37 protein-coding genes and 3 pseudogenes are annotated in these 40769 nt (G+C 59.0%); 11 read left to right on the top strand and 29 right to left on the bottom strand.

Annotated features, from left to right (window positions below; translation table 11 throughout):
- Nucleotides 1-235 precede the first annotated feature (235 nt).
- The 8 genes and pseudogenes from NKJ64_RS29390 to NKJ64_RS29355 form a co-directional block, all read right to left on the bottom strand.
- Nucleotides 236-1210 carry a LysR family transcriptional regulator gene (locus tag NKJ64_RS29390; protein ID WP_023685036.1) on the bottom strand — a complete coding sequence of 325 codons (975 nt, stop codon included), beginning with the start codon at nucleotides 1208-1210 and terminating at the stop codon, nucleotides 236-238.
- Between the two features lie 64 nt (nucleotides 1211-1274).
- Nucleotides 1275-2063, bottom strand: a complete 789-nt coding sequence (locus NKJ64_RS29385) for an ABC transporter permease (protein ID WP_023685035.1) — start codon at nucleotides 2061-2063, stop codon at nucleotides 1275-1277.
- Between the two features lie 3 nt (nucleotides 2064-2066).
- The gene (gene nodI, locus NKJ64_RS29380) at nucleotides 2067-2978 is read right to left on the bottom strand and encodes a nodulation factor ABC transporter ATP-binding protein NodI (RefSeq protein ID WP_023685034.1); all 912 of its coding nucleotides are present in this window, start codon (nucleotides 2976-2978) and stop codon (nucleotides 2067-2069) included.
- A gap of 54 nt (nucleotides 2979-3032) precedes the next feature.
- Nucleotides 3033-3266, bottom strand: a pseudogene (locus NKJ64_RS29375) (carbamoyltransferase N-terminal domain-containing protein); the annotation flags it as partial.
- Nucleotides 3267-3303: 37 nt separating this feature from the next.
- A complete protein-coding gene (nodS, locus tag NKJ64_RS29370; RefSeq protein ID WP_023685032.1) occupies nucleotides 3304-3933 on the bottom strand; it encodes a nodulation methyltransferase NodS in 630 nt (209 codons plus the stop codon).
- A gap of 13 nt (nucleotides 3934-3946) precedes the next feature.
- Nucleotides 3947-5305 (bottom strand): chitooligosaccharide synthase NodC, encoded by a 1359-nt coding sequence (nodC, locus tag NKJ64_RS29365; RefSeq protein WP_023687361.1) that lies wholly within the window; start codon nucleotides 5303-5305, stop codon nucleotides 3947-3949.
- Between the two features lie 13 nt (nucleotides 5306-5318).
- Nucleotides 5319-5978, bottom strand: a complete 660-nt coding sequence (gene nodB, locus NKJ64_RS29360; RefSeq protein WP_023685030.1) for a chitooligosaccharide deacetylase NodB — start codon at nucleotides 5976-5978, stop codon at nucleotides 5319-5321.
- Entirely contained in the window at nucleotides 5975-6568 is a 594-nt protein-coding gene (locus tag NKJ64_RS29355) for a NodA family N-acyltransferase (protein ID WP_023685029.1), read from the bottom strand. Before NKJ64_RS29355 ends, nodB begins: the two co-directional genes overlap by 4 nt.
- A gap of 237 nt (nucleotides 6569-6805) precedes the next feature.
- On the opposite strand from NKJ64_RS29355, the gene NKJ64_RS29350 reads away from it, so the two are divergent.
- On the top strand, nucleotides 6806-7831 hold the full coding sequence (locus NKJ64_RS29350; protein ID WP_352463757.1) for a LysR family transcriptional regulator: 1026 nt from the start codon (nucleotides 6806-6808) through the stop codon (nucleotides 7829-7831).
- Between the two features lie 80 nt (nucleotides 7832-7911).
- Here the strand turns inward: NKJ64_RS29350 and NKJ64_RS30575 are convergent.
- From NKJ64_RS30575 to NKJ64_RS29340, 3 genes and pseudogenes are all read right to left on the bottom strand, one after another.
- Nucleotides 7912-8139, bottom strand: a pseudogene (locus tag NKJ64_RS30575) (IS1634 family transposase); the annotation flags it as partial.
- A 291-nt stretch (nucleotides 8140-8430) separates the two neighbouring features.
- On the bottom strand, nucleotides 8431-9462 hold the full coding sequence (locus NKJ64_RS29345; protein ID WP_023672231.1) for a LacI family DNA-binding transcriptional regulator: 1032 nt from the start codon (nucleotides 9460-9462) through the stop codon (nucleotides 8431-8433).
- 304 nt (nucleotides 9463-9766) lie between these two features.
- A complete protein-coding gene (locus NKJ64_RS29340; RefSeq protein ID WP_031244916.1) occupies nucleotides 9767-11095 on the bottom strand; it encodes a dicarboxylate/amino acid:cation symporter in 1329 nt (442 codons plus the stop codon).
- A gap of 1160 nt (nucleotides 11096-12255) precedes the next feature.
- On the opposite strand from NKJ64_RS29340, the gene nifA reads away from it, so the two are divergent.
- The 3 genes from nifA to NKJ64_RS29325 all read left to right on the top strand — a co-directional run bounded on the left by nifA (nucleotide 12256) and on the right by NKJ64_RS29325 (nucleotide 16518).
- Entirely contained in the window at nucleotides 12256-14022 is a 1767-nt protein-coding gene (gene nifA / locus NKJ64_RS29335) for a nif-specific transcriptional activator NifA (protein WP_023698289.1), read from the top strand.
- A gap of 226 nt (nucleotides 14023-14248) precedes the next feature.
- Entirely contained in the window at nucleotides 14249-15388 is a 1140-nt protein-coding gene (hisC, locus tag NKJ64_RS29330) for a histidinol-phosphate transaminase (RefSeq protein WP_023727112.1), read from the top strand.
- A gap of 89 nt (nucleotides 15389-15477) precedes the next feature.
- Entirely contained in the window at nucleotides 15478-16518 is a 1041-nt protein-coding gene (locus NKJ64_RS29325) for an LLM class flavin-dependent oxidoreductase (RefSeq protein ID WP_031194208.1), read from the top strand.
- Nucleotides 16519-17073: 555 nt separating this feature from the next.
- Here NKJ64_RS29325 and NKJ64_RS29320 read toward each other — a convergent pair.
- The 16 genes from NKJ64_RS29320 to NKJ64_RS29245 all read right to left on the bottom strand — a co-directional run bounded on the left by NKJ64_RS29320 (nucleotide 17074) and on the right by NKJ64_RS29245 (nucleotide 32246).
- Nucleotides 17074-18966, bottom strand: a complete 1893-nt coding sequence (locus NKJ64_RS29320; protein WP_023727113.1) for an ABC transporter ATP-binding protein — start codon at nucleotides 18964-18966, stop codon at nucleotides 17074-17076.
- Nucleotides 18966-20834, bottom strand: a complete 1869-nt coding sequence (locus NKJ64_RS29315; protein WP_023727114.1) for an ABC transporter ATP-binding protein — start codon at nucleotides 20832-20834, stop codon at nucleotides 18966-18968. Before NKJ64_RS29315 ends, NKJ64_RS29320 begins: the two co-directional genes overlap by 1 nt.
- Nucleotides 20835-20919: 85 nt before the next feature.
- Entirely contained in the window at nucleotides 20920-21813 is an 894-nt protein-coding gene (locus NKJ64_RS29310) for an SIR2 family NAD-dependent protein deacylase (protein WP_023727115.1), read from the bottom strand.
- A 32-nt stretch (nucleotides 21814-21845) separates the two neighbouring features.
- Complete coding sequence (gene nifT, locus NKJ64_RS29305; RefSeq protein ID WP_023672220.1) at nucleotides 21846-22058, bottom strand: putative nitrogen fixation protein NifT; 213 nt, start codon at nucleotides 22056-22058, stop codon at nucleotides 21846-21848.
- Complete coding sequence (locus NKJ64_RS29300; protein WP_023672219.1) at nucleotides 22055-22375, bottom strand: nitrogen fixation protein NifZ; 321 nt, start codon at nucleotides 22373-22375, stop codon at nucleotides 22055-22057. The genes nifT and NKJ64_RS29300 overlap by 4 nt, the downstream gene beginning before the upstream one ends.
- A gap of 98 nt (nucleotides 22376-22473) precedes the next feature.
- On the bottom strand, nucleotides 22474-22668 hold the full coding sequence (locus NKJ64_RS29295; RefSeq protein WP_023672218.1) for a 4Fe-4S dicluster domain-containing protein: 195 nt from the start codon (nucleotides 22666-22668) through the stop codon (nucleotides 22474-22476).
- Nucleotides 22669-22699: 31 nt separating this feature from the next.
- The gene (nifB, locus tag NKJ64_RS29290) at nucleotides 22700-24178 is read right to left on the bottom strand and encodes a nitrogenase cofactor biosynthesis protein NifB (RefSeq protein ID WP_023708818.1); all 1479 of its coding nucleotides are present in this window, start codon (nucleotides 24176-24178) and stop codon (nucleotides 22700-22702) included.
- A 374-nt stretch (nucleotides 24179-24552) separates the two neighbouring features.
- Complete coding sequence (locus NKJ64_RS29285; RefSeq protein ID WP_023727116.1) at nucleotides 24553-24867, bottom strand: hypothetical protein; 315 nt, start codon at nucleotides 24865-24867, stop codon at nucleotides 24553-24555.
- Between the two features lie 51 nt (nucleotides 24868-24918).
- Nucleotides 24919-25218, bottom strand: a complete 300-nt coding sequence (locus tag NKJ64_RS29280; protein WP_023687351.1) for a ferredoxin family protein — start codon at nucleotides 25216-25218, stop codon at nucleotides 24919-24921.
- An 11-nt stretch (nucleotides 25219-25229) separates the two neighbouring features.
- A complete protein-coding gene (locus tag NKJ64_RS29275; RefSeq protein WP_352463756.1) occupies nucleotides 25230-26537 on the bottom strand; it encodes an FAD-binding protein in 1308 nt (435 codons plus the stop codon).
- Nucleotides 26538-26547: 10 nt separating this feature from the next.
- A complete protein-coding gene (locus tag NKJ64_RS29270) occupies nucleotides 26548-27657 on the bottom strand; it encodes an electron transfer flavoprotein subunit alpha/FixB family protein (protein WP_023685019.1) in 1110 nt (369 codons plus the stop codon).
- A gap of 17 nt (nucleotides 27658-27674) precedes the next feature.
- A complete protein-coding gene (locus tag NKJ64_RS29265; protein ID WP_023727118.1) occupies nucleotides 27675-28526 on the bottom strand; it encodes an electron transfer flavoprotein subunit beta/FixA family protein in 852 nt (283 codons plus the stop codon).
- Between the two features lie 185 nt (nucleotides 28527-28711).
- Complete coding sequence (nifW, locus tag NKJ64_RS29260; protein ID WP_023687348.1) at nucleotides 28712-29092, bottom strand: nitrogenase stabilizing/protective protein NifW; 381 nt, start codon at nucleotides 29090-29092, stop codon at nucleotides 28712-28714.
- On the bottom strand, nucleotides 29089-30297 hold the full coding sequence (gene nifV, locus NKJ64_RS29255) for a homocitrate synthase (protein WP_023727119.1): 1209 nt from the start codon (nucleotides 30295-30297) through the stop codon (nucleotides 29089-29091). Before nifV ends, nifW begins: the two co-directional genes overlap by 4 nt.
- Before the next feature lie 25 nt (nucleotides 30298-30322).
- Nucleotides 30323-31489, bottom strand: coding sequence for a cysteine desulfurase NifS (nifS, locus tag NKJ64_RS29250; protein WP_023672209.1), 1167 nt, complete (start codon nucleotides 31487-31489; stop codon nucleotides 30323-30325).
- Between the two features lie 436 nt (nucleotides 31490-31925).
- Nucleotides 31926-32246: a HesB/IscA family protein gene (locus NKJ64_RS29245; RefSeq protein ID WP_023672207.1), complete on the bottom strand. Its 321-nt coding sequence runs from the start codon at nucleotides 32244-32246 to the stop codon at nucleotides 31926-31928.
- Between the two features lie 536 nt (nucleotides 32247-32782).
- Between NKJ64_RS29245 and hemP the strand changes: the two genes are divergently transcribed.
- From hemP to NKJ64_RS29215, 6 genes are all read left to right on the top strand, one after another.
- On the top strand, nucleotides 32783-32887 hold the full coding sequence (hemP, locus tag NKJ64_RS29240) for a hemin uptake protein HemP (protein WP_023685012.1): 105 nt from the start codon (nucleotides 32783-32785) through the stop codon (nucleotides 32885-32887).
- Between the two features lie 30 nt (nucleotides 32888-32917).
- A complete protein-coding gene (locus tag NKJ64_RS29235) occupies nucleotides 32918-34009 on the top strand; it encodes a hemin-degrading factor (protein WP_023727120.1) in 1092 nt (363 codons plus the stop codon).
- Nucleotides 34010-34853: 844 nt separating this feature from the next.
- Nucleotides 34854-36071: a cytochrome P450 gene (locus tag NKJ64_RS29230; RefSeq protein WP_023727121.1), complete on the top strand. Its 1218-nt coding sequence runs from the start codon at nucleotides 34854-34856 to the stop codon at nucleotides 36069-36071.
- 40 nt (nucleotides 36072-36111) lie between these two features.
- Entirely contained in the window at nucleotides 36112-36303 is a 192-nt protein-coding gene (locus NKJ64_RS29225; RefSeq protein WP_081725572.1) for a ferredoxin, read from the top strand.
- Between the two features lie 332 nt (nucleotides 36304-36635).
- A complete protein-coding gene (locus NKJ64_RS29220) occupies nucleotides 36636-37247 on the top strand; it encodes a nitrogen fixation protein NifQ (RefSeq protein WP_023687343.1) in 612 nt (203 codons plus the stop codon).
- A 938-nt stretch (nucleotides 37248-38185) separates the two neighbouring features.
- Complete coding sequence (locus NKJ64_RS29215) at nucleotides 38186-38683, top strand: hypothetical protein (RefSeq protein WP_023706369.1); 498 nt, start codon at nucleotides 38186-38188, stop codon at nucleotides 38681-38683.
- Nucleotides 38684-39057: 374 nt separating this feature from the next.
- Here the strand turns inward: NKJ64_RS29215 and NKJ64_RS29210 are convergent, their stop codons facing one another.
- Together NKJ64_RS29210 and NKJ64_RS29205 are read right to left on the bottom strand one after the other, a co-directional pair.
- Nucleotides 39058-39651: a hypothetical protein gene (locus tag NKJ64_RS29210; RefSeq protein WP_352463755.1), complete on the bottom strand. Its 594-nt coding sequence runs from the start codon at nucleotides 39649-39651 to the stop codon at nucleotides 39058-39060.
- Nucleotides 39652-39939: 288 nt separating this feature from the next.
- Complete coding sequence (locus NKJ64_RS29205) at nucleotides 39940-40032, bottom strand: DUF6471 domain-containing protein (protein ID WP_352463758.1); 93 nt, start codon at nucleotides 40030-40032, stop codon at nucleotides 39940-39942.
- Between the two features lie 197 nt (nucleotides 40033-40229).
- Here NKJ64_RS29205 and NKJ64_RS29200 point away from each other — a divergent pair.
- Nucleotides 40230-40769 (top strand): annotated as a pseudogene (locus NKJ64_RS29200) (IS1595 family transposase); the annotation flags it as partial.

The following is a 40769-nucleotide window of genomic DNA, read 5'->3' as shown; positions in this document are numbered from 1 at the left end:
CAACACCGTCCGGCTGAAAGTTTGGAAGGGATTCATCGTGGTCGGCCGCAAGGGCCCGAACAGGCTTCCGCCTCCACACCTTCAGGCGCGTTCATATTCGTCATCGGACAGTTGCAGAAATCGATTGCTTGGATAGGCACACATTTACGAAATGGATGCACTCTCGTGCGCTTCGCCCTTCTGCTGAGCAGTTGCGGGGTCGCAGGCGGCGGGGGATCGCCATCCATGCCTCCTCTCATAGTCGAGGGGGGGGCAGTTTCTCAATTTGGGGACAACTCAGACGTCCGGTGCTCTTAGGCAGAGGAATCATACGAGATCCCTCCTGCAACATCATTTCCCGCATCCACAGGCTTGCCGGATCACTATTGTGGAGCGCAGGCCATTGAACGGCCTCCGTGAATGCGGGAGGAAGTGGCGGCGGAAGTTTGACAATCCGCAGGGGTGTTGTTTTTGCGAAATGCTGCGCCAGCCGTAAGGGCATGGTCCCGATGCGGCTGGTGCCTGATACAACGGGCGGGATCAGGCTAAAGCCGTGTACGACAACTTCGATGCGTCTCTCGAAACCGTGCTCGAGCAAATACCATTCCTCCATGGAGAGCTGCCGAGTGTCCCCGAATTTGAACACAACCTGCCCCATCGATAAGTATCGCTCCAATGTAAGTGGCTCTGACAGCTGCTTGTTCGTGCCGCAGCCTACGCACACGAGCATATCTTCGAACAGGGCTGCGCGAGGATGTTTCGACATGAACACTTCCGGCATGATCAGAAAATCAACGTCGCCGCGCCGGAGAAGCTCCTCGGGGTCGTCGGAAATAGGGAGACATTCAAAGCGGACGGCGGGAGCTTCCCGCGCAGCACGTTCTACGATCTTCTTAAAAAATACGAGCGTGATGTAATCGGAAAGGATAATCCGGAAGCGACGATCCGATTGGGCTGGGTTGAAGGCGTCCCAGGAAATAATCGATAGCTGGATGTGCAGCAATGCCTCCCTGACTGCTGGGGCGAGCCCCTCAGCGCGAGGTGTCAAAATGAGCTCGCGGCCGCTCATCGTAAATAGCTCATCGCTGAAATAGGCGCGTAACCGAGCAACGGCGGCGCTCATTGCCGGCTGGCTCAGGTTAATACTGCGGGCCGCCGCGGTGACTTTACGTTCCCTGACCAGAGCGTCCAACACAACGAGGAGATTCAGATCGAGTCCCTTAAAACGCATGTCTTGATCTAGGCGGCGTGTGAATGGGTTGCGACCAAACATTCAATTCGAATGGTGAGTAGCGTCAACGCATCAGCCTTCGACGAAAAAGAGCAATCGAAAAGAAGAAGGGCAAAAATGTGTATATGCAAAGCGCGCCGATATGCAGGCCCATTTTGTCAATCGGACGGCCAAGCATCGCTGGACGAATGAGGTCGATTGCATGTGCGAGCGGTAATAAGGAGGCAGCATACTGAAAAGCGCCGGGCAATTGGTTGACCGGAAACATCGCGCCGCAAAGGAACAGCATGGGTGTAATAACAAGCGTATTATAAAATATGAAATATTCATAACTGGGCGCAAGCGCCGTGACGACCATCGCTAGACTCGCGAAGGCGAGGCCATTGAGAGCGATGACTGGCAGCAAGCAGAGGATGGATGGCCACGATGCGTAGCCGAGCGTGGTGGCAACAATAGTGATTGCTGTGCCCGCCATGAGGGCCTTCGTGGCTGCCCACGCCAATTCGCCGAGTAAGATATCGCCGAGCGTCAGCTGAGTGCATAGCATTCCTTCCCAGGTGCGCTGGTCGCCCATGCGGCCGAAACTCCCGTAGACCGTTTCAGCGGTCGCCGATGCCATCACGCTTGTGGCAACCATGCCAGCCGCGAGAAACGCAATGTACGAAGTGCCCTCAACAGGACCTATCATTGTTCCGATGCCAAAGCCGAGACCGAACAGATAGATCATCGGATCGGCGAGGTTGCCGAGAACCGATGCAAGCCCGATTTTCTTCCATCCAAGATAGTTGCGGCGCCAAACCGCGACCCAATTCCACGCATTGGCGGGCATGCCCGCCGCATAACGTTCGCCCATTGTTCAGTCCTCCATCTCGCGCCCGGTTAACCGCAAAAACACATCCTCGAGATTGGGGGGACGCTGCAGAAGGCGTAGACCCGTGCGCCCGCGTAGCTGCGCCAGCACCTGCTCCGGATCGGGGGCATAGCAAAAAAGCGTCTCACCGCTCACCTCGATGCGCTGTGCGTACGGCCGGATCAGCGCACCCAGTTCATGCGGATTGCCGCCGTAGACCTCCACCACGTCACAGCCGATCTGCTCGTCAATGAGTTCGGACGGGCGACCTTCGGCGATCTTGCGCCCCTCCTCCATAACGCACAGCCGATCGCACAGCCGCTCGGCCTCTTCCATGAAATGGGTAGTCAAAAGAATAGTCTTGCCCCGCGCCAGCAGCGACCGCAGCCGATCCCAGATCAGGTGGCGGGCCTGCGGATCGAGGCCGGTGGTCGGCTCGTCCATCACCAGCAAGTGCGGGTCATTGATGAGCGCACGCGCAAGCGTCAGGCGCCGCTTCATGCCGCCGGACAGTTCGGCGACGCGCGCATCCGCTTTGTTCTCGAGGCGGGCGAACTCAAGCAGCGATGGTATGACCGCATCGATCTGGCGTCTGCTCATCCGGAAGTAGCGCCCGAACACCAACAGGTTCTCGCGTACAGTGAACGCGGCATCAAGATTGTCGAACTGCGGGACCACGCCGATGCGCATACGTGCCAAACGCGCGCGCGCCGGCACTGGAGCGCCGAGCACAGTAATCTTCCCCGCATCAGGCGATGTCATGCCGAGGACCATACGCGCAATCGTGCTTTTGCCCGCGCCGTTCGGTCCCAAGAGCCCGAAGCATTCCCCCGCCGCAACGCGGAACGACAGCCTGTCGACAACGAGCTTGTCATAAGTTTTGCTTACGTCAGTAAGGTCGATCGCTATCATGGACATGGGTTCATTTTACCGAGAGGGACGACAAAACTGGCGGTTGCTTGGTTCCCTGCCGACCTGAAACTGTGACTCGTCTTCGTCATCCCCGCCGTCGATAACGAACTGATCGACATCACAAGGATCTAGCCGCTGCTCCGCTAAAGCGGCGACAATTGCGTCGAGATTATCGATGGATTGGTATCGCGGATCGTTGTGCCGCTTTTCCTGGTCATCGCAGAAGACGAGCCGTCCATCCTGGACCAGGGCGATCGCCCCATCATGGGTCAGCTTGGTACCACAGATGCGCATAGTGTCTCCACGTTAACGGCGATAGATTCGAGATTCATCAGGAAGCGGAAATCGGATTCCGGAAACGGACGAGCAAGCAGTCTTCGTTGACCGACTCGCCCCGACACTCAAGCCGCTCTACCTCGATCAACGTTTCGTTCAGCATGGCGATGACCGGCTCAGCACCAGCGGCGTGACCCCAGCGACGGCAATTAGCATCCCTTGCCGATCCGAAGATCAGATGCCCGCCTGGCGCAAGCACCCGCACCAGGTTTTTGACGGCCGCGCGCATCTCGGCTATGTCTCCGAGGTAGTAGAGGACCTCCGCCACAACGATCACGTCAAACAACTCGTCGGTCGAAAACTGTTGAACATCGCAGACTATCCAGTTGATGCGCGACGGCTCCTTTATCCGTTGACGTGCTCGAGCAATCGCTTGCGCCACGACATCGATGACGGTGAGCCCTTGGCAGTAGGGGGCTAGTTTTTCCGTGAATGCGCCGGCAGCGCACCCGACTTCGAGGGCATTTGTAATGGAGCCTTGGGCAAGCGCCAGCTGGAGCATTTGCGTGTGGCGCTTCCGCTCGAATGGATTGCCGTCGAGGCCCCACGGATCGTCGGCGGCCAATTCCCGATCAAGCAACTGATGATTCACGTTCTGGGTCAAACTCGTGCACCTCTCGTCCATTAGGTATTTGCGATCAATCGTCGCCGCAAATGTTGTCCGACAGGACTAATTCCGAAGAATCCCGCGCAAGACTGAGCCTGCGAAGCGGAGCCGAATGGGGCGAGAGTTCTGCCCTGCTGGAACCAGTGATCGGAGCTTGGGTGGGGGCCTGTTTTCCCCCAGTGTTCGATGTAGCGACAGCAGAGCTTCGCGACAGCCAATCGCTATTGCTCAAGGTACACAGCGCGTAGGCCTTCAACGGAAGCAAGAGAAAGACGTTGATGAACGTGTGCAGCGAAAAGCCAAGAAATCGAAATTGTCGAGCACGAAATGCTACCACGCTGCATCGGAGCATGGTCATGGACACAATCATCAGTCCTGTCCACCAAGGCACAGTGCCTGTCAGTGCGAAATGTGCGAGGCCCGTTAATACCGATAGGGCGAGGAGTAGCGCGCCGAGATTCTGTCCGACCACGTCCAACGTGAGATAGCTATTTAGGCTAGGCAGCAAGCGCAGCCCAAGCAGTGTGTCCCGGAATGTGCTTCGTGCCCAACGGAGTTGTTGGCGCAGATACGGTCCGAGTCTGTTCGGAACGACTGTGGCCGCGATGGCGCTCGGAACGTATTCGGTTCGAAAGCCTGCTTTCAGCATCAGGATAGTGAGATGGCGATCCTCACCGAAGTCGCTTGGCTTGCCCCGAAAAAATTGCGACTCGTACTGGTCCAGTAACAAAAGGAGCGCAGACCGGCGGTACATGGCACATGGGCCGCAACAGCACATAACGGCACCGAAGCGAGCCTGTGCCGCGCGCTCCTCGTTGCAAGCCAGCCAGTACTCCATGTCTATCAGCCTGGTCAGCCAGCTCTCGGTTCGGTTACTGGCCGTCAACTGACCCATGACTGCGCCGACCGCTGAATCTCGCATCTTCGGTACAAGCTTGGAAATGACGTCGGGCGCGAGTACCGTGTCTGAATCAACGTTAAGCACCAGATCCCCTGATGAGCGTCGTATCGCGGCGATCTGCGCCTTGCGCTTTCCAACATTCTCGGGAAGCAAAATGATGTCGAACCTGGGGTCGCGCGCGTAGTCTTCGTGGACAGTTCCTAAGGCTTCGCGATTTCCAGAACCGTCATCAACCAAATAGACCCGAAGTCTTCCGGCGTATTCTTGGTCTGCAATGGAAGCCAGGCACTCTGAAAGCGTGCGCGGATCCTCGTTGAAGCAGGGGACGATGACATCGACGCTGGGCAGTTTGTCGGAGCCGGCGAGAACCTCCAACGCCGACGAATCCTTTGTCGGCATAGCATAAAGCCCTTGCATGCTCTTATAGGCAGTCGAGAGCAGTGCATAAAGCGAAATGGCCACAGTGCTGGTTGTACCAAGAAGAGTCATGGGATCTCGTTGTTCAGTGATGTTGAGGAAGTGAGCGGATTACAAATCCGCGCTCACGCAGTGCTGGAATCAGCCGGGACAGCGCCGTGACCGTCTGGTCGCGCATGCCGGCGTGAGCGCCCTGGCTCAACTCGCCGGGAGGGCATCCGTCGTGCAAGAGTACAATTGCGCCCGGCCGGACGGAGGCGAGCACTTTATCGATAATCGCCTCGACTCCAGGGCGAGACCAATCTCGAGGGTCGACGGACCAATGAAGGGCCGCCAGCCCGGCGATCTGTGATGCTGTGCAGACTTCTTCGCTCCAGGCGCCGTAGGGCGCGCGAACAAAGCGGACCGAGGCCTGCGGGCACGCTCTCATGATCGCGTCGTTCGCTTCAAAGACCTCACGTTGCACTTCGCCGAAACCGCATTGGTACGGATCCGGATGAGACATCGTGTGGTTGCCTACCTCGTGCCCTTCTGCGATCATCCGTTGGATTAGATATGGGTGCTCTAAGGCGTAGGCGCCGATGACGAAGAAAGTCGCCGGCACCCGCTGCTCTGCCAGCACGTCGAGAATCTCCGGTGTGAAAAGTGGATTGGGACCGTCGTCAAACGTCAGATAAACGCTTCGACGGCCGGTGCCGTCAGAGCACTCACGGCGCACTTCGTACAAGCAATCGGACCGGCTCATAGCTCTGGTCCGTTCCGATCTATCATCGTGCCCGTGGGCCATTCGCTGATCGGCCGTCCAACTGGCAGAACAATTGTGAGTGCGTCATCGATGCGTGTGGGCGGCAGGTCGAGGCGGGCCTCTGGTCGGGTGGAGCGCACGCGAATTCCCGACAAAACGGCCATAGGGCTGTATCGCCGTCCGAACCTCTCAACATGATTCCGCATCGCGTCCCTGACCGTTCCGAAAGCGAATGGAACGCCAAGCTCCTGCAGTATTGGAAGCATGACATGGATTGAATGGGCGATTCCCAGACCCTCAAGGTCCGGACGTACCCCGTACAGGCCCAGTTCAGCCACCAACAGGTCGACCGCGTCGACCTTGATGAAACGGCGCAGTATGCCCATGTGAGCCGCTACACCGCTTGAATCATAGGCGATTACGCGGAGTTCAGGCCTGGCTCCGGCCCAGCTTCGACTACCTTCGAACGGTTCTGCGTTGGACGCCCCAGTCGGCCCGTACGTATCACGAAAGAACTCGGCGAGCTTAACGTGATCGGAGAGCTGCAACTCGTTTTCCCAGCACAACTTCCACTGCACCTGATGGCGCATTCAGGACCTCTCTTCATATTGGTTTTTGCGGCCGCATTACTCGACCAAAGCGGCGTTGGTGGCTGCACTCAGCCGTTGTCGTTGGCGAAGGTGAGCCAGACGCTCTCTCGAGTTCCGGCCCGTGTCGTCGATTTGAGCTTGACGTCGCTCACTTTCCGTTCCTCTAATGCATGGCTCGTAAATTCGTAAAATTGATTGTTTGAATGATACGCATCCACACGTTGGATAGAACATGACATGCGTTTTAAAGGGCTGGATCTAAATCTCCTCGTTGTGCTGGACGCTCTGATGAGGGAGCGTAAAGTCACTGCCGCGGCTCGCAGTATCAACCTGAGCCAGCCGGCCATGAGCGCCGCCGTTGCTCGGCTACGCGCCTATTTCAACGATGAGCTATTTACGATGAACGGCCGCGAGCTCATTTTGACACCGCGCGCCGACGGGCTCGCTCCAGCAGTCCGGGATGCATTGCTGCACATCCAGCTATCGATTATTTCCCCCGACGCCTTCAACCCGGCCCAATCGGATCGCCTCTTCCGAATCATGCTTTCCGATTACATCACGCTCGTATTTTTTAGGACGATAGTAGAGCGCGCTGCGCGGGAAGCTCCCGCCGTTCGCTTTGAATGTCTGCCTATTTGCGACGACCCCGAGGAGCTTCTCCGGCGCGGCGACGTTGATTTTCTGATCATGCCGGAAGTGTTCATGTCGAAACATCCTCGCGCAGCCCTGTTCGAAGATAAGCTCGTAGGCGTAGGCTGCGGCACGAACAAGCAGCTGTCGGAGCCACTTACATTCGAGCGATACTTGTGCATGGGACATGTTGTGCTCAAATTCAGGCACACCCGGCAGCCCACCATGGAGGAATGGTATTTGCTCGAGCACGGTTTCGAGAGACGTATCGAAGTTGTCGTACAGGGCTTTAGCCTGATCCCGCCCGTCCTGTCAGGCACCAGCCGCATCGGGACCATGCCCTTACGGCTGGCGCAGCATTTCGCAAAAACAACACCCCTGCGGATTGTCCAACTTCCGCCGCCACTTCCTCCTCCTGCATTCACGGAAGCCGTCCAATGGCCTGAGCTTCACAATAGTGATCCGGCAAGCATGTGGATGCGGGAAATGATGTTGCAGGAGGCATCTCGCCTGGCGCCTTTGCCTGAAATTATTGAGCGTCTCGGGCACGCCGATCCGACCTTTCGTTTCTTGGTACCGACTGCCACCTCGAAATCGCGTGCGAAGTCCCGGAAGATGTTGAGCCCCACCTAATCACCGCCTGTAATACAGGCTGATCAGCATGTTCGACAAGCGCCGGCGCGGCGCGTGTAACCTACGTTCTGGGGCTGATCTCAGGCGAGTTGCTCGTCGAGGATGTGTGGCAGAGTGATGCCAGCTGCCTTGATTGCCCGCTTTGGCCGTAGGTGGTGACGACGCGAGCATTCTTTTCGATGGCGGCTTCTGGAGGCGGACGCGATCGCGTAGGAGCGGGCGCCCTTCGGGCGTCGGGCCTTTGGCCCGGCAGAGCGGCGCAGTTCCTTGCTAAGTGCGAGGGGCCGGAACGAGCAGAACACACGCCCGGGCTGCTACTGAATTGACTGCCGCCTCGATTTGCGTGCGAAGTCCCAGAAGATGGTTAGCCCGGTTAAATTCCTACCTTGCCGGCTGTGCCGCGGCTTGTCACGTGCAGCCAGGCGAGGAGATGGCGGTCGACGAGGTCGACCCCAAATGGACTGTGCTGGCCTCGCTCGGCTCTTGCCGTGCGGGATCATTGACCACACCCCCTGCACGAGAACTTCGGGCATGTTGGCAAGTGAAGCCGGTGGATGTTGACGCTGCGGATCTAGGCAATCTACCTCGCGCTTCCGCCTTCATATATTTTCCGGCAGATGGATGTCGAACGGCAGAAATGTCTGTCCGGGTGTTTCAGCGGTGCCGGTCTCGATAGCCCGTGTCATCAGCGTTATCAGCTCCTGGCAAAGCCGGCGCATTGGCGTGGCGACCGCCATCGTGACGATGTTATCTGCAAGCGCTGCCCGAGACTCAGGTGTGATTTCATTCACGATCGCGACGAGATCCCGACTTTTGCCCTCTTCTCGGAGCGCGGAGATCGCGCCCTCCATGCCGCCGCCGGCGACATAGAAGCCGACGAGCTCGGGCTCCCGCTGCATGAGATCAAGCGTTGCCTCGTAGGTGATCTGCCGCTTCTCAAGGTTCATGACCGGATCCAGCACCTCGAACGTGGGCGCGTTCTCACGGCAATAGGAGCGAAAGCCGACGTCACGGAGCTCGTGCCCCTGGAAACGATGGCTGCCGACAAACACCGCCACTTTGCCGGGCCGTTTTGCGACCTTGGACACCATCCAAGCGGCCGTGCGCCCCACCTTGCGGTTGTTGAGGCCGATATACCCCTGTCGCACGCCGGCGGCGAAGTCGGAAAGCAGCGAGAAAACCGGAATGCCCTTGGCCTTGAGGTCCTCAACCGCTGCTGTGATTTTCGGGTGGTCCGGTGCCACCATCGCGATTGCATGGCAGCGTGCGCCCAACTCCTTGAGCGGCGCGATCAGGTCGCTCGGCATATGTGACGGGGCGAATTCGACGAGCGGAATGCCGTGGAAGGACTGGGCCAAATTGACCGATGCTTCGACCTCGCGCGCAAAATCTTGGTAGAAATGCTGGGCCGGTTTTCTCAAGATGAAGCCCAGACGGTAGTGCGGTAGGTCTCGCCGCAACCGCTGCTTGATTAGCCCGGCAGCATGATAGCCGATCGCCTGGGCGGCGTCGTGGACCCGCCGCGCGGTCTCCTCGCGCACCGGATGGCGGGCGTTCAGAACCCGATCGATCGTTGCTACGCTGACTCGGGCTTCTCGGGCGAGATCGGCAATTGTGGGGCGCTTGGTCATAGGTCCTATTCTGATTGGTTTTTGACGCGGGCCGGCTCTCTGTCCGCCTAACGCGTTTCGGTTTCGGGTGGCAAAGTGAAGACGTCCCCATACGAATGGCCACAGCGTGTTGGACGAACATCATTGCAGACGTAAACCGGCCGGGTATACTGAAAGGCTCATTCGCTTAAAGGGCGGTGACGATTTGCACTCACACATTTAGCGCTTCTGATACATGGTCCGTGAGGAGCCGTTTAGAGGCTGCGGGTCGGTCGTTCAGTTATGTGACCAGCTAAGCGACTTCACAGGTCGTGGGCCGCCCATCTTACTTGCAGGAGGGTAGCCGGTTTGATGCCTCGGTAAGCTGATGACCGCTGAAGGCAGCTTTCATCTGTGCTCGGTCCAACTCTCCTTCCCAGCGTGCGACGACGAGGGATGCCACTGCGTTGCCGACGCAATTCGTGAGCGCCCGGCATTCGGACATGAATCGGTCGATGCCGAGTATCAGTGCCATCCCAGCAACGGGAACACTCGGAACTACCGCGAGCGTAGCCGCCAGGGTGATGAAGCCCGCACCTGTCACACCTGCAGCGCCCTTGGAGGAAAGCATTGCTACGAGCAGCAGCAGCACCTGATCGCCGATGGACAGATCCGTGTTCGTCGCCTGTGCGATGAAGAGAGCCGCTAGCGTCATGTAGATATTCGTGCCGTCCAGATTGAACGAATATCCGGCCGGGATGACGAGACCCACAACCGAACGCCTGGCGCCCGCCTTCTCCATTTTCTCCATCAGCGACGGGAGCGCCGCCTCCGAGGAGGACGTTGCGAGGACAAGCAGCAGCTCTTCTTTGATGTAACGAATGAGAGAACAAATCGAAAAGCCGTTGTAGCGGCAGACTGCGCCGAGAACCCCGAACACGAAGAGGAAGGCGGTGAAATAGAACGTCGCGACCAGCATCGCGAGGTTGACTACCGAACCGATGCCATATCTGCCGATGGTGAAGGCCATCGCGCCAAAAGCGCCGATCGGCGCGGCCTTCATCAGAATTCCGACGAGCTTGAAGACAGGCACAATGAGCGCCTGGAGGAAGGAAACGACAGGCTTGCCCGTCTCTCCGGCCATCGCAAGCGCCATGCCGAACAGAACCGAGAAGAACAGCACCTGCAGGATGTCGCCTTCCGCGAAGGCACCGACGATCGTTGGCGGGATGATGTTCATCAGGAAGCCGGTGACCGACTGCGCTTTGGCTTTTGCGGCATAGGTATTCACGGCCTGGACATCGAGCGAGGCCGGATCGATGTTCAGGCCGTCGCCAGGCTGGACGACATTGGCGACGATGAGGCCGACGATCAGCGCGAGCGTTGAGAAGGTGAGGAAATAAACCATTGCCTTGCCGGCGACCCGGCCGACCTTATGAAGATCGTTCATGCCGGCAATGCCGGTCGCAATTGTCAGGAAGATGACAGGCGCGATGATCATCTTGACCAGCTTGATGAAGGCATCACCCAGCGGCTTCAGGCTCTCGCCGGTCTCCGGATAAAAATAGCCAATTGCGACGCCGAGCGCGATGGCGGCAAGCACCTGGGCGTAGAGCTTGGTGTAGAAGGGTTTGCGGGGCGCGGGACTCGCGCCGCGGACTTGTGCACCTGACACTGTTTCTCTCTCCCTGACCGGATCGAGGTGGCGTGACTTCTCCCGGGCTTCTCCCTATCGCGGCGCTCCGGTCGAACGCTGCACCAACGCCGCCGCAATACCCATGCCAGATGAATCCGCATCACCTGAACTGACGTGGGCTCGCCAATGATGGAGGAATGCGGTGTCAGACCAGCGGGCAAGGTCGCGGTCCGAACGCCCTTGATGGTCTCTGGCAGAGTGCTGCCGGTCGATCCCTCTGGCTAGCGGTTTGCTGCACAGAGCGTGGTGGGGTCCTCGTTAGCCGGCTTTGGACCGGGCCCCATCGTTGGCGCCAGCGCGTACCAATAGGTCGCCTGTTCAAGGCCGTCCAGATGTCAGGCTAACTTACCCCTGTTCGGAAGCGCTCGTTTCTGGACAGCCTACGACCATGCAGCCACTGCAATGCACAGAATAAATTCGGACGGTCCTTTGGACGACCCATTTTGCAAATCAACGCCCGCAGCAGGGGCAGCCGTTCTCAAGCGGTCGCATCGTAATCTGTTCAGACTTTTCGATACGCTCATTGAGTGTGCCGATTTCGGCCCCAGGCTGGTGATGGTGCTGACACGACGATGCGATTCATAAAGTTGCGAGCACCGCCTACGAAGTCGTACTCGACGCCAGCTTCGCGCCTTCACACCCGACATCGCCGCCGCCTGATCAACTCGAGAAAGATGGCGGTTGCCGCAACCGACCAGTGCCGTTGGCGGTTACTATCGCTCCCGCCCCTCCTTCGCGGGCGCTGGTGAATGGCACGGCCCCGCATTTACACTCCGCGCGGTCAGCCGCTCGGGCAACGCATGGCCGGCCCAGGTATTTCTGCTTCAACGCAAAGATAGAACTGATGAATCCTATCATAGGCCGCGAGGTTTCCTTTCACAGATGAAAGAAAGCTCGATTGACTATGCCGCCTCGCTCCAGTCTTTTGAAAACAACGTGTGTTTGCCCGGGGTAAGCCAATAACAGTGGCCAAGCTTCGTGGAGGGAGTAGCCAAGCGATGCGTCAGGGCTAGACCCGCTTTGCACTCGACCACACGGCGGCGGCACGAGTTCACGTCGGAGCATTTTCGCGCGTGCCCGCGACGTCGCGGGCGCACATGCCGCCAGCCTAGATTTGATGGCGCGAGATCGAGGATCACATGCACCACAACATTAGCAAGTCAGAACAGAATGCCCGCGACTGCGGCATATCGCTGCCGAATGCGATAAAGGGTTGTCCAAAGCCCGACACGAATCCTGCGAATGTGGCATTGCACGAGCGCGCGCTAACCGGCATCTTCGAAATATCGAAAGTACTCGCCGATGCCGCCCGGCTCGAACTCAAGTTGGCCAAGGTAGTCGATCTCCTGCACTCGTTTGTGCAGATGCGGCACGGCATCATCGCTCTCTGCGATGCCGAGGGCGGACTGGACATCACAGTGGCCAGCGGCTGCGGCACGAACGGCAATGAGCCCTCCCGGTCGCGCCTGCCGCGCAACGCCATCGATCAGATTGTGACGACCGACACGCCGCTCGTCGCCGACGACATAGCGATGCATCCGACCTTCACTGCCACTGATATCGAGGTGCTTGGGGCCTCCGACGCCGTGTCGTTCATCGGCGTTCCCATTCGTGTTGATGGGAACGCCATAGGCGCGCTGACTTTGGACCGGGTTTTGGAAAGCAGGTCAAGCTATCGGCTCGACGATGATGTCCGGCTGCTCACCATGATTGCCAACATGGTGGGACAGACAGTCAAGTTGCATCGCTTCTCCGCGGCCGACAGCGAGCGAGCGCCGGAGCTGGAACATCGGCTGCAAACGAAATTTTCTGATGTTAAGCACCCTGCACCCCGGCGCAAAAAGGTTCACGTCGAGGGGATGATTGGTGACAGTCCGGCGATAAGCGCACTGCTGGAGAAGATCGCGGTCGTAGCGAAGGCAAAAACCACAGTTCTGTTGCGAGGTGAGTCCGGTACCGGGAAGGAGCTGGCTGCCAAGGCAATTCACGAGTTGTCGCCGCGCGCCAAGCGGCCCTTCGTTAAACTCAATTGTGCAGCGCTCCCAGAGACAGTCCTGGAATCCGAATTGTTCGGTCATGAGAAGGGTGCCTTCACAAGCGCATTCAATTCCCGCAAGGGGCGCTTTGAGCTCGCTGACAAGGGGACGTTGTTTCTGGATGAGATTGGCGAGATCTCGGCCTCGTTCCAGGCAAAGCTACTGCGCGTGCTGCAGGAGCAGGAGTTTGAGCGTGTCGGCAGCAATCAGACCATCAAGGTCGATGTTCGCGTGATTGCCGCCACGAACAGGAACCTGGAAGAGGCGGTTGCAAGGAATGAGTTCCGCGCCGACCTGTACTACCGCATCAACGTGGTTCCCTTGCTGGTACCAGCATTGCGCCAAAGGCGCAGCGATATTCCGCTCCTCGCAGCTGAGTTTCTCAAGAAGTTCAACAACGAGAACGGCTGTACGCTCACCTTCGATCCGCGTGCGATTGAAGTGCTCATGAAATGTGAGTTTCCCGGCAACATTCGCGAGCTTGAAAATTGCGTGCACCGGACAGCGATCCTGGCCGAGGGACTGTCAATCGGGAGAAACGACTTTGCCTGCTCCCAAGGCCAATGCTTTGCCGAGGCGCTGTGGAAGTGCAGATCGGGCAAGGCCGCGCTGCAACCACCGCCGATCCTGTCGGAGTCAGCGAATTTGGCCACGCCGCCGGACGCGGCCGCCAGTTCGGCCGCGACTACAGTCCCGCTTGCCGGCGCAACCCACCCAATTGGGGCGAGGACGCCCGACATAGAGCGCGTCATTGCTGCCATGGAAAGATGTGGCTGGGTGCAGGCAAAGGCAGCGCGCCTGCTTGGGCTGACCCCGCGTCAGATTGGCTACGTGCTGAGGAAATATGGCGTCGAGATCAAGCGTCTTTGAAAGCATGACCCTGGGCATGAGCTGAGCCGCTTAGCGCCGCGCAGCGATGCAGATCCGCGTCCGCGTCAACTCGATTCGACCGAGGACAGCCTGGCCGAATTCCATGTCAGCCGGCGCTGCGACCATTGTGTGAAAGGCAACCCTGCCATCGTCAATCTCGTCCGCCATGTTGCTCTCGTTGCGAGCTCATACGGATGCCCCCTGTGTGACTGAAACGGAGTAAAATATGTCCGATGCAAAACTGCAAACTGTGCTTTCGGCTCTTTCGCAAGTGACACGACAGTTAGATGCTCTGCCGTCCAACGGACCAGCGCCGGACGGAAATTTTATCAAGCTGAATACGAATGAGAACCCGTTTCCGTTGCCGCCAATCATAATGCAAAGTGCAGTGGCGGCCCTCAAGCGCCAGTATCTATATCCGGATGACGACAACTTCAGACTGAGGGAAGCAGCGTCCAGCGCCTATGGCGTTTCCAGGGATCAGGTCATCGCTGGCAACGGGTCGTCTGAACTGCTCGGACTGATCTACAGAGCTTTCCTCGCACCCGGCGACAAGGTTGCGATGATGTCGCCAGGGTTTTCGTTCAACCGCAAACTTGCCATGCTTCAGGGCGCTGAGTTCCTCGAAATCGGATGTCAAGCTCATTCCCTGCCAATGGAGCAATTGCTTTCCGGTCCGGCAAAAGACGCCAAGTTTATTATGTTGGCCAATCCAAACAATCCGACCGGAACATTCCTCCCGATCAGCGATATCGAACGCCTCGTAGCACAATCGGACCGCTTGATTGTCCTTGATGAGGCATACGTCGACTTTGCACCCGATCACGGACTGCGCCTCATCAACCGGTATTCGAACCTTCTGATCTTGAGGTCATTCTCGAAAAGCTATGCCGCCGCCGGCATTCGCGTCGGTTTCGGTTTCGGTCACCCTGAAATTATTGGAAGGCTGCGAAACATCCAGAACGTCTTCAACATGAACGTGATCGGGCATGCCGTAGGTATCAGCGTGCTTGCGCATCGCGGCGCCTACGCAGACAACCACAAGCACATCAAGGATGAACGAGAGCGAGTGACAGTTGCATTATCGCAACTCGGATTTTCCGTAACACCCTCCCGCGCAAATTTCTTGCTGGCCCGTGTGCCCGCGGGACAGGACGGCTCATGGTGGCAAGCAGCATTGGAGAGGCAAAAGATACTTGTCGCGTTTTTTCCGGACAAAGGCTTGGAACACTGTATCCGCGTCAGCATCGGCACAAAAGAGCAGATGGATGAATTTCTTGCTGCCGCTGGCGACATTGCTGGAAGCTTAACGGTGCCAAGCTCCAGAGGCAGGGAAGCGTCAGGCTCTGCTTCTTCGTTACGCTGACGCTAATCGGCGATCACACACATCTCTTCCGACTTGCTGGTGATCCCAGCAAGAAAAACAGCCTGCTTTTAAAATCGGGGACTTAAAGAGTGACAAACGTCTTTCCTTCAAACCTGGCTTTCGGCATCTTCGATCATTTGGATGAGGATGGCCGCGATATAGGCCGGCAGTACGAAGATCGCCTGATATTAGCAGAGGCGTGCGATCAGCTAGGGTTCTATGCCTATCATCTCGCAGAACACCACTGTACTCCCCATGGGAGAGGTCCATCGCCGAATCTGTTCTTATCGAGCGTCGCCCAGCGCACCCGGCGCTTGCGTCTCGGACCCTTGGTGATGCTGCTTGCGCTTTATCATCCGCTGCGTGCGTTCGAAGAGATCTGTATGCTGGACCAGTTGAGCGGTGGCAGGCTCGAACTGGGCATAGGGCGCGGTGCTCTCCCGACCGAATTGGGCTACTTCGGGATTGGTGCGGACGCGGTGCCGGGCCGTTATGCCGAAGCCAGCGAAATTCTTATGCAAATACTTGTGAATTCGAGGGAGGTCGGCACGCTATGCTATCAAGGCCGCCATTTTGATCTCAATGACGTTCCTTTGACGCTAAGACCTCATCAGCGTCCACATCCGCCCACATGGGTCGCTGCCAATCGACCCGAGTCCACAGCTTGGGCCGCTGCGAATGGAACAAATATCGCGTGTGTAGGACCTTCCTCTTCTGTTCGCAAAACTACTGATGCGTTCCGCGCCTATCGAGAGGACAACGCAGGCGGGGGGGATCAAGGGAGATTTGTCGGATTGCTCCGCATGGTCGTGATTGGGCGTTGTGACACACATGCCTATTCGCTCGCGGCACCTGCTTACGCACGCTGGCTCAAGAGCTTCCAATTCCTTTACGAGCTTAACGCTATCCCCACTCCACCAAACTTGCCGCTAACCTTCGATGCGGCAGTCGAGAGTGAATTGTGCGTGGTAGGATCAGCAGAGTCTGTGCGAAAAGCTCTGCTAGATCAGTTGGAAGAGGCAGGTGCCAACTACCTGCTTTGTCAAATGGCATTTGGAAATCTGCCGCTAGATGCTTCCCTTTACACTGCGAGGACCATTCAATCCGAAATCATGGCTCGACTTGGCTGACCATGTGCTCGAGCTTGCACGTGGTGGGGTGGGCAATCGGGAGGAGGCCAAACTGACGACGAGCAGGCGGCACAGAATACCAGCTTTGTGCGTTGGCTGGCGTCTGGGCCATCGTGTGAACATGCACGATCCTAAGGAGAGGGTAGCCGAGCGCGTCACGATGCCGGCACGCGTCTGCTCGTCGCGCTGGCGCTAGTCGTTGCCCATAGCCAGCCGCAGGAGGTTCTTCTCGCCCGGGGCGGCGTCGGTGCGGCGCCCACTAATCCAGCTTCATCAGCGGCCCGTCGGTGGCAAAGCCGTCACTCGCTACGGCGCTATTGAGGGCGCGCTCGCGAGCGGCTTTGCGACGCCCAGCCAACACCTCCAGCGAGCTCGCCCGATGATGGTGGTGCACCGCGGTCGGATACGATGCTGGAGGAAATCGTTCGCAGCCGGTCTTCACGAATTGCGAGGAGTGCTCGTTTTTGAATGCTGGCTGCTGGCCGGATGCGGTGGCCTGAGTGGTCTGCCGACACGCCCGAAAGTCAACGCCACTACCACAAGGCCGCCAAGATGTCAGGTCTGAGAGCCAGCTTGGACGGTGGTATCGTGTTCGGGAAGGTCGTCGAAGGAGGCGTAGTTGAGATAGTAGAGTTTGGAATACAGGCCGCCCATGGCTATTAACTCATCGTGGTTGCCAGTCGCAATAACTTGGCCATTCTGAAGCACGATGATGCGGTCGGCCCCCCGGACCGTGGCGAGACGGTGGGCGATGACGAGGCCAGTCCGCCCTTCAAGCAGCTTGATCAGAGCCTTCTGAATCTGCAATTCCGTGTAGCTGTCGATATTGGCGGTAGCTTCGTCGAGCACGAGGATCTTGGCGTCAGCGACGAGGGCGCGGGCGAAACTGATAAGCTGGCGCTGGCCGAGAGATAAGTTGTCGCCGCGTTCGCCAAGTTGGGTCTCATACCCGTCGGCGAGGCTCATGACGAAGTCATGCGCGCCGACAGCCTTGGCCGCCTCGATCACCTTGTCGCGCGTGGCTTCCGTCTTCTGGTATCGAATGTTCTCGAAGACCGTCCCGGTGAACAGGAATGGCTCCTGCAGCACCATGGCGACCTGGCGGCCGAGCGATTCCTGGGTGAGGTCGCGTACATCATGTCCGCCGACCAGCACCTGACCCTGCTGAACATCATAGAAGCGGTGGACCAGGGCCATCGCACTCGATTTGCCAGAACCGCTCGGTCCGACTAGTGCGACCGTCTCGCCCGGATTGACCTTGAACGAGACATTTTTCAGAACCGAACGGTTCGGATCGTAGCCGAAGGTGACGTCCCTAAACTCGACCGAGCCGTCCATTTCGGGCGAAAGCACCTCGGCATTGGGTTTGTCCTTAACATCGATCTTGACGTCGAGCACATCCGTCAGGCGCTTGCCTGAGGCCATGGCGCGCTGCATGACCGAATATTGCAGGGTGAGTGAGCGGATCGGGTCAAAGAAGCGCTGGATGTAAAATAGGTAGGCTACCAACACGCCCACATCTATACGGCTATTCATGACCATCGAGCCGCCGACCACAATAACGGCGGCCAAGGCGAGGCCGGTGATGCCATCGACGATGGGCACCATGACCAGTGCATATCTGGCAGCGATCAGGTGGGTCCTGAGGTTGGCATGGGCCCGATCGTCAAAAAGACTGAAATTCACCTGCTGGCGGTCCATTGACTGTATGGTCCGCACGCCGTGAATGGCTTCGGCCAGCGCGCCATTGACGACGGAATTGGTTTCGTGTGCAGCCATGAAGGCGTCGCGGGCACGCGGCAACCAGACAATGCGGACGATCACCAGGATCGGCAGAACCGATAGCGTCAGGAGGCCGAGGCGAAAGTCGAGCCACAGCATTACGAAAACGATGCCGAAGAGAAGCGCAACATCGCCTAGGGAATATACCGAGGTTTCCAGGAACTCCTGTATGGAGTTAACGTCGCCTTGCAGGCGCGACATCAGGCGTCCGACCTCGGTCTTGTCCATGAAAGAGAGCGAAACCTTTTGCAGATGGCCAAACATGGCGCGGCGGATGTCGAACAGGACAGTTTCGGCCATTTTCCCATCCAAGGCTTCCTGCATGTAGCCGGCGGCGAAATTGACCAAAATCGCCGAAAGGAACGCGCCGACGGCCGCAAGCTGGGCTGAGCGATCGGGCCTTGCCGGGTTCATGCCGAGGTCGATCGCGTAGCGGATGATCAAGGGGATGAGAAGCTGCGTCCCGGTGAAGATCAGCATCGCGACAATCGTGACAACTACCTTTGCCCGGTAGGGATGGACGAAGCCCCAGATGCGACGGAGGATGCTCTTGTCGAAAGCCCGGCCGAACATCTCCTCCTCGATCCGGTGCGAGCCGACGACCGCGCGCGGAGGGCGTCTCCCGTCGTCAGGTTCGGCTTCGAGTTCGCCGCGGCCCTGGTCCATCAGCGGGCGCCCCCATCCTGGCTAATAATGCTATCACCCGGGCACGTCTGGAGATCGTAAAGGGCCCTGTAGCGTCCCCGCTTCGCCAGAAGCTCTTCATGCGTGCCGCGTTCTACGATTTCGCCGTTATCGACAAAAAGGATTTGATCGGCATGCTTAAGCGCACTCAGCCGGTGCGCGATGATGATCGTCACCCGATCCTTTGCGAAGCGCCGCATCGCCGCGCGAATGCGCAGCTCGGTGCCGGCATCGATCGCGGCCATCGAGTCGTCGAAAATGATGACGGAGGGGCGCAGCATCATGGTGCGAGCAATCGTGAGACGCTGGCGCTGGCCGCCAGAGAGAGAAACGCCGCGTTCGCCCACGACCGTCTCATACCCTGCCGGGAGCCCGAGGATGTAGTCGTGGAGCTGGGCGAATTCTCCAGCGCGTTCAATTCGCTGTCTCTTCGCCCAGGGATCGCCATAAGCGATGTTGTTCTCGATCGTTGTGGTGAATAGGAACGCATCCTGCTGTACAACCGCGACCGCCTTGCGAAGGCTCTCGAGGGTGACATTGCGTATGTCCTGGCCGTCCAACGTGATGGCGCCACCGGTCACGTCGTAAAAGCGGGGGACCAGATGAGCCATCGTCGATTTGCCGGAACCCGGCGGACCGACGATCGCGATCGTCTCGCCTCTCCGGGCCTCAAAGCTGAGGTTCTTCAGAATGGCGCGGTTTTCGGCGTTGGGGTAGGCAAATGAGACATTGTGGAAGCGCAGAGTGCCGTCACTTATCTCAAGCGGTCTGGCCTCGAGAGCATCCCTGATGGTGATCTCCTGATCGAGGAGACCGAAAAGCCGCGAACCGCAGCTAGAAGCGCGGGCAAACGCATTGACCATGAGACCGATCTGGCGGACTGGCATTTGCAGCATGGTCATGAAGGTCAGGAAGGTCGCCATGGTTCCGACGCTGATCTCGCCAGCGACGAGCTTGTTGCCACCGATCCCAAGCACCAATCCCATTGCGAAAAAGTAGGACAAGGTCATCGCCGACGTGTTGGGTACGTAGATGTCAACGAGATCGTTGGCGAGGTCGAGCGCGTTCTTGGAAGCGCCGTCGAACTTCAGCATCTCATAGGATTGAGCCGCAAAAGCTCGGACCACACGGATACCTGCGAGATTTTCCTTCATCACGCGGCTTAGTACCGAAAGGCGCTCATAGAGGTCGAGCCAGGTGGCGCGCAGCTTAAGCTGTGTGGTCGATGAGCGCCAAGCGACAAAAGGCACGAAGCTGAGCGCGGCCAAGCCGAGCACGGGATCGGTCGAGATCATCATGTAAGCGCCAATCCCGATCAGCATCGTCAGCAGGAGCACCCGCATGAGCCCGGTGGAAAAATACATCCGCACGCCTTCGAGATCGAGCATTCCGGCGGTTATCAGATCGCCTGAATGGGCCCGGTCGTGAAAGGAAAAGCTGAGACGCTGGATCTTGTCGTAGTAGGCGAGCCGCAATTCGTACGCGACATGATGCCCGACGGCTTCGGCAAAATAGTTCTGCGCCATCGTGAAAACGCCGCGTAGCGCGCTGACGGCGAGCAGCAGGAGAGCCGGGGCCCAGAGCGCTTGTCCTGCCGCAGCCCCCGCGACACCGCCCCCGATAGCTGTCTGGGTCTGGTCGACAGCCCGGCCGAGAAGCTGGGGAATGAGCAACTGGAGGATTGCCGCCATGATCGTCGAGCCCATAGCGAGGGCAACCTGCCACGGATGGCGCAGATTCATACGCGTGATGCGCAACAGCGTACTCAAATCCCGGCCCCAGCGCGCCGCTTCAACATGGGCCAACGAATTCAGTGCGTTCGTTGCGCCGCTGACAGCTTCACTGTTCACGGGTGTATTCCCGACTGCATTTTGCGCCTTCGAGGAAAGCCGAAGCAGACATCATCAAAGGCATCCGCCATTGTTAATCCCGTCCTCAACCTGCAGCCGTGCCCGTTCCCACAAGCCGAGCCGCCGCTTGACTTAGTGGCATGTCGATCACCGTGATTCCGCTTGCCGCAAGAAAACGCGCTTCGTTTCTGGTCAGGGTTTCCGCGTCCATTACGGTGCAATAGGGACCGCGGGAGCGCTTCATGATCTGTCTGGCGTAGGTGCGCAGCATCTGATCGTTGAAGCGGCAGCCAACGAAGAAAAATCCACGGGTGATGCGCCGTTCCTTCACAGCGTCTGGGATCGGTGTCTGGATATCAATTTCGGACAGGACTTCGACGTAGTCGGAATCTGCGACGAGAAAGTTTTGCGCGGGCTTAATACTCCCGTGAGGTGAATAGAGAACCGTCTTGGCCCCCAATCGGGGGTCGAGCTCCCTCCCGGACAAATCGTAGGTTTTCGTCCAAATGTTGCCGATTTCATTCGCGCGCGTGACGCCTTGTATCTCAACGACGTCCGTTCGGCCGGTCTCTACCAGAGCCGTGCGCACCGCGCTGTCATACCAGCTGTCGATGATGAGGGAGAGTGGCAGCCTTGCGAGCCAGGCGTGGAAGGGGGTCGGCCCCACCGGCGCTGCGAATATGTCGGTCATCCAAGCTTGAAGCGTCCGGCGATGCCGGCGCTGTTCGATGAACTGTGCAACCGACCACATATTGGTGCGGATCCTGGAAGGGGCTGGAGCCCGTGCATTGAGTGCCGCGGCAACAACCTCCGGGGTATGCGGCACAGGCGGTTCCACACAGTTCAACTCAAGAAGACCCGGACCGAGATAGGGGATCACCTCATCGGCGGCGAGCGCTTCCTTCGCCAGGTCAAGCAGCTTTTCAGCAAAACTGTCCCGCACAATGACGAGGTGGCCCGATGTCAGGATCGTGTTCATCTCGTTTCCTCGCGACGCACCTAGGGGCAGCATCAGCCCTCTTCGGAAATCTTCCTTGCCTCGACGGTGATCGGCAGACGCGTATCGTGTGGGAGATCGGGTAGGAGGAGCCGCCACCCGTTCCTGAGCGTGACCGTTCCGCCCCACAACTCTTCCTTCTCGAGTTTGATGATCGGCTCTTCGAGGTCCTTTTTGGGGACATACGCTGACAAACCAGCATCGGTCCTGCGGATCATGACTTTCATCTGGCCGTCCCTTCATTGGTATTGCTTTCAGCACTGCAGGGCGCCTCGGCCTCGTCGAGGCTCATCAGTTCACGCGCTCGCATACCGACTACGGTGCCACGGTCGATCCACTCGACCGCATAGATGAAGAACTGCTGGAGAAAGGTGCCAATGTCGCGCACATATCCCTCGTCCCCCTTCCGCACGAGATTTTCGCCGATCTCCCTGCCAGGATAGGTGCCGTCATTCTTTATGTGGCGAGTGGCACGTACCCGCTCTCCCGGCATGAATCGTGGAGGCCTGCGGATTTCGATCTCCTCTTCGCGTCCGAGCGACATGTCCGTTCCCTGATTTCTCTTGCGGCTGAGATTGCGAACAAGGCGTTCCAGGCGTCCTGCGTAGGCAGCCCCCAACCATGTCGGCAGTCCAATGTCCGTTACGCAGGAACGCAGGTCTTCGGCACCGGACATACCGAGGCACATTGCTGCGCATCGAAGACCCCCTCGCATTCGGTGCACTTCTGTGACTCGATCACGTAGCTCTCGCCTTTGAACTTGATCGCGCCGGAAGGACATTCGAATTCGCAGGCGCCGCATTGGGTGCATTGGGATGCGATGATCTTGAAAGCCATTTTAACTCCTGGTCCGAATGAATGAGACAGCTCAGGCCGTCGCCGCGAGTGTGGGGGTCCCAGATGCGGCGATGTAAATCGCGCTGATTGCTGTCTCGATATAGTCATGGGCACAGGCGTCGGTGGCTCTGATTCCAGCCTCCGCGAGCTGATCCTGCGGGCAATTTCCAATCTTGGCGCACAGCACGATATCTATGCCTTGAAGCGCTGCGATGACGCCATCGAGGGCGGCTTCTGCGCCCCAGCCGCCAAGGCAATACTTGTCCACCTTCCGATGCCCGACGAAGCTGATCCCTTTCAGCGAGGCTTGATAAACCTGGAATTCCTTCGCATGGCCGAAATGCTCATTGACGCGGCCGCCGCCCTTGGTCGCCACCGCGAAGAGAAGGGACTTGCCGGGGCTCGCTGCCTTGACCAATCCGATCGCTTCTCTCCTAGCCTCGACGTGATCACGGCGCTCCTCCGCGACCAGCTCCCGATAGGCCTTGCGTTTGCTGGCATCGTAGGTGACCTCGCCGGGAATCCGGTCGACTGTGAATTCCTGGCCACGATCTTCTCCGAGCAGGCCCACGGCATCTGCCCGGCACTGCCGGCAGTGGCGCATCAACTGGGCGCCGTTTTCGACACGATCCTGAAGAGCCTTCATCTCCATTGCGTTTGGGCCGCGCTGCCCGCTCAGACCGTAGTGCGTGCCGTGGGCCGGGTCCGAAATCAGCGGCATAAGGTTGTGCAGGAACGCGCCTCGCTCCTTAATCCATCTATTCACCTCGATCAGATGCTCATCATTCACGCCCGGGATCACCACCGAGTTGATTTTGGTGAGGATGCCCCGCGCGGTCAGCATCTCCAGGCCCAACATCTGCCGCTGGTGCAGGATCCGGGTGGCTTCAATGCCGACGTAGCGGCGATGATCGTGAAAGATCCAAGGATAGATCTTTGCACCGACCTCAGGGTCGACCATGTTGATCGTGATCGTCACGTGATCGACATTCATGTCAGCAAGCTCATCGACATGGTCGGGCAGCGCCAGCCCATTCGTGGATATGCAAAACTTGATGTCTGGGATTTCCCTGGCGACCCTGGCGAAGGTCGCCTTCGTCTTCTTCCAGTCGTAGCAGGCGTCGCCCGGTCCGGCGATGCCGAGCACGGAAAGCTGCGGCACCTCATTGGCGACCGCGATCACCTTGCGTAGAGCCTGATCGGGCGTCAGCTTTTCAGAGGCCACCCCGGGCCGGCTTTCGTTGGCGCAGTCATATTTGCGATTGCAGTAGTTGCACTGGATGTTGCAGCCCGGCGCGACCGCGACGTGCATACGCGCGAAATAGTGATGCGCCTCTTCTGAAAAGCAGGGGTGATCCTTGATCTTCTCCCAGACAGCCGGATCCGTGTCGTCGGGCTTTGTCGACGAGCCGCAGGACGAAGACGCGCAGCCCCCGAGTTTCATGGTGCCAAGCAACTGGTCACCGAATGTCGTGCTGAGGCTCTCAAGCGAAATTGCCGGTGCAGACATGAACGGCTCCGTTGCTGCGTGGTGTCGCAGTTCAAAGCGCAAGAGCTATGCCAGCCCAAAGAGCTGTTTCGGTTCATTGAATAGGCTTCCCGTGTCACATTCCTTCGGATTGCTCCGACACACCTGTCGGGCTTACGACAGTGGACAGGCAAATAGGGTCGCGAGGCTAGCAGCCTCGGGCGCGCAGAGTGTGAGCGAGACCACTCCGGGCTGCTTACGCTTGACGTCATCACGACGTCCCGAATTTCTTAACCTTGATACCATGCCGGCGCAGGGCGTAGCCGATTATCCAGGGCGTGAGGCCAGGATTACGAGCCGCCCTGGCAAAACCCAACCGGCCTTGTCAATCGCGTCGATCAGCCACTAGCGTTCCGTCAGATGCGGGCGACAAGCGGCATGGTTCGGACGCCGGCCGTAAGGGGAGATACCTTGCTGCGGAGGCGCCAATGCGACTGGCCGGCAGCCGCAATCCGCTCGATCTGGTACAGCCTGTGGTATGAGGCGGCGAGTGCCTGATTGAGGTGCGTGGGTGTTGCCGGCAGTGGCGGCAATCTCCGGCTCTCCTTCAGCGTCCAGACGACGACTTCTCCATCACCCGTCTGCAGAAACGTGGGCAGGACGTTCACGACAATTGCCCAGCGTATGGCGAGCGTAATCTCCAGCTCGCTTGGCGCGGTCAGCACCTTCACATATCGTAGAGTCCCTGAGCGCGGTATCTGCTTAGGGCATGCGTGCGCCGGTCATCCGAATTTAAAGAGGATTCCGAAACCGCCGCGTGGATAGTTCCACTCGATCTCACCACTCGTCTCGCACAAAATCCGGCAGGTGCCGCACTCCATGCAGCCGTCGGCAGTGATCTCCACTTGACCCTTGTCGTTCAACTCATAACATTTCGCCGGGCAGACGTGGGTCAGCGCAAGCAAATTCGCGCTCGGCTTCTGGTGCGGTCGCACTTTGATGTGCGGGCGGCCGGAATCCACCAAGTAGCGGTTCTGGTAAAGCTTGTCCTCGACACGTGACTTCGTCGCTGCGCTGGTCATATCGTCTCCCCTCAGCGCCACGCCAATGCAAGGCGGACCGCGTCGCTGACCAGCCCCCAGCGCGAGCGCGCCTTGATGAAGGCCGCCGTGGTCGCCTTTTCCTTCTCGATCTTCGGCGTGCCGTCGACACGCATGAAGTTCTGCGCAGCTTGCGACATCAACCGCGGATAAGTCGTGAAATAATTGCATGAATTGGTGTGGAGCAAGGCCGGCATGTCTTTGTATTTCCTCAGGTCCTTGACCACGAAGGACTTGTCCAGCATGGCTTTGTAAAGGGCGAGATTCCGTTTGTTCATCGGACCGTTGCGGCTCTTGACCTCGACGATTGCCTCAGCCGCAATGCGGCCGGAGGTCATGGCGAGGTTTGAACCCTCGCGGTGAATCGCGTTGTTCAGTTGCGCGGCATCGCCGACCACGACCCAACCATCGCCAAAGAGCTGCGGAATAGCCTTGTAGCCGCCTTCGGGAATGAGGTGTGCGGAATATTCTTTCACTTCCGAGCCGGCGATCAGCGGCCGGATCGAAGGATGGCTCTTCAAGGCATCAAGGAGAACGTAGGGGCTCTCGACCATCGCGGCAAAATCGGAGACGAGGCAGCCAATGCCCAGTGAGATGGACTCCTTGTTGGTATAGAGGAAGCCGAGCCCGGCCATGCTGCGGGAGGTCGTGCCCACCGCCTCGATCACGCAGCCCTCATCGCCCTTTACGCCGAACCGCTGCTCAATGACCTCTTCGGGCAAGAAATGCATTTCCTTGACGGCGAGGGCCACGACTTGCGGCTTTGGCATCTCGCGCAGGCCGGCTCGAGTGCCAAGCAGTCCGCAGACACCTTCTGCGAGAACGACCACGTCCGCGTAGATGGCCCCGCCCGCCCGGTCTGTGCGGACGCCGATCACCCTGTCCTTGGCATCACGGATGAGTTCCGTCACGGTCGTCTCGCACAGAACGGTCGCGCCGGCCGCGCGCACCTTACGCGAAAACCATTTATCGAACTGGGCACGGATGATCGTGTATCGGTTGGGCTTCGCCTCATTGAAGTCGTCCGACCTATAGTGAATCCCGGTATGGGATGTGTCGTCCATCACCCAAAGCCGCTGTTCAACCAAATGCCGCTCGAGAGGCGCATCATCCCGGAAATCCGGGATGATCTTCTCCAGCATGTTCGCGTACATGATGGCACCCTGGACATTCTTGGAGCCCGGGTATTCACCCCGCTCCAACTGCAGCACCTTCAGGCCATGGCTGGCCATGGTGTAAGCAGCTGCGTTTCCGGACATGCCTGCCCCAACAACAATGGCGTCGAAGTTTTCCTCGATCATGTCCATCCCCTTAGCTCGAAAGCTTATCGCGACTGTGGGGCGACAGCCGCCGGGTGAAGGCTTCCGTCAGTGCGGGCAGGAAGCGGATCGCGTCGGTGACGATTCCGAGGTGAGCGAAATCGAAAATCGGCGCGTTCGGGTCGGTGTTGATGGCCACGATGAGATCCGCCCCCTCCACGCCAACCCGATGCTGGACGGCGCCGGAAATCCCGGCCGCTATGTAAAGCTTCGGCCGGATCGTCTTGCCAGTTTGGCCGATCTGCCGATCAGCTGGCATCCAGCTCTTCTGGACTAACGGACGCGAACAGCCGTGCTCGGCGCCGATTGCTCGTGCGAGGTTCTTCACAAGCTGCAGGTTCTCCGCCGCGCCAAGACCAAGGCCTCCCGCAACCACGACGTCGGCATAGGCAAGGTTTGCCTTCGCCGACTGATTGTCCGGCAGGAAGCCGAGGACTTTGGTAGCGATCTCGTCCTCGGCAAGCGAAAGCTTGTGCCGGATGACACGCCCGACCGGTTTATCCGTCCGCTGCGGCATGGGCATGACCCTCGGCCGCACGGTCGCCATCTGCGGGCGGAAATTGAGCGTATAGATCGTGCACAACAAGGAACCGCCGAAAGTCGGACGCGTGGCGGCGAGCGAACTGTCGGTATCTACATCGAGTTCGGTGCAGTCGGCCGTGAGCCCCGTCTGCAAGGTCGTCGCCACGGAGCCGGCAAGATCCCTGCCCAGTGTGGTGGCACCGAGAAGAAGGATTTCGGGTTTGTGGGTATCGACCAGATCCGTCAACGCCTTGGTGAAAGGTTCATTCCGATAGTCGGCGAGCAGGGGCGCCTCGGCGATGTAGACAAGGTCAGCGCCATACGCGAATGCTTCGGCAACGGCGTTCCCCACGGCCTCTCCCGGCGGTCCAAGCACGACACCTGCAAGCTGGACCTGAAGCTTGTCTGCTAAGTTGCGGCCTTCGCCGAGCAGTTCGAATGATACCGGATGGACCTCGCCACGTTCGAGCTCGATGAAAACCCAAACGTGCCGATAGTCCTTGAAATGGGCGGGCAATTCCTTCTTTATGCCGGCGCGGCCGGCGGCAGGGCGAGGGGTTTCTCCGTTCGCGGTCGACATCGTTTTGCTCCTTGCCGTCACGCGCCGCCGTTAAAGGCGAGCTCATGTTCCAGCGCCGGCTGGCGGGTGAAGATTGCGGTGATGAGTTCGTCAGCGACATCGCGCAAGGCCTTCTCGGCGGTGTCGATTTGTGCCGCCTTTTCAGCTCGAGCAGGAGGGGCGAAAACACGTTTGACGACCGTCGGTGAACCGCGCAGGCCGCATTTGGTGAGATCCTCAATGCCGGCGTCGGCCGCGCTCCATTTCAAGACCTGGCTGCGCGCGGCGCACAAGGCGTCCTGGATCGAGCCCCGGCGGATCTCGTTTGTGCCTTCCAGCATGGTGATGAGGCAAGGGAGCCTGCTCTTCAGCATCTGTGTGCCGCCTTCGGAACGGCGCTCGACCTTGATCTCGCGTGCAGCAAGGTCGACAGAAGGGATCTTCGCGACATAGGTCAGTTGCAGGAGTCCGAGGCGCTTGGCGATGCCGGGCCCGACCTGGGCGGTGTCGCCATCGATCGTCTGCTTGCCGGTGAAGACGAGGTCTGGCGTGCCGAACGTCTCGCCAATCTTCGCGATTGCCTGGGAAAGGGCGAACGAGGTTGCCAGCGTGTCGGAGCCGGCAAAATAGCGGTCGGTCAAGAGCACCGCTCGGTCGGCGCCGTAACCGAGCGCCTTGCGCAGCGCGTCCTCTGCCATGGGCGGACCCATGGTGAGCACAGTGACTTCGCCGCCATGTGCGTCGCGCAGTCTGAGCGCTTCTTCGAGGGCGAACAGGTCGTAAGGGTTGATGATGGTCGGAACACCCTGGCGCATGATCGTGTTCGTGACCGGATGGACCCTTATCTGTGTCGAGTCCGGCACCTGCTTGATGCAGATTACAATGTGCATTGGCGGTTTCTCTAGGCTCCTGTCCGGGTCCGGCATTGCGGTTATCTCCTTTGTCCGCATTATTCGTGCCAAGTCTCTTGCGCTCCCCCTTTCCTACAACTTCGGCTGGTTGCTTCTGACGGCGCTGTGGTGATGACCGCATTTGGCGGCTGCTCGACATTGTCGCGTCGCACCCTTGTCGCCGATCATTCCCGTCCGAACCGCTTCAGTACCGAGTCGAACGGAACAAAGGTGTGACCCGGCGCGGCAGGTTTGTTCGGATCGTGGTCCTTGAGCACCTTGAAAATCCGATGCGTGAGCGGCGAGGAAATCGCAAAGTCCTCGTAAGCGCGTTCGAGCGTCGCGCGCACCCTCGCGGCAATCACCTGGTCGGGCAGACCGGAGAAATCTTCTTCGGCGAGGTATTGGCCCACACGCTTCATGATATGGAGCCGCGAGACATTCAGTACCTTCGGGTCATAGGCGACGCCTAGGACTGAGAAGAATTCCTCTGCAGCCGACAAGCGCTTCAGTCGTGCGAGGATGTCGGTGACATCCATGGGGCGGCTGTCAGCGGAACAATTCATTGCATTCTTCCTGGTCGCAAAACTGTGGCCTCTGTGCGCTCGCGCACGGCTGACTTGGACCCGCACAGCTCGATGAGGGATGCCTCGCTGCACATTCCATCGTAGAGCTCGACCAGTCGAGTTGCAGTTACGGTCGATTTGGTCTCGGCCGCCTCGCGTCGGACGCGGGCCACCATCGCGGCTGCCAGATCCGGGTCGAGATCGCGACCGCTTTCGCTCAGCACATGGGCAATCGCAGTCGCGCCGGAATGCTTGCCGATGACGATCCGCCGGCAGCGGCCCACGAGAGTCGGATCGAGCCCCTGATAAGTACGCGAGTCCTTCAGCAGCCCTGCGACGTGAATGCCGGATTCGTGGGTGAAAACATCGGCGCCGACGACCGGCTTAGTGGCTGCGGTCTGCCGGCGGGCGGCCCAAGCCACCTGGGCGGCGAGGCCGGGCAATGCGGTCAGCTCAATGCCGGTGTCTGCGCCGTCGAAGACTGCCATTGCGGCGGCCACCTCCTCCAGCGCGGCATTGCCCGCACGCTCGCCGAGCCCCAGGACGGTGACGGAGGCATGGCGCGCGCCTGCGCGGATCGCCGCCAGCGTGTTGGCGCCAGCAAGTCCGAGATCGTTGTGCGCATGAAATTCAAGGTCGATTGGAGACTGCACCACGAGCTGGGCGACAAGTTCGAAGGTCGAAAACGGGTCGAGAACACCGACTGTGTCGGCCAGCCTCACGCGGCTTGCGCCGGCGCGTGCGGCCGTCTCGATGACGCGGGCGAGATGATCCCGATTGGCCCGCGAGGCATCCTCGCAGCCCACCGCGACGAAGAAGCCGGCATCGGCGGCGCGCCTGACCATATGATCGATGACCTGGAGCGCTCCCGCCTTGTCGAGGCCGAGCTTGGCGGCAAGTTGGATGTCCGACGCAGGCAGCGACAAATTGACCGCTTGGACGCCGCTCTCGATCGCTGCATCGAGATCCAACGACGTCATCCGGCACCAGGCCATGAGCCGAACCGGAAGACGCCGCGCTACCACGGCGCGAATTGTTTCCATCTCGTCGACGCCCATGACCGGCGTGCCGATCTCGATCTCTGTCACGCCAGCCGCCGCAAGAGACTCAGCGATCTCCAGCTTTTCCGTCGTGGTGAAGGCGACGCCCGGCGCCTGCTCGCCATCGCGCAAGGTCGTATCGTTGAGGGAGACATGACCGGTCATGACAGGCAGCCTGTTCTTCTGCGGCTCACGCATAGACCGGACTACCCGGCCCAGAACCGGAAAAGCTGCGCAGCTTCCCCACGATTCCCGGCATGACCTCGAGCACCCGGTCGATGTCCTCTTCGCTGTTGTCCCGCGCCAAGGAGAAGCGGACTGCCGCGTGTGGCGTTTTCATCGCGCTTAGGACATGGCTTGGTTCCAGAGAGCCGGAGGTGCAGGCCGAGCCAGAGGAACACGCGATGCCAATGCGGCTGAGGAGAAGTGGAATTCCATCACTTTCGACATGTTCGAAGGAGATGTTTGCGGTGTTGGGCAACCGTTGCAAGGGATCACCAGTGACACAGGTGCTTGGGATGCGCTGGAGGATCCCGCCCTCCAGGCGATCGCGGAGCGACTTTACCCGTGTGGTCTCGTCGTCCATGAATTTCAAGGCGAGTTCGGCCGCCGTGCCGAGCCCGGCTATGCCGGGCGTATTCTCGGTTCCAGCACGCCGGTTGTGCTCTTGGTGACCCCCCTTGATCAGCGAATGGAAATCGACGCCACGTTTTACGAAAAGCGCACCGATCCCTTTCGGCCCGTGCAGCTTGTGGCCGGAGAGCGACAGCATGTCGATTGCGGTCGACTTCAGGTCCATCGGAAGCTTGCCGACCGCCTGCACAGCATCGGTATGGAATAGGGCGCCCACTTCCTTGGCCAACTCGGAAAGCCTTGCCACGGGGAAGATCACACCAGTCTCGTTGTTCGCCCACATTATTGACACGATTGCAACCTGTGGGGTGAGGGCGGCCATATAGGCGTCGAGATCGAGCCGACCACGGCAATCCACCGGGATCCTGTGCACCTTGAGGCGGCGGGTCTTCTCAAGATGCTCGCAGAGCGTCAGCACGGCGGGATGCTCGACCGCGGACGTCACGATCTCGGTTCGGTTGGGCGCCGCCTCGAGCGCTGAAAGAAGCGCTGCATTGTCGCTTTCTGTCCCACCCGAGGTGAAAGTGATCTCATCCTCGAACTCCGCGCCGATCAGAGCTTGCAACTGCCTCCGCGCCTTTCTCACCGCCGCACTGACTGAGGCGCCAAGAGCGTGTGCCGACGAAGGGTTGCCGAATTGATCCCTAAAGAACGGCAACATCGCTTGCACGACCTCAGGATCGACCCGTGTGGTTGCGTTGTTGTCGAGGTAGACAGGCTTCATAGGTGCGATCCTCAGTTAAACAGAATGACGCGAGACCGACTCGTTGAGCCTCTGGCGCATGCCGTTGATGATCATTTGAACTGGCAGTGCGCGCAGGCGCCCGGAGTGTTTGACGTAAACCGGATCTCCGTCGATATGTACATGTTCGCAGTGGCCGTAGGTCAGCCGGCAGGTAAGGACGCCCGAACGCGATAACGCTACCGATGAGCCGAATTTGGCGCAGCGGCGCGATTTGTCCGCAAGCAGCTCGGGTGCCACCAGGAACCGAGCTGCTTCGGGAGGCGACGTTCTTTGAATCCTACTGGGAGCGAATGGCGGTCCCGAGATCGGCTTTGACCTTGTCTTGTTTTTTAGGACGGGGACATCTGTTGTGCCGGCCATATAAGTCTCCTCTGCCGCAAAATCACTCTGTCGGCCGCACAGGCGCTTCGGGCGCTTAACTGAAGGACTTGCCGCAGCCGCACTTTTCGCGCGCATTGGGGTTATCGAAGACAAAACCGGAAGATTGGAGCCCGGTGAGGAAGTCGACGGTCATGCCGGCTACATGGGGTTGGGAGCCCGCGTCCACGAACAGCTTGACCCCATCTGTGTCAGTGATCGCGTCGCCCTCGCGCGACACGCTCTCCAGGCCCATTAAGTATTTGAAGCCTGCGCAGCCGCCGGCCTCGACCATAATGCGAAAGCCTTCCGCCGGCTCGCTGGCACGGCAAAGAGCAGTCTTGAAGGCGGCAACAGCGTTGTCGGTGAGCGTAATCATGGCTCCATTCTCCTCAGTCCGCGACCTGCTTGCCCATCACGTTGCATGCACCGTGCCAAAGCCAAAAAACGTTTCAACACAGCGCGGCATCTCTCGCACTGGTGCCTCTTGATTGCTGATAAGGTGTCGGCCAATCGACACGTGCTGTCGGGTTTGTCGGGTCCGGCACGAGGGATGTTGGCCTGAGTTCTTGGGTGAACTCACATCACCAAGGACAGAACTTCTTCTGAGCTTGCCTCGGCGCAATTGGCACGGTTTTTGAAGCTCCGTTTGGCGAGACGGCAAGAGCATGCCGATCCACAACCATGCCGTGGGTGCCATCGCGATGGATGGGGCGAAGCAAGGGAGTAACATGTCAGGACCGTGGTCAGATACGCGTTGTTGGCAAAGCAGCGCCGCTCGTGGCATCCGAATGCCCGCTTGGCCGATTGCGACAACATCCATACTGGCTCACTACCGCCCAGTAGCCGCCGACCGGCTCGATGGGATGCCATCGGCATGTGGCTGCTCGCCGGTTTTCGCATCGGTGCGACGCCGTGCGCACGCTGTCCAGCGACACCTTGTTCATGGGCCAGCAGCAGATCAGGATCGAGCATTTCGGCGCGCCTTATCGGCTGAAGATTCCCGGGCAGGGCAGATGATCCTCACACGTCGTAGAAACAGGGGTAAGCATGGACCAACGCGAGAAACCGTCGCCCGACGAAATCCGGCGGGCGTGCAAAGACAATCCGAAGATCCGGGAGCATGATCTCGCCGCTCGATTGGGCATTTCGGAAGCCGAGTTGGTCGCGGCGCATTGTGGTCACGGCGCGGTGCGCATCGAGCCGCGCGTCGATGATCTGCTGACCGGCCTCGAAGCGGTCGGCGAGGTGATGGCGGTCACCAGCAACGAAAGTGCCGTGCACCAAAAGATTGCCGTCTACGGCAAAGTGGTCACCGGCAACCAGCATGCCATACTGCTCGGCGACGAGATCGACCTGCGCATCTTCCCGAAAGCGTGGGCGTATGGCTTCGCCGTCGAGAAGCGCGAGGGGGCCGAGATCCGCCGCAGCCTGCAATTCTTTGATGCCACCGGCGAGGCGATGCACAAAGCTCATCTCACGCCCGCCTCGAACCTGCAGGCCTATCAGGATCTGACGGCAGAGCTTGTATCCCCCGACCAGGAGCCGATCATATCGCTCGAGGCGAGCGGGGCGCGCGATAACGCAGTGAGTCCAGACCACGCCACCACGGTCGACGACCTACGCGAGCACTGGGGCCGGCTAAGCGACGTGCATCAGTTCTACCATATGTTGAAGACACTGAAGCTCAGCCGCTGCCAGGCGATGCGTATGGCCGACGAGGATGACGCCTGGCTACTCGACAATGATGCCATTGGCGCCCTGTTCCAACAGGCGGCCGAAGACGAGATGCCGATCATGTGCTTTGTCGGCAATCGTGGTTGCATTCAGATCCATTCCGGCCCGATCAGGTCGGTCAAGCAGATCGGGCCGCGGATCAATGTGCTCGAAGAGACCTTCCATCTGCATCTTAGGACCCATCGCATCCGCGAGGTCTGGGCCGTGCGCAAGCCGACGAGGGATGGTCACGTTACGTCCATTGAAGCCTATGGCGCGGACGGCAAGATGATCATCCAGTTCTTCGGCACGCGCAAGGAAGGCGAACGCGAGGGCAGCGACTGGCGGTTTCTGGCCGAGAGTCTGCCACGCGTTCCCGGTCCGACCTCCAGGGGTGTGTTGACTGCCGACAGGTCCTCGGATTGAATTGGCCGCGATAGGACTCAGCACCACGTTCCGACAGCGGCTCGCGAGCAAATCTAGGTCCATGAGCGGAAAGGATGCCGTCGTAGCGCATGCGCATGGTCAGGTGATGCACGCCGGAATGGACCGCATCTATACAGTCAAGCTGGTCGCCGGTCGGCACCGGTGCGCACGAGTGCATCGCCGTCTGCCGGAAAAGCCTTGCAGCGCCTGCGAGCGATAAAACGCATACGCCATCAGCGCCGAACCGAAGCGCGGCTTGACCTTTTTGATATTTCCGATCGTCTCGCGCAAGCGCCGTCGGGTCTTCTCGGACCGCACCCGATCCTTGCGCTGGATCCCGTCGTTGCTCAATCCGGGCCGTGCGAGCGATCTACTCGCTCGTCGACCGGCAGGCTGTGCAGCAACAGCCAAGCCGAACAGCCCGATGTCGCGGGCTCGACAAAACCGACCACGGATGTCGGTTGTCGGACGTTGTCATAAGAATGATGGACAGGTGATCATCAGCGGCAGACCCAGCGCAGGCTGGCATTGCTTGGTGCACCGCCATGGCTACCCTATCCGGCACGCGACTTGCTTCGACAATTTGATCAGCAGGGCAGAGGTGATTGACCAGTCTCTCAACCCTAACGGGGAAGCGGCCGCTTTGCTTCATGACCGGAGCGCGGCGGAGATGCCCCTCTGATCGACTTCGCAACCCATCTCATCCGCGCTGGTGCAGGTGGGCTGTATCAGGCGACAGAATCTAGAAGGCGCCCGACAAGAGACGTGCCCATGCTGGAAATCGACTTTATGAACAGCGGTGCAATCTCAATTGAGCCATGAACGCCAATGTAGAGAAAACAAAATGGCGACCAACCCCGTTCCAGATCATGTCCCGCCCGAAATGGTGAGGGACTTCAGCCTGTTTACATCGCCAGGGATGCCACCAACACCCAACGGGGATCCACACGCAGCTGTCGCTTGCGTACATGACGGGCCTCCGATCTTTTACTCCCGCTACAACACGCAAGATGGCCGGGGTACCTGGGTCATCACCCGTGCCGCGGACCAGCGGAAGGTGCTGCAGGACGCAGAGACTTTTTCCAGCCATCGCAGCATCTTCTCCTCCATACTGGGTGAGAACTGGCCGACGATCCCGCTTGAGCTCGATCCACCGGCCCATGGCGTCTTTCGCTCACTGCTTAATCCGCTGCTTTCGCCAAAGCGGGTGTTGGCTTTGGAACCGGCTGTCCGCGAACGGGCGGTCGAGCTGATCGAAAGGATCGCCGCGTCGCGCACAAGCTGCGACGTGATGAAGGATTTTGCCTTTCCTTTCGCGGTGAGCACCTTTCTTCGCTTTCTGGGGTTGCCTGATGACCGACTCGATACATTCGTCGGCTGGGGGAAAGATCTGCTCCACGGCGACGATAAGGAACGACCTGTGGCTGCCCGGACGATCGTGGCATTCATCGACGAACTTGCAGCCATGCGCCGCGATGAGGCGGTTGACGATTTCATGACCTTTATAGTGCAGGCACAGGTCGAGGGCCGCCGGCTGACTGACACCCAAGTCCGCGGCATCGGCGTGCTTGTCTTCGTCGCTGGGCTCGACACGGTCGCAGCAGCTATAGGCTTTGACTTGGCGTACCTCGCACGCAACCTCAAAGATCAGCAATTGCTGCGGAGCGAACCGGACCGCATCCCGCTCGCAACCGAAGAATTGCTGCGGGCCTATCCGCCCATTCAGTTGATCCGCGTGGCCACGAAAGATATCGACTTCGAAGGCGCGCCGATCCGGAAGGGGGACTATGTTTCCTGCGCCACGATGATTGCCAATCGTGACCCGGCGGAATTCGAATGCCCCAACACGATTGATTTGGAGCGGGAGGACAACCGCCACGCAGCGTTTGGCTATGGTCCCCACCGTTGCCTTGGCTCACACCTTGCCCGGCGCGAGATTGTCATTGGCCTGGAGGAGTGGCTGGCGCGCATCCCGGCTTTCAGGATCAAGCAGGGTACGGCGCCGATAACTTCTGGCGGCCATGTGTTCGGGATCGAAAATTTGATCCTGGACTGGTCTTAGGCCCGCCCCGAGCCCGGGCACAGACAATGGAGGCAGCGCCATGCGCATCATCGTCCAAAAGGCCAAATGCCAGGGCCACGCGCGATGCGCGGCGCAAGCGCCGGACATCTTTAAACTCGATAATGACGGTTACATCCTGCCTGGTGACATTGAAGTTGCGGAAGGGGAGGAACTGCCTGCATCACGAGGCGCGCGATCCTGTCCTGAACGTGCGCTGGAACTCACTCGCTGACGCTCTGGATGAGACAGCATTCAACCGTGAGTCTGGCGGCTTGAACCATGTGGCCGCACTCAGCACGCGACCTCTGTCCCGCACGGTTCACGTCCAACTCTGCGGGGCAAATTCCGGCGCCAGTGTTCCCCGTGAGGCGCAAACGGCAGGGCCGGGGTTCGCGAACCTCTTCGAAACACAGAATTTGCGCCAGAGCCGATGGACCAGACGAGAATTGCCGAACTACTCGACGCGAGGCGACCCGGAGTGCCGTACCGAAGAACTGCCCGACCCATGTTGCGGCATGCCGGGTCTCTGCATGATTTGATAGGGCGAAACCAGGAGAACGCACCATATTTGCCCAACATTATGCCCGGCTCAGCACCGGCCAATGGCCGCAGCTGGAGAGAAGGTTCGACCAGCATGTGCTTGCCTGTGTGCTTTCACGTGCGCTCGAGGAGATCGAGGCCGGCGAGGCGACGGCGACGGAGGCAACCGGACTTTCGCGCGCCGAGTTGCGCGATGTCCTGTCCCGCTGTTTCCCTGCTTTTCCTATCAACGCGTTTGCCTTGGAAGAGGGGAGCGAGCCTGAGCCGGATCTGGAAGAAGAACTTCTGCGCGGACTGCTGCTGGCGCATGCCCGGCCCGACGACAAGGCAAGCGCCCGCTTCGCCAAGATCATCGCCCGGCGTGCCATGCGCAATGACCACCTCTGGCAAGACCTTGGCCTTTTTAGTCGAAGCGACCTCGGCCGCCTGCTCGCCTCGCATTTTCCGACGCTGGCGGCCGGCAACACCCAAAACATGAAATGGAAAAAATACTTTTACCGAAAGCTCTGCGAGGCCGAAGGCTTTTCGCTGTGCAGCTCCCCCAGTTGCCGGGACTGCAATGATTTCGAAAGCTGCTTCGGCCCGGAGGAAGGCGAAAGCCGCCTCACACGGACCAAGGACAACGCCCAGGATTGAGAGCCGCTTGCGTCAGTCGTACAGCGTCAGAGCTCGCGCCGCGCCATCTGTCTGTTGTCAAATCTCGACGGACGCCTTGGGGGATTTGAATACTGTGCGCTCGCGATGCTCGCTTCGGCGGGTCGTCGTCATGTCAGGCGCGAGTCGAATGTTTGTTAGATGCCGCCACAACCTAAGCCGGCATCATCAATCGCAACAAGCGCAAGGAGTTGAAGGACACGTTGCGCGATCTTGAGCAGGCCGGACTTGGTGACCAGCTCGTTAGGTTTTCCAATTCATGAGTGGCTAGAGCGATGGCTGTACTGGCGTTCGATCTCGTCTATTTTTCCGGCCTGACGGCAGACCAACTGCTAGGCAGCGTCATCTCACTTCTGGCGTGTTTGCTCCTTTATAACTGATACGATTTTAGGAAACGGGGTCTGCAGTGTTTTCTTCCGCTTCGGCGCCACATAGCTTTCAACCAGGCGAAATGCTCGACGTCGACAGTTACCAGCGGCCGTAGGTTGATGGTCACCGTGTTTGGCGCTCAGAACTTCCTCCGTGCTAGTCAATGGTGAGCATCGGAAGCGATTTTGCAGGTTTTGCGCTGACGGGATTCTGGCTCGGCCCGCCGGTCGGGTTCGTCAAAAGGTGCTAATATAGCGTTGTATGTCCGATCGGCGGTAGTAGCCGCTTACTGACCGCCGGACGGTCATCCCTGAACATTGTTGCACCGCACCTGGAGTGCTTAGGGAATGATATTATCTGACAAATGGAAAAATCACGTAGGAGCCAAAGTAAAATTTCATTATATCTGACTCCTGAGAATTACCAAGTAATGATCCAAGAACGAATCTTTCGCGGGCCGTTAAGTTGTTTTTCAACTCTAGTGCGTCACTATGGGGTCCGTAGGTCCCAAAAAATGTCCCATCCTTTGCAGGGCAACAAGGAGGCGTACTATGGCAAGAATTTTTGAAATTCTTACGGGCAGTCTGACTGCCGGATGTGTTCTCGTAATTCTTTGCATGCCAGCGACTGCAGCTGGAATTAATGTCGGAGGCGTCGGCGGGGTATCCGTCGGCAGCGGAGGCGCCAGCGCTAATGTGGGCGGCAACAGCGGCGCTACGGCTAGCGTATCCCTAGGCGGTTCTGGGGCAAATGCCGCAGCCTCCGTCGGCGGCACTGGCGGAGCGACTGCTTCCATCGGCACCGGCCGCGCCAATGTCGGTGTCGTCACCGGGGTCGGTACCGACGTAAATGTCGGCGTTGGAACCAATCCAGCCGCCAACCCCAGCAACCCGACCGCTTCGAGCAACCCGAATCTGGCTAGCGTTGTCGGCGATATGTCGAACGCCCAGGTCACTCGGATGAAGAAGCGCTGCGTCGAAGTGCTTAGCAACGAAGATACCTATGATCGTGAGCTGCGCCGGCTCTGCTTGCTGATCTCGCGCCGCTAACCAGCGACCCCTTTCCGACCTGTCGGGGCTGTCGACATGACACTCTCCAGTTCCGGCAGTGGAAGCCCGCCCGCCGAAAGGTTGGCGGGCTTTTACAGTCAGCGTTTTTCCATCCGCAGCAGGCAGGATGTTTAGGCACTTTCGCGTATGTAAACGTTGACACTTAAGGCGCTTTCGCCTCGTAGGAAAGTTGTGTAACGCCTTGTTCTTGAACAAAAAATGTGAGAACGCCTAGTTGCTTAAGCGAAAAGCGCCTTACCGAGCGGATATCAAAAATAAACATTGTAGCGATCTTGCAACCGCCCGAGGCCGCTTTTACGCGTTCGGAGCAAGTCTAGGCCGATAAGTCATCGTTTTGCTTATGTTTCTTCACGTCACGGTGGCGGTAGGTGTAGCCGGGAATGTCCTGCAAATGGAACGTATTGCCGGGAGGCGAGTAGCGGTAGATAAATCCGAATTGGTCGGTGATCCCGTTGACGCTCGTATAAGTGATCTCGCCATACAGATACATATGGAAGGGAACCCGCCCCTATGTGAGTATCGGACAGGAAAAGCTCATTCAGCACATTGTTTGTGATAGGGCCGCCGCGATCAAAAGCTGCAGGGCTAAGAGCATCGTCTGCCCCGAGCACCCGTTCAACGTCATTGATTTCTCCGGGATGGTAATGCGGAGTTGGCGGCAAGTTGCAAAGCCGGAGGCTCGCCCGAATCTCGTTTATGATGGCAGGAGTGCGTCCGAAATTCTTGATCGAGAATGCCGCTTCCGGAATTGGTCTTTTGTTGTCGGGCTTGTCAGCCCAATCGTGCGTCACCCCCACCAACGGTTTGGTGGCGGTGACGAACAAATACGGGCGCTCGATATCGAGCAAAGCCTTTTCGGCAATGTCGGCGCTGCGCTGGGTGTGCCTAGCAGCCTCTTTGGCGTAGTAAGCAGCGGCCATAGCAGCGGCGAGCGTGAAAGCACCCACGATAGCGCCAATGGTGGTCCAGTTCGCCGACTGTTGGGCAGCGTCGGCAGCGTTCCACTGGGCACACAGATCGGAACTGCGATCATCGTGACCTGCTTGGCATGGGTTAGTGTAACTTGGGGGTTCATTTGCCTGTTGGACTGGCGGAGGCTTGCCGCAACAGGGTTGCCTATGGTCTCTTGATGCTGTTCGAAATGTTGGGGCTGAGTGCTCTTGCGCTCGTCTGGCGGTAAGGCCGCCCCGAGTAAAACTACTCCGAAAGCCGCAATGAGGATGCCCCGATAGCGTCTAAGCATTGCAGTAAGAACGCAGCGCTAAAGCCCCCCGGCTTATTTTGTTGTTCAAATTACGCTCGGTTTCGTGAATGTCCATAGTCGCCAATTTTTCGGCGAGTTGGGCATAGGTAACGCCCTTCCGCTTCAACTCTGACAAAGGTTCTTGGCTTTCGTCTCGTATTCGACGGTCTGCGGGTCGTCCTTGCCTGCCATAGCCTCGCCTCAAAAAATATCATGACAGTCGGTGGTACAGGCCCCTGTATTTGGCGATACAAGCCCCGCATATAACCGGATATGATGACAATAGCCCCACACTTCCTCCTTTCCGCCGAAAGCCGCTCCCTTTCTCTGAAAGAGATTTACAAGGGTGGCGAGGAAAAGGCTTACGACGCGTTCAAGCGCCTTCGCTGGGCTTCGACTCAAGGCGAGCCTGTTTGCCGGAAATGCGGGTGCCTGGATCATTACGACATTCCGACCCGTCGCAAGTTCAAGTGCGCCGCTTGCGGGGGCGCAGTTCTCGGTTACGAGGGCACGATGTTCGCCTTGGCGCAAGCTGTCGTTTGTCGATCTGCTCGCCGCGATCTGCCTGTTTGTTAACGGCGCGAAGGGCATGTCGGCGGTCCAGTTCTCTCGCGATCTGGACGTGCAGTACAAGACCGCCTTTGTGCTGGCTCACAAGCTGCGCGAAGCCTGTCGGCTGAAACCAAGAACGAAACCCTTGAAGGCGAGGTCGAGATTGACGGCGCTTACTTTGGTGGCGTGGTGCGCGGCCCGGGCGGGGCCGGGTTGGACTGGGCGCACGCCTCTGGCGGCGGTTTTTTGGAGCAACATGGCGGGGATTGT

It is taken from the genome of Mesorhizobium sp. M0062 (genome assembly GCF_040323125.1).
In the GTDB taxonomy this organism is placed as follows: Bacteria; Pseudomonadota; Alphaproteobacteria; order Rhizobiales; family Rhizobiaceae; genus Mesorhizobium.
The sequence above is the reverse complement of the archived record's forward strand: the minus strand, read 5'-3'. Positions and strand labels throughout refer to the sequence as shown.

Excerpts from the sequence above, each read along its gene's own strand:
- NKJ64_RS29390 (WP_023685036.1), bottom strand. The coding sequence starts at position 1,210 with ATGCGTTTTAAGGGACTCGATCTGAATCTCCTCGTTGTGTTGGACGCT.
- NKJ64_RS29385 (WP_023685035.1), bottom strand. The coding sequence starts at position 2,063 with ATGGGCGAACGTTATGCGGCGGGCATGCCCGCCAATGCGTGGAATTGG.
- nodI (WP_023685034.1), bottom strand. The coding sequence starts at position 2,978 with ATGTCCATGATAGCGATCGACCTTACTGACGTAAGCAAAACTTATGAC.
- nodS (WP_023685032.1), bottom strand. The coding sequence starts at position 3,933 with ATGGACGAGAGGTGCACGAGTTTGACCCAGAACGTGAATCATCAGTTG.
- nodC (WP_023687361.1), bottom strand. The coding sequence starts at position 5,305 with ATGACTCTTCTTGGTACAACCAGCACTGTGGCCATTTCGCTTTATGCA.
- nodB (WP_023685030.1), bottom strand. The coding sequence starts at position 5,978 with ATGAGCCGGTCCGATTGCTTGTACGAAGTGCGCCGTGAGTGCTCTGAC.
- NKJ64_RS29355 (WP_023685029.1), bottom strand. The coding sequence starts at position 6,568 with ATGCGCCATCAGGTGCAGTGGAAGTTGTGCTGGGAAAACGAGTTGCAG.
- NKJ64_RS29350 (WP_352463757.1), top strand. The coding sequence starts at position 6,806 with ATGCGTTTTAAAGGGCTGGATCTAAATCTCCTCGTTGTGCTGGACGCT.
- NKJ64_RS29345 (WP_023672231.1), bottom strand. The coding sequence starts at position 9,462 with ATGACCAAGCGCCCCACAATTGCCGATCTCGCCCGAGAAGCCCGAGTC.
- nifA (WP_023698289.1), top strand. The coding sequence starts at position 12,256 with ATGCACCACAACATTAGCAAGTCAGAACAGAATGCCCGCGACTGCGGC.
- hisC (WP_023727112.1), top strand. The coding sequence starts at position 14,249 with ATGTCCGATGCAAAACTGCAAACTGTGCTTTCGGCTCTTTCGCAAGTG.
- NKJ64_RS29320 (WP_023727113.1), bottom strand. The coding sequence starts at position 18,966 with ATGGACCAGGGCCGCGGCGAACTCGAAGCCGAACCTGACGACGGGAGA.
- NKJ64_RS29310 (WP_023727115.1), bottom strand. The coding sequence starts at position 21,813 with ATGAACACGATCCTGACATCGGGCCACCTCGTCATTGTGCGGGACAGT.
- nifT (WP_023672220.1), bottom strand. The coding sequence starts at position 22,058 with ATGAAAGTCATGATCCGCAGGACCGATGCTGGTTTGTCAGCGTATGTC.
- NKJ64_RS29300 (WP_023672219.1), bottom strand. The coding sequence starts at position 22,375 with ATGTCGCTCGGACGCGAAGAGGAGATCGAAATCCGCAGGCCTCCACGA.
- NKJ64_RS29295 (WP_023672218.1), bottom strand. The coding sequence starts at position 22,668 with ATGGCTTTCAAGATCATCGCATCCCAATGCACCCAATGCGGCGCCTGC.
- nifB (WP_023708818.1), bottom strand. The coding sequence starts at position 24,178 with ATGTCTGCACCGGCAATTTCGCTTGAGAGCCTCAGCACGACATTCGGT.
- NKJ64_RS29280 (WP_023687351.1), bottom strand. The coding sequence starts at position 25,218 with ATGACCAGCGCAGCGACGAAGTCACGTGTCGAGGACAAGCTTTACCAG.
- NKJ64_RS29275 (WP_352463756.1), bottom strand. The coding sequence starts at position 26,537 with ATGATCGAGGAAAACTTCGACGCCATTGTTGTTGGGGCAGGCATGTCC.
- NKJ64_RS29270 (WP_023685019.1), bottom strand. The coding sequence starts at position 27,657 with ATGTCGACCGCGAACGGAGAAACCCCTCGCCCTGCCGCCGGCCGCGCC.
- NKJ64_RS29265 (WP_023727118.1), bottom strand. The coding sequence starts at position 28,526 with ATGCACATTGTAATCTGCATCAAGCAGGTGCCGGACTCGACACAGATA.
- nifW (WP_023687348.1), bottom strand. The coding sequence starts at position 29,092 with ATGAATTGTTCCGCTGACAGCCGCCCCATGGATGTCACCGACATCCTC.
- nifV (WP_023727119.1), bottom strand. The coding sequence starts at position 30,297 with ATGACCGGTCATGTCTCCCTCAACGATACGACCTTGCGCGATGGCGAG.
- nifS (WP_023672209.1), bottom strand. The coding sequence starts at position 31,489 with ATGAAGCCTGTCTACCTCGACAACAACGCAACCACACGGGTCGATCCT.
- NKJ64_RS29245 (WP_023672207.1), bottom strand. The coding sequence starts at position 32,246 with ATGATTACGCTCACCGACAACGCTGTTGCCGCCTTCAAGACTGCTCTT.
- NKJ64_RS29235 (WP_023727120.1), top strand. The coding sequence starts at position 32,918 with ATGGACCAACGCGAGAAACCGTCGCCCGACGAAATCCGGCGGGCGTGC.
- NKJ64_RS29230 (WP_023727121.1), top strand. The coding sequence starts at position 34,854 with ATGGCGACCAACCCCGTTCCAGATCATGTCCCGCCCGAAATGGTGAGG.
- NKJ64_RS29225 (WP_081725572.1), top strand. The coding sequence starts at position 36,112 with ATGCGCATCATCGTCCAAAAGGCCAAATGCCAGGGCCACGCGCGATGC.
- NKJ64_RS29215 (WP_023706369.1), top strand. The coding sequence starts at position 38,186 with ATGGCAAGAATTTTTGAAATTCTTACGGGCAGTCTGACTGCCGGATGT.